A 55,111-nucleotide genomic window follows, 5' to 3' on the forward strand; every position below is an offset into this window, starting at 1 on the left:
CAGCTTCATGTTCCTGGCCCCGGCGCTCTACGCCGTGCACGCCATCCTGACCGGCGTCTCCATGGCGCTGATGAACCTCTTGGACGTGAAGCTGGGCTTCACCTTCTCGGCGGGCCTGTTCGACTACATCCTCAACTTCGGCAAGGCCACGCACCCGCTCTTCCTGCTGCCGATCGGGGCGGTGTATTTCGCCGTCTATTACGGCCTCTTCCGGTTCTTCATCGTCAAATTCGACCTGAAGACCCCGGGCCGCGAGCCGGAGGAGGAAGCCGCGCTGCTCAATGCCGCCCCGGCCCCCAGCGCCGGCGGCCGCGGCGCCGACTTCGTTATGGCCCTGGGCGGTTCCGCCAACCTCGTCAGCGTCGACGCCTGCACCACCCGCCTGCGCCTGATCGTGGCCGACCAGAAGGCTGTCGACGAGCCTCGCCTCAAGGCTCTGGGCGCGCGCGGGATCGTCAAACCCTCCGACAAGGCCTTGCAGGTGGTGCTGGGCCCCATCGCCGACACCGTCGCCGGCGAGATCCGCCAGGCGGCGGGCGCGGGGGTACAGGCTCCGGCCGTCGTGGCCGCTGCGCCGGTCCAGGCGGCCGATCCAAAGATCGCCCAGGCCCTGCTGCCGGGTCTCGGTGGCGTGGCCAACATCGCCGCTGTCAGCGCCTGCTCCAGCCGCCTGCGCCTGGAACTGGCCGATCCGTCCAAGCTCGACGAAGCGGCGCTCAAGGCCGCCGGCGTGCGGGCGCTCGTGCGGCTCGATGGGCCGGTGGTGCATCTGGTGCTCGGACCCAAGGCCGAGGCCGTGGCCAAGGCGCTGCAAGAGGCGGTGGCCGTCTAGAGCGCCCACCCCTTCCGTAAGATCCCCGCGAAAGCGGGGACCCAGGCTTTTTCCGCCACCCACGGCGCTCGACGATAAAACACCTGGGCCCCCGCTTTCGCGGGGGGGTTACGGGTTTATCGATCCACGCCCGTGAAGCCTCACCGCGCCGTAGACCCACCCTTCTCCGGGTCCGGCGGCAGCCCCGTCTTCGGGTCGCGGGCCACCGGTGCGAAGCCCTCGGCGATGAACAGGTCCGTCCGTCGCACGCGCTTGCGGTCGAGCCGCACACGGACGATCTCGTCGTCCGAGGTCGCCTTGAAGTCCTGCTCGATCTTGGCCTTGTAGACCCCCTCCAGGCTGGCGATCAGCGTGCGCTCGCCATAGGCCTTGGTCATCGGGGCCTCGGTCTCGGCCTGGTTCTGCGGATGGGCCTCGTGCACCCAGATGCGCAGCGGCGGGGCGCTGACCGTGCCCCAGTAGTCGCGTCCGTAATAGGCGGCCACGTTGAACAGGAAACGGTCGTCGACGGCCACCGAGGTCAGGCGCTGCCCGGCCTGCTCCTCGCGGGCGCGGTTGATGATCGCCTGCACCGTCTGGTCCCAGCCGCGCACCCGCTTGAAGCTGTTGGCGAGACCAATGCCGTCGGCCAGGCGCGGGCTGATCAGGCAGGCCAGGAACAGGGCGGCGAACGCGGCCTGCAGGGCCAGGCCCCCGGCCAGCCAGCGCTTGGCGCTCCAGCGCACCATCCAGCCGGCGACCAGCACCGAGCCGGCGACATAGGCGGCGGCCGCCCAGTTGGCGTTGGCGCGGCTGACGAAGGCCTGGCCGGCCACGGTCAGCAGCGGCGGCAGAACAAAGCACAGCAGCAGCACGTCGGCGGCCTGCAGGCGCTTCTTCACCGCCAGCACGATCCCGCCGCCCAGCAGCACGCCGAAGGGCAGGGGGCCGAACACCCCGAACTGCGAGCCGACGAACTCCACGAGCTCGCGCGGATTGAACAGCGACTTGGCGCCCCAGTTGGCGTTGGCGGCCGTGTGCTCGACCGTGGCGAACTTGTGGGCGGCGTTCCAGATCAGGTTGGGCGCGAAGACGGCGATCAGCACGCCGAAGAAGGCCAGGCCCATCGGCCAGGTCCAGGCCTTGCGGGCGTCGCGTGACAGGGCCAGGTGCGCGCCGATGCTGAAGAGCACGTAGATCGCCGCGTACTTCGACAGGAACGCCAGGCCCAGGGCCGCGCCCAGGCCGGCGGCGGTCAGCAGGCGCTCGCGCGGGGTCTTGGCCACGGGCAGCGAGACATAGGCCCAGATGGTCAGGGCCAGGAAGAACAGCAGCGGCGCGTCGGTGCCGATCACGCCCGACGACAGCTGCACGCCCGGCATCAGGGCGTAGACGCCGGCGGCCGCCAGGCCGGTCCAGCCGCCGTACAGGCGCCGGGCGATGCGGTGGACGATCAGCGCGGTGGCGCCGTGCAGCAGCGGCCCGCCCAGCCGCAGCCAGCCCTCCGTGTCGCCGCCGATCGTCGTGGTCAGCCAGATCACCCAGGCGATCATCGGCGGCTTGGAATAGTAGCCGAAATCCAGGGTCCGCGACCAAAGCCAGTACTGCGCCTCGTCGGGGTACAGCTCCAGCGGCGTCGAAAAAATCGCCAGTACCCGGACGATCGTCAGCAGGGCGACGCCGATCAGGGTCAGGCGCCACGCGCGGGCTGCGGAATCTTCGGCGGCGTAGGGGGACGCGGTCATGACGCGCTTCTTAGCGAAGTAAGGGAAATCTGACCAATTGTTCCGCAAGCGACTGATCGATGTGGCAGATTCTGGGCCATCGTGGCCTTTCCGTCACCAAACCTTCTAAATGTTTCGCTACACCGCCCAAACGATGCGGTTCGATGCTCGTTTTTCCGAACTAGCGTCAAAGAATGAGGGGATCATTGGAATGAACACGAAAAAAATCGCCTGTCTGGCGTCGACCGCGCTGGTCGGCAGCCTGCTGGCGGCGACGGCCGCGATGGCCCAGTCGACCGCCTCGACCGAACTGGACTCGATCGTCGTTACCGCCAGCACCCGTCCGAAGACGGTCGATGGCATGATCACCGCCGAGACGGTCGCCAAGACCCGCACCACGGTGTCGCAGGAATTCCTGCAGACCCAGGTTCCCGGTCAGACCGTCATCCAGTCGCTGAACATCCTGGTGCCGGGCCTGAACTTCACCAACAGCGACCCGTACGGCTCGTCGGGCGGCAACATCCGTCTGCACGGCTTCGACGGCAACCGCGTCGCCCTGACCTTCGACGGCATGCCGCTGAACGACACCGGCAACTACGCGACCTACACCAACCAGCTGCCGGACTCCGAAATCATCGGCAGCGCCTCGGTCAACACCGGCTCGACCGACGTCGACAGCCCGACCGCGGCCAGCACCGGCGGCACCATCGGCATCTCGACCCTGACGCCGTCGAAGGAAGCCGGCGCCTGGGTCCAGGCCAGCATCGGCAGCTTCGACTACAAGCGCTACGCGGCCTTCGTCGAAAGCGGCGAAGTGGGTCCGTGGGGCACCCGCATGTGGGCTGAAGCCTCGTACCAGCGCTACGACAAGTTCAAGGGCAGCGGCGAGATCTACAAGCGCCAGGTCAACGCCAAGATCTATCAGCCGATCGGCGACGGCACCGACTTCATCAGCCTCGCGGTGCACTACAACGTCAACCGCAACAACGCCTACAACGGTCCGAACCTGCGCACCGCCACGGGCAAGCTGCCGGACGGCACCGACGCCCCGAACCAGACCTCTGTTTCGGGCTGGGAAGTCGACTTCAACAACGACTACGTGCCGATCACCTCGGCCGGCGTCGATAACGCCGCCAACTCCAACTACTGGGGTCTGCGGGTCAACCCGTCGAACACCGGCAACATCCGTGGCCAGTCGAAGTTCACCATCGCCAACGGCCTGACCCTGACGGTCGACCCGTCGTTCCAGTACACCCTGGCCAACGGCGGCACGCAGAACACCCTGCTGTCGGAAACCAACGCCCAGCTGAAGGGCACCAGCGCCAACGGCGTCGACCTGAACGGCGACGGCGACACCAACGACACGGTGCGGGTCATGAACCCGAGCAACACCAACACCCGTCGTTACGGCCTGCTCACCTCGCTGATCTGGAAGCTGAACGACAACAACGCCTTCCGCGTCGGCTACACCCTCGACTACGGCCGTCACCGCCAGACCGGCGAATACGGCTACATCGACTTCGACGGCACCCCGACCTACCAGAGCTGGTTCGGCGGTAAGGACGGCCACGGCGACAAGATCTACACCGCCGACGGCAAGAGCTTCATGCGCGCTCGCGACCGTTTCTCGATCGCCACCCTGAACCAGGTCAGCGTCGAGTACCGGGGCAAGTTCCTGGAAGACAACCTGAACCTCAGCGTCGGCCTGCGCGCGCCGTTCTTCAAGCGCGAGCTGAACCAGTTCTGCTACTCGCAGAACGGTTCGAGCACCGTGCGCTGCACCACCGAAACGCCCAGCACCCCGCTGGCGAACGGCAACGTGACCTTCGCTTCGACCGGTACGACGCAGTTCATCGCGCCGTACTCGCGCACGCTGAAGTACGATGACGTTCTGCCGAACGTCGGCCTCAGCTATCGCTTCGGCGACGCCAGCTCGATCTACGGCAGCTACGCTGAATCGACCTCGCTGCCGCGTACCGACAACCTCTACACCGTGGTGCGCGCGGCGAACGGGGCCGTCGTCACCACCGGCGTGCAGCCCGAGACCAGCACCACCTTCGAAGGCGGCTACCGCTATCAGAGCGGCGCGATCATCGCCTCGGCCAGCGCCTGGGCGACCCAGTTCGAAAACCGGATCGTCAGCTCGTACGATCAGGACCTGGGCATCAACATCGACCGCAACGTCGGCAAGGTGAAGCAGTACGGCTTCGACGCCTCGCTCGGCTACAAGCCGGTGGACTACCTGGCGGCCTACTTCTCGTTCTCGTACAACGACAGCGAAGTGCAGGATAACATCGCCATCAGCTCGACCACCTTCGCCGCCACCAAGGGCAAGGAACTGGTCGAGACCCCGCACGTCACCTTCTCGAACCGCATGGAATGGGAAGTCCTCGAGGGCCTGACCCTGGGCGCCCAGACCAAGTACGTCGGCGAGCGTTGGGTCACCGACGTCAACGACCTGAAGGTTCCGTCCTACATCACGACGGACCTGGACGTGCGCTTCGAGCTGGAGCGCTTCGGTTACAAGAACTCGAACATCCAGCTGAACGTGATCAACGTGTTCGACAAGCACTACTACGGCAACCTCGGCACCCAGACGAGTGCGACCCCGGGCGCGCCCGGCTACAGCCGCTCGTTCGCCAGCATCGGCGCCCCGCGCACGGTGACCCTGACGCTCCGCGCCGGCTTCTAAGCCTCCGCAAGCTTCGCAAGACGGGGAAGGGCGGCTCTTCGGAGCCGCCCTTTTTCTTTTGTCGCACCAATTTGCTAGAAGGCGCGCTTGACCCTTCGACCCCCAGGGGCCATCTGCGCCCCCTCTCGTTGACCAGGCTTTCGAAAATGACCCTCACCGTTCCCGCCGAGTGGGCTCCGCACCGCGCCATGTGGCTGGGTTTCCCCAGCCATGGCGAGCTCTGGCAGGAAGACCTCGAGCAGGCCCAGCAGGAGGTCGCCGACCTCGCCCGCGCCCTGGCCGGCCCGGGCGGCGAGCGCGTGCGCCTGATGGTCGTCGGCGACGAGGCCGAGGAAGCGGCGAAAGCCCTGCTCTCCGACACCACCGTCGAGATCGTCCGCGGCCAGTTCGGCGACATCTGGCTGCGCGACACCGGCCCGATCTTCACCGCCGGCGGTGACGGCGCTTCGGCCGCCGGGTTCAAGTTCAACGGCTGGGGCGGCAAGTACGACCTGGAGGGCGACGACATCGTCGCCGAGCAGATCGCCGCCGCCTCGGGCGCGCCGCTGGTCCGCAACGACTTCATCCTCGAAGGCGGCGCCGTCGACCACGATGGCCTCGGCACCGTGCTGACCACCCGCCAGTGCGTGCTGAACGAAAACCGCAACGAAGGCTGGGACGAAGCCTCCGCCACCTCGGCCCTGGCCGCCGCGCTCGGCGCCAAGAAGGTGCTGTGGCTGGGCGACGGTTTGCTCAACGACCACACCGACGGCCACGTCGACAACCTGGCCCGCTTCGTCGCCCCGGGCGTCGTCGCCTGCCCGATGGCCTTCGGCGCCGACGATCCCAACGCCGAGGTCTATGCCGAGACCGCCCGCCTGCTGGCCACCATGACCGACAGCCGCGGCTCGCCGCTGCAGGTCGTGCGCATCCCCTCGCCGGGCCGGATCCTCGACGAGGACGGCGAGCCGATCCCGGCCTCGCACATGAACTTCCTGATCGCCAACGAGGCGGTGATCGTGCCGATCTATGCCGAGGAATCCGGCGCCTTCGCCGTCGAGGTGATCAAGGGCCTGTTCCCCGAGCGCCAGGTCATCGGCCTGGCCTCGACCGCGATCCTGACGGGCGGCGGCTCGTTCCACTGCATCAGCCAGCAAGAACCCGAGGAGTAAGTCCGCATGCCCCGCACGCTCAGCGTCGCCGCCATCCAGACCTCCTACGGTATGGACCTGGACGCCAACATCAAGAAGACGGAAGCCTTCATCCGCGAGGCCGCGTCCAAGGGCGCGCAGGTCATCCTGCCGTCGGAGCTGTTCCAGGGCCCGTACTTCTGCGTCGCCCAGGAGGAGCGCTGGTTCGCCGAGGCGCACCCGTGGCGCGAGCACCCGGTGGTCAAGGCCATCGCCCCCCTGGCCGGCGAGCTGGGCGTGGTCATCCCGATCTCGATCTTCGAGCGCGAGGGCCCGCACTACTTCAACAGCCTGGTGATGGCTGATGCGGACGGCTCCCTGCTGGGCGTCTACCGCAAGAGCCACATCCCCGACGGCCCCGGCTACATGGAGAAGTACTACTTCCGGCCGGGCGACACGGGCTTCAAGGTCTGGGACACGCGCTTTGGCCGCCTGGGCGTCGGCATCTGCTGGGACCAGTGGTACCCCGAGGCCGCCCGCGCCATGGCCCTGATGGGCGCCGAGGCCCTGTTCTACCCCACCGCCATCGGCAGCGAGCCGCATGACGCCAGCCTCGACACGGCCCTGCCCTGGCGGCGGGCCATGCAGGGCCACGCGGTCAGCAACGTGATCCCCGTGGTCGGCGCCAACCGCATCGGCTTCGAGCCCTGGGACGGCTATCCCAACGGCGGCCAGACCTTCTACGGCTCGTCGTTCATCGCCGACCATCGCGGCGACCTGGTCAGCGAACTCGGCCGCGCCGACGAGGGCCTGGTCCAGGCCAGCTTCGACCTCGACTTCCTCACCACCCACCGCGCCGCCTGGGGCTTCTTCCGCGACCGCCGGCCGGAGTTCTACACCAGCCTGGCCGGGCCGCGGCCGAGCGCCTGATCCGGCAAGACAAATCCTCCCCCTCTGGGGGAGGTGGCCCAGAGGGCCGGAGGGGGTAGCGCCGGCCTATGCCGCGCAAGCCCCCTCAGTCGCTTCGCGACAGCTCCCCCAAAGGGGGAGCATCTAGAGCGCCCCCTCTCGCCGGAGGGGGCGTTTTTCATGCCTGCTTGACTCATCCATAACTCCGTAGTTATCAATAACCCATAGCCAACCGGTTATCGATTGCTCCCAGGCTCAGGCATGACCCCCGCCCCCGACGACCTCTTCCGCACCCTCGCCGACCCCACCCGCCGGGCGCTGTTCGAGCGGCTGTGCCGCGAGGGCGAGCAGACGGTGGGGGCGCTGACGCGCGAGGCCGGCGTCTCGCAGCCGGCGGTGTCCAAGCACCTGGCCGTGCTCAAGCAGGCCGGCCTGGTCACCGACCGCCACGCCGGCCGCCAGACCCACTACAGCGCCCGGCTCGAGGCCCTGTCGCCACTGGTCGACTGGACCCGCCGCATGGCCGGTTTCTGGGAGAGCCGCTTCGACCGGCTGGAGGACCTTTTGAACAGGATGGACCAATGATCGACCAGACCGCCGACCTGCGCTCCGTCGTCGTCGAGCGCGACCTGCCGTTCCCGGCCGACAAGCTGTGGCGCGCCCTGACCCAGCCGCACCTGATCGAGGAGTGGCTGATGAAGTCCGACTTCGCCCCCGTGGTCGGTCACCGCTTCAGCCTGCGCGGCGAGTGGGGCGGGGTGCTGGACTGCGAGGTGCTGGAGGTCGATCCCCCGAGCAGCCTCTCCTACACCTGGAACCACGCCCACCCCGACCCGGCCTACGCCCTGACCAGCGTGGTCACCTTCACCCTCACCCCCACCGCGGCGGGCACGCACCTGCGCATGGAGCAGTCCGGCTTCCGCCCCGACCAGAAACAGGCCTACGGCGGCGCCCACGCCGGCTGGAAAGGCTTCCTGGAGAAGCTGGAAGCGGTGCTGGGGAAGGATTGAGGGAAGGGTGCTGTTCGTGCGTTCCTAGCTCGTCGTCCCGGGTCTGCGGCGCTTTGCGCCTTCGCCCGGGACGACGAAGAATGGGGCAGGGAGAACATGATGGCGCAAACCCCCAAGCTGCTCTCCGGCGGCAATCCCCAGATCGCCAAGGGCGACGGCGAGGCCCCGATCCAGGCCTATGTCGCCGCCATGCCCGGCTGGAAGAGCGCCGTCGGCGCGCGCCTGGACGCCCTGATCACCGCCGCCGTCCCCGGCGTGCGCAAGGCCGTGAAGTGGAACTCGCCGTTCTACGGCGCGCCGGATGAGGAGAAGAGCTGGTTCCTCAGCTTCCACGTCTTCGCCCGCTACGTGAAGGTCGCCTTCTTCCGGGGCCAGGCGCTCGACCCCGTCCCGCCCGAACCGTCCAAGAGTGGCGACACCCGCTATTTCCACATCCACGAGGACGAGCCCCTCGACGAGGCCCTGCTCACCGCCTGGATCAAGCAAGCCGCCGCCCTGCCCGGCGAGCGGCTCTGAGAAACGAACGAGGAAACGCCATGACCGACACCGTCGAGGACGCCGCCAAATATATCGACGACCGCATCGCCGGCCTCGCCGACTGGCGCGGCGAGGCCCTGGCCCGCATGCGCGCCCTGATCCACGAGGCCGATCCGCAAGTGCTAGAAGAGGTGAAGTGGCGCGGCACGCCCGTCTGGTCGCACGCCGGCATCCTCTGCACCGGCGAGACCTACAAGGCCTACATCAAGCTGACCTTCGCCAAGGGGGCCTCGCTGCCCGACCCCGCCGGCCTGTTCAACTCCAGTCTCGACGGCAACACCCGCCGCGCCATCGACATCCGCGAGGGCGAGAGCATCGACGCCGCCGCCTTCAAGGCCCTGATCCGCGCGGCGGTGGAGCTGAACACGGCGAAGAAGAAAAAGTAGCTCTCTTAAAACGCCCGTCATTCCCGCCCTTGTGGCGGGAAACCCTCTTTCAGCCGCAAGGGCGGATGGGGCGACGTGCTCAGCACGTCGCTTGCGTCTCACGCGTCGGCGGAACCAGGGCTTCCCGCCACAAGGGCGGGAATGACGGGAAAAGAGGTGCGAGGAGTCAGCCCTTCACCACCCGCCGCAGCCCCACATAGGCCACGCCTGCCGCCACCACGGCCGGCAGGGTCGCCCCGACCTCCGGCGCCAGACGGCTCACCGCCTGATAGGCCGCGATGCCGATCGCCCAGGCCGCAAGGCCCGAAATGCTCACCGCCCCGCTCGCCGCCCCTTCGGTCTTGCGGCGACGCACGATGAAGTGGTCGGCCAGCAGCACCCCGAACAGCGGCGCGAACACCGAGCCGATCAGCAGCAGGAAGCCCTCGTATTGGCCCATCGGCGCCAGCAGGGCCGCCAGGGTGCAGACCGCGCCGAAGGCCAGCGCCAGCCGCGCCGGCCGCACCGGAACCAGGGTGGCGGTCGAGACCGCGGCCGAGTGCAGGTCGGCGAAGGCGTTGTCGGTCTCGTCGATGATGATCAGCAGCAGGGCGATCCCGCCGCCGGCAGCGGCCAGGGCGCTCAGCAGCAGCCCCTCGCTGCCCGCCGCCAGGGCGTAGGCCGCGCCCAGCCCCATGAACCAGATGTTGGCCAGCACATAGCCGGCGACGCTGCCCCGGAACATGCCGCCCGGGGTGCGGCCAAAGCGGGTGTAGTCGGCGATCAGCGGCAGCCACGACAGCGGCATGGCCGCCACCAGGTCGACCCCGGCGCCGAAGCTGGTCTCGCCCGTCCCGGCCCTGGCCATCAGGGCGGCCAGGTCGTGCTGGGCCAGCAGCCGCCAGGTCAGCCAGCCGGCCCCGCCCAGCAGCAGCCACAGGCCCCAGGCCCGCAGGAACCGCCGCACGAACGACACCGGCCCCAGCACCGCCAGGGCCGTGGCCAGCACCCCGAACAGCAGGGTCCAGGCGAGCGGATTGGAGACGCCGAAGTTCTGCTTGGCCAGGGCGTCGGCGGCGTCGCGCATGGCGATGATCTCGAACGCGCCCCAGCCGGCCAGCTGCACGGCGTTCAGCACCGCCGGAACCGCCGCCCCGCGCCGGCCCAGGGTCAGCCGCAGCGCGCCCATCGACGACAGCCCGGTGTCGGCCCCGACCACCCCGGCCGCCGCCAGCAGCAGCGCGCCCAGCACCGAGCCGACGACGATCGCCGCCAGCGCCATCGGCAGGCTGAGCCCAGGCACCAGGAACGCGCCGGCCTGCAGCACCAGCAGGCCGATCCCCAGGCTGAACCACAGCGAAAAGGCGTCCCGCGTCCCGAACACCCGGCGCTCGGCCGGCACGGGGGTCAACGGATCATATGCATCGTCGAGCTTGGCCATGCCGCCAGCCTTAGCAGGTCAGGGCGACCCTTGAACCCCTCTCTCATGGAGAGAGGGAGGGGCCCGCGCCGAAGGCGTGGGAGGGTGAGAGGGTACACCGTCGGTCGGAAAGGCCTCGATCGCAGCGGCCGGATTGCCAAAAAGGACGGTATTCTCGACGGCTCATCCATTTCTCGCCTTCCTCGCCCTTGTGGCGAGGACCCATGGCCGAGCCGGGCTCGCCCTCTTCGGACGGGGCGCCGCCAGCGTGGCCGCGCGGCCTCCGAGATCTGAGCGGCTGAACCCTGGACCCTAGGCACGAGGCCTAGGGAGGCGGGGTTGGGTAGGCTCGCGCCTTGTTCGGAAGGTTTGTTACCCCTCACCCTCCCACCGCTTCGCGGCGGGCCCCTCCCTCTCCCTATGGAAGAGGGGGCAACTCCTAGAACTCCACCCCCATCCGCAGGATCGCCACCACGGCGTTCTTCACCGCCCGGTCGCCGCCGGGACGGATCACGTACTGCAGGTCCGGCTGCAGGGTCAGCGGGCCGACGGTGTCGGCATAGGTGACCTCGATCGCCGACTCCGTATCGCCCAGGTCCTGGCCCTCGTCGGCGGCGTTGGCCCGGTGCTTCTGGGTCAGATAGGCCTGATTGACGCCGATCGAGAAGGCGCTGTCCGGCCGGCTGGCAAACACCCGGTCGACCTTGATCCCGGCCTGCCAGCCGCCCTGGAACGGGGTGGTGTCGCCGTCCGAGACGCCCAGGCGCGCGAAGGCCGTCGTGCGGCGCACGGCGTCCTCGCCGTCGGCCCCGGTCAAGGCCCGCTCCAGCAGCACATAGGCCCCCTGGGCCTTGCGCTTGGCCGGATCGCCCGTCGGCCCCAGCTCGCGGATGTCGTCCTGCTTGCGGGTGTAGCGCCAGGCCCCGAAGGCCACCTTTCCGGCGCCCGTCCAGCCGCCCTCGGCGATCAGCAGGGCGCCGTCGTCCATGTGGAAGTCGATTCCGCCCGGATCGCCCAGCACGCCCGCATGGGCGTTGAGCACCGCCGCCTGCGCATAGACATGCTCCGACGGCGTCCAGGCCAGGCGCACCGCGAGACTCGTGGAGGGAAAGATCGACGGCCCGTTCGGCCCCGTCGCCGCCAGCTCCGAGCCGATGCCGAAGGCCGGCGCGATCAGCAGGCCGGCGCTGTCGTTGGCGTAGAATTCGCTGTTGAGGTCATAGAGGCCGGCCCGCACCGAGCCCTTGCCGCCGGCCAGGTCCTGCTCGACCCAGGCCTCGTACAGCCGCAGCCGGTGGCGCGAGACCTCGATGTTGTCGACGCCCTGGATCGAGCCGGAGTCGTCGCCCGGCGCGCCGCCGGTGTTGTTCAGCACCAGGGCGTGGGCCCGCGCGCCCGTCCAGCCGACCGCCTTCTCCAGGTCCAGGTCGGCCCCGATCGTCAGGTTGTCGAGCACCCGCCCGCGCCGGGCCGCGCCGCCGTCGACCGTCGCCGCCAGGTCGGCCTTGTAGCCGAAGGAGAGATCCAGCGCCCCGGAGGCTTCCGCCGCCCGCGCCTGCGCCTGGCCAAAACAGGCCAGGCCGGCCGTCAGGGCCGTTCCGATAATCAGGGTCCGCATTCTGCCGCCGCTTGATGAAGTGGCGGCCAGCATCGCGGCCCAAGGCTCAGAAACCCTTTATTCCCAGCCGTTTAAGCCGCGACGCAAGGTCGCGGCGCCCAAGGTGGAGCGCTCGCGCGAGCACAGCCGCGAGGCGCGAGGAGGCGTCGCCATCGTGCCTTCAAGGGTGCTTCATGGGTTGGCGGGGAGAGTGCATGCGACGGCCTGACCCCCTCGGCCGAGCCGGGTCGTGGCGTCGCCCTGCCGCCGCCTACCACTGCCGCGCATGCCAGCAGTCGTCGCACTCGCCTTGGGTCAGGTGCTCACAGCCGGGAGGCGGCTGGGAAAAGGCCCACTTCAACGCCTTGAGCGTGGCCAGGCCGAGCGCGCAGACAAATGCGAGCCAGGCCGGCAGCCCCGGCAGGTTCGAGGCGATGACGGAAGTTGCAGTCGCCAAGGCGGCTGGCGCGATAATCCACATAATCCCCCCCGGGATTTTGTTGTCCAGTACCGTATAAAGAGAGCGATGGTGCGATCGTCAAGCTTGAGTCGCCTATAGGGCGACTCTTTGCCGCGGTTGGTGGCGGCGGCCTTTCACGGGGTCCGCGCCCTAGGCCGTCGCCGGAGCCAGCCGGTGTCGGTAGCTCGCCAGCCAGGTGTTCACGCGCGCCGTCAGCGGTCGCTCGACATAGAGATACATCACCAGCCCGACGGCCATCGACACGCCCAGAACCGCGCCGACGCCCAGCCAGCCCACCAGGACGTGGACATCGCCGGCGCGCGCGAACAGCTTGTTCGCGACCTGGGAGACAAAATAGTGGGTCAGGTACACGGCGAACGTCGCTTCGGCGAAGATGTTGAGCTTGGGCGAGAACAGGCGCGTCCCTGACCTTTCGAGCCAGATCGCCGCCAGCAGCAGTGCGGCGCACGGCGCGCCGTTGCCGATCGAGCGCCACAGGATCTCGAAATCCCAGAACAGCGGGCGGGCGATCAGCAAGGCGGCGGCGATCACGGCCAGGGCGGCCAGGGCGGCGGTTCCCACGCGATCGACCTTTTTCAGGATCAGAAACGCCGCCAGGCCCCAGACGAGATCCAGGAGGATGGGGGAGGTGTAGAAGTCCCAGGGCGCCCATCCGTCGGGCGTGACCAGGCCGCCCGCGACCAGGGCCAGCAGCATCCCGGCGGCGGCGAGCGGCGCGCGGTCGCGTCCGGCCAGCTTCATGGCGGCGAAGTAGATGGCGGCGAACAGCATGATGTAGTTGAGCGTCCACGCCACGAAGACGATCGGCTGAATCTTTCCGCTGCCCTTCAGGTAGGGCACGAAGAAGAGCGATTTCAGGATGGTCTCGGCGTTGGCCACGGTCGATTTGAACAGATCGGGCTTCACCAGCGCGAGCGCGGCGACGGCGGCCGTCATCAGCCAGTAGAGCGGCACGACCCGCGCCGTGCGATCGACGATGAATTGCTCGGGGGTCTTCGTCGACCGCGACATGACGAACGCGGTCAGGAAGGCGCTGCAGACCAGGAACAGGTCCGTTCCGAACCGCAGGAAGGACTCCGCGCTGTCGGACAGTCCGGCTGACGCCGTGACGACCTCGGAATGTACGAGGACGATCAGAAGCGACGAAATCAGTCGCATGGCCTGGACATTATAAAGCATTCGAGCCCCCCGGCTGAACAACCTTTGCGGTGGCTTTATAGGGCGCGGGAGCGGTTTGGCCAATCGCAACTGAAGCGGTAATCCCGCCTGGCGTGTCTTGATGTGGCTGTGCTGGCAAAGGCGGCAGAGGTTGACGGCGTTCCGCCACGGCGGCAGGCGCCGTTTAGGTTGCTCATGCTGTGCGGGTGTTCGGGATTTCGCCCATCGATCGGGGATTGGTCGCGCTTGCGGGCGGCGCCAAGGCTTCGGGCATGCGCCCGCGCCAGGATCCAGGCCATGGAGATGGTCTGTCTGGCGGCGGGGAAAGGCCCGGCGCGCCCGCGCAGCGCCGCCCATCGGGTCGGCCAGCGCCATGGGCTTCAAGGCGTCAACAGACGGCGCCCTGACCCACGCGAAGGCGGAAAAATCTTCTCAGGACAGATCGAGGGATGTCGCTGGCGGCGAAAGCGCGAACGCCTTGCGGACAAGAGGGGGAAGGTCCTTGGTGGAGCCGAGGGGAATCGAACCCCTGACCTCCTCATTGCGAACGAGGCGCTCTACCATCTGAGCTACGGCCCCAAGGAAGCGCGGAGATACGGTGGCCGGCGGCGTCCGTCAAGCGGCAGTTGCGCGGGTTCGCGCGGAAGCTCTGGGGGGAGCCGGAAACAGCGCGGCCTTGCCAGCGGGGACGGGGGCGGGCAAGAAGCGGGCGACCTTTCGCGGAACGCCCATGGCCAACCTGATCCTGTTCGTCTTCTTCATCCTCGGCTCGCTGCTGAACCTGCTCAAGTGGGCGGTGATCATCAGCGCGATCATCAGCTGGCTGGTGGCTTTCGACGTCATCAACCTGCGCAACCGCGCGGTCTATTCGATCAGCCGCTTCCTCGACGCGGTGACCGCGCCGCTGCTGGCGCCGCTGCGCCGGGTGATCCCCCCGCTGGGCGGCGTCGACATCACCCCGATCATCCTGTTCCTGATCATCGTCGGCGTGCAGTCGTTCCTGCTCTATCCGCTGCGCAACATGCTGCTGAGCCTGCTCGGCTGAGCCAGAAGGCCCCCGTGGCCGTCCCCGTCGCCGTCCCAGTCGCGGTTCTCGCCGTGCGCCTGACGCCGCGCGGCGGGCGCGACGCGATCGACGGCTGGGCGGCCGACGCCGACGGCCGTCCCTATCTGAAAGTCCGGGTCAGCGCCCCGCCGGTCGAGGGCGAGGCCAACGCCGCCCTCGTCGCCCTGCTGGCCAAGCGGCTGTCCGCGCCGCGCTCGGCCGTGCGGGTGGCCTCGGGCGCGACCGCCCGCCTCAAGCGCATCGAGGTCGAGGGCCTGGCGCAAGAGGTGCTGGACCGGCTGCTGGACCGCCCGGCCTGACCCCTTTTCCAACGCCAGGTGCGACAAATCGGCCGCCGGTCGCGCCGCGCCCTCGCAAGCGCGCTTTGGCTGTGCCATTGAAAGAATAGTGTTCTTTCACGGCCTCTTGGAGGTCTTTCGCCCAGGGTTTGGGCGCCCAGGGTTTGGGCGAAAAATGGCGATCACCAGGGCCAGCGGGGGCCGCGCGATGAGCTCCACGGCCGTAGGCGACAAGGCCCTAGGCGTCAAAGACAGGCAGGCGGCGATCGTCCGCGCCGCCGCGGCGCGGCGGGGCAACATCTATCTGCGCCTGACCGCCACCATCTCGATGGCCGCCATACTGCACGTCTATATCGGCCTGCGCTGGGTGTGGCTGTGGGCGGCCGCCTACGCGATCGCCCAGCTGTTCGAACTGTGGCTGTTCCAGGCGCTGAAGGAAGCGCCCGAGCGCGCCCTGGCCGGCTGGCGGCGCTGGGCCCTGGCGATCATGCCGGCGGTCACCTCGATCATCTTCGGGGCCCTGGCCCTGCCGCTGTTCGCCTCGAACCAGCGCTTCGCCCCCACCCTGGGCGGCATGCTGCTGGCCGGCGCCCTGCTCAACGTCATCGTCGTCAATGTCAGCCTGAGGTCGGCCACCCTGGCGGCCGCCGCGCCGCACATCGTCTACCTGCTGATCGTGCCGTTCATCGGCCGGGCGGCCAATCCCGACGCGCCCCTGGCCAACGCCCTGTGGTTCGGGGTGCTGCTGCTGATCTTCTCGGTCGCCGTGGCCGCCCGCACGCTGGAGGCCGCCCTCAAGGCCGAGGAGGCCGCCAAGGCCGAGGCCGAGCGCCGCCGCCACGAGGCCGAAGAAGCCGTCGCCGCCAAGAGCGCCTTCGTGGCCATGATCAGCCACGAGCTGCGCACCCCGATCAGCGCCATACTGGCCGGCGCCGCGCGCCTGCACAGCGAGGTGCCGGAAGCCTCCTCCAAGGTCCACGCCCAGCTGATTTCCGACGCCGGTGCGATGATGCGCACCCTGCTCAACGACCTGCTGGACTTTTCGCGCCTGGAAGCCGGCCGTATGGCGGTGGAGCGCGCGCCCTACAACCTGCGCCAGGCCCTGGCCGACACCCTGCGCCTGTGGCGTCCCGAAGCCCAGAAGAAGGGGCTGAAGCTGCGGGTCGAGGGCGCCGTGGGCCTGCCGCGCTGGGTGTCTGGCGACAGCCTGCGCCTGCGCCAGGTGCTCAACAACCTGCTGTCCAACGCCATCAAGTTCACCGAGCAGGGCGGCGTCACCGTGGCCCTGGCCGCCCATCGCCAGGGCGAGGGCTGGACCCTGGAGATCGCCGTCACCGACACGGGCCGGGGCATCGAGCCCGAGGTCATGCCGCGCATGTTCACACCGTTCGACCAGTTGAACGCCGAGGTCATGCGGCTGCACGGCGGCTCGGGCCTGGGCCTGGTGATCAGCCGCGAGCTGGCGCGGCTGATGGGCGGCGACCTGTCGGCCGCCAGCGACGGGCTGGGCCATGGGGCGACCATGCGCTTCACCCTGCGGCTCGACGAGGCCCAGGCCCCGGCCGCCGCCGACGACGTCGCCTCGATCGCCGGGGCGCGGGTGCTGGTGGTCGACGACCACGTGGTCAACCGCCGCGCGGTCGAGCTGGTGCTGCAGACCTTCGGCGTCACGCCCGTCCTGGCCGAGTCCGGCGAGCAGGCGCTGGAGATCCTGGCGTCGGCCGTGTTCGACGCGGTGCTGATGGACGTCTACATGCCGGGCCTGGGCGGTCGCGAGACCACCCGCGTGCTGCGCGCCGAGCCGGGTCTCAATCGCGGCGTGCCGGTGATCGCGGTCACCGCCTCCTCCACCCCCAAGGACTGGGAGGCCTGCCGCGCCGCCGGCATGAACGCCCACGTCGCCAAGCCCATCGACCCGGCCCAGCTGCACGCCGCCCTCGTCGAGGTGCTGCCGGTCATCCCCGCGCGGACCGTGGCGGCTTAGACCCCTCTCCCATAGGGAGAGGGAGGGGCCCATGCGGAGCATGGGAGGGTGAGGGGTTACAAACTATCCGGACAGGGCAGGGAGATGGGACCGCAAACGGCGTACCCCCTCACCCTCCCACGCCTGACGGCGCGGGCCCCTCCCTCTCCCCATGGGAGAGGTGAGCCTGGGTCTGGGAGAGGTTTTCCTTGAGCCGTCCCACCAGCGCGGCCTCGTTCTTCATCTGGCATTCCCAGATCGTCTCGACCCGCCAGCCGGCCTCGACCAGCGCCGCCTCGTTCCTGGCGTCGCGAGCCTTGTTGCGGGCCACCTTGGCCAGCCAGTAGTCGCGATTGGCCTTGGGCACGCGCGAGCCCCGCGCGCAGTCGTGTCCGTGCCAGAAGCAGCCATGGACGAAGAAAACGAGCTTGCGCCCCGGCATCACCACGTCGGGCGAGCCGGGCAGGTCCTTGCGATGCAGGCGGTAGCGGGCGCCCAGAGCGGTGAGCAGCCGGCGCAGGGCGAGCTCGGGCGTGGTGCCCTTGCTCTTCACCCGGGCCATGACGGCCGAGCGCTTGGCCGGATCGAAGACGTCGGTGGTCATCGCAAGGGAACGCGGGGGAGGGGCTGCATGCCCTCCGTCGCGCCAAAATCAGTCGTCATCCCGGCCGCAGCGAAGCGGAGAGCCGGGACCCAGGGGCAGCCGCAATGCGCCGGCCCCTGGGTCCCGGATAAGCCCTGCGGGCTTTCCGGGATGACGAGCATGAGGGGCCTTACAGCCCCTCGAACAGGGCCGTCGACAGGTAGCGTTCGGCGAAGCTGGGGATGATCGCCACGATCAGCTTGCCGGCGTATTCGTCGCGCAGGGCCAGGTCGAAGGCGGCGGTCAGGGCCGCGCCCGAGCTGATGCCGACGGTCAGGCCTTCGGTCGAGGCGGCCTTGCGGGCCATGGCGAAGGCGTCGTCGTTGCTGACCTGGACGATGTCGTCGATCACGCCGCGATCCAGGATGCCCGGCACGAAGCCGGCGCCGATGCCCTGGATCTTGTGCGGGCCGGGCTGGCCGCCCGACAGCACGGCCGAGGCTTCCGGCTCGACGGCCACCATCTTCAGGCCCGGCTTGCGGGCCTTCAGCACCTGGCCGACGCCGCTGATCGTGCCGCCGGTGCCGACGCCCGAGACCACGGCGTCCACGGCGCCGGCCGTGTCGTTCCAGATCTCCTCGGCGGTCGAAACCCGGTGGATCAGCGGGTTGGCGGTGTTCTCGAACTGCTGCGGCATCACCGCGCCGGGGGTGGCCTCGACGATCTCCTGGGCGCGGGCGACGGCGCCGCGCATGCCCTTCTCGGCCGGGGTCAGCTCCAGCTTGGCGCCGAGCAGCAGCAGCATCTTGCGGCGCTCGATCGACATGCTCTCGGGCATCACCAGGGTCAGCTTGTAGCCCTTGGCCGCGGCCACGAAGGCAAGCGCGATGCCGGTGTTGCCGCTGGTCGGCTCGACGATCGAGCCGCCCGGCTTCAGCACGCCCTTGGCTTCCAGATACTCGACCATGGCCACGCCGATGCGGTCCTTGACCGAGGCCAGCGGGTTGAAGAACTCGAGCTTGGCCACGACCTCGCCCTTGGGCTTCAGCTCGGCCGTCAGGCGCGGCAGGCGGATGATCGGGGTGTCGCCGACGGTGTCGAGGATGGAGTCGTAGATCTTGCCCCGGCCGGCGCGCTTGAAGCGAGCGGCGTCGTACAGGCTGGAAGCGTCGTCCATGATGGTCTCTCGGAGCGTTGAGAAATAAGGCCCTTGGTGATCTCCACCTTAGGCCGTGGGATTTGGGCTGTCAGCGACCTATTCGGCCGCCAGGGCCGCAGATTTCCTGGTCGCGAGCGGAGTCAGCAGGTGTTCGGCCAGCCAGCGCACGGCCGGGGCCGCCACGCCGTCGCCGATCACGTGCAGGCCGGCCGTGGCGCTTTTCGGCAGGGCGTAGCTGTCGGGCAGGCCCATCAGCCTGGCCCCCTCGCGCGGCGTGACCAGTCGCGAGCGCACCACGCCCTTGTCGATCACCAGCAGGGTCTGCCGCGAGGAGCCGCCGCGCGGGGTGCGCAGGCACCCGGCCAGGCCGTCGAACCGCACTTCCGCCCGCTGTTCGCCGCCGCGCATCCGCCGGAACACGCCGCCGACGGCCCGTTCCCCGCTGGCGATCCGGGCGTCGACCGAGGCGCGGTGGGCCGGGGCCATCAGGTCCAGCAGGGCGGCGGTGGCCTCCTCGCCGCGCCATTCGACGGCGTCGTCGGGCTCCAGCACGGTGGAAAGGTCGGTGTTGCGGGCCGGCGGGGCGGGCAGGGCCCACCACAGCCAGCGGTCCTTCAGGGCCTGCGGCAAGCGGGCGGCGGCCTCGCGCACGGCGCGGCTATGGAACGGCCCCTGGCCGGTCAGGCCCTCCGTCGAGGCCCTAGTCGCCACCACGAACACGCGGGGCCGCGACTGCGGTGTGAAGCTGGCCGCGTCGATCTCCAGCGCCCCGAAGTGATAGCCCTGGTCGGCCAGGGCCTGGCACAGGGCCGTGAAGTCCTCGCCGCGGTGCGAGGTCAGAAGGCCGACCACGTTCTCGATGACGATGGTGGTCGGGGCGCGGCCCTCGTCCTCCAGCGCCTCGATCAGTCGCCAGAAGCCGAAGAAGGCCGACGAGCGCCCGCCGTGCAGGCCCGCCCGCGCGCCGGCCAGGCTGAAGTCCTGGCAGGGGCTCGAGGCCCAGGCCAGATCCGCCCGCCCGGGCAGGTCGGCCGCCTCCAGCTTGAAGACGTCGCCGGTGTGGAAGTGCTCTTCGGCGTCGGCGAAGTTGGCGCGGTAGGTCTGGGCCTTCACCGGGTCAAAATCGTTGGCGAAGGCGCAGGTCCAGCCTTCGCCGAGGCCGATGCGGGCCATGCCGCCGCCAGCGAAGAATTCGTAGAAGACGGGGGCGGCGTTGTGATTCATCGTACTGGCGAGATTAGCTTGAGCCGCCGCTTCGAGGATAGCGCCCGCATGATGCGTTTCACCGTCATCGCCCCTCTTTGCCTGGCTCTGGGCCTGACTCTGGCGGGGTGCGGCGACGGACCGATGGGCCAGTCCGAGGGCGCCAGCGCCGCGCCGGCCGACGCCCCGACGAGCGTGGGTCCCGACTATGGCGGCGATTTCGATCTGGTGGGCGCCGAGCCGTTCTGGAGCGGCCGCATCCGCGAGGGCGGGCTCCTGCTCGACCGCATGGAAGGCGGCGCGGTCACCCTGCCCAATCCCGGCGTGCGCATCGACGGCGAGCAGGGCGTCTGGGACGCCGAGCAGCCGGCCGCCGAGCCCGGCGCCGCCAGCCACCGCCTGGTCTTCCGCCTGACGCCCCAGCCCTGCTCCGACGGCATGTCCGACCGCGCCTTCAGCCACGCCGCCGAGGTCTGGATCGACGGCGCGACCCTGAAGGGCTGCGCGGGACGGGTGGAGGAACTGGAGAAGCAGGGGCGGCCGTGAGCGCGTTCCCCTTCCGCCGTCATCCCGGGCGAAGGACCGCATAGCGGTCCGCAGACCCGGGACCCAGGGGACCGGGCTCCGTGGTCAGGCTGGCCGCCCTGTCGGTCGCCGACGCCTTGCGCCGGCCCCTGGGTCCCGGCTCTCCGCGCTGCGCGCTACGGCCGGGATGACGAGAAAGGGGAGGGGCGTCGCCCAGGCTGCCGATCAGCTGCCCTTGATGTCGATCGTCTCGATCTGCGACTGGCTGGCCTGCGCCTTGTGCTGGCGGCCCGGGGTGGGCAGCAGCAGGCCGACGGCGATGGCCGCGACGATGGCGAGAGCAATGAGGGCCTTGGCGGCCATGGTGTTTCGGGTCCGTTGCGGGTCTGAAAATCCAGCGCCCGTGACCGTCATATGGTTCCGCCGGCGCCGCTTGCAAGGGCGGCGGAGAACGCCGGTATCCTTCTCGAAGGCCCTCTCCCATAGGGAGAGGGAGGGGCCCAGGCGATAGCCTGGGAGGGTGAGGGGGTACGCCGCCAGCCGGCGTGCCGGCACGCCGTCCACAGTCCCTAACCCCTCATCCTCCCACGCCTGCGGCGCGGGCCCCTCCTTCTCCCTATGGGAGAAGGTCTGGTCATAGCCGCCCTCGCGCCCCGCCCTTCAGCGCATCGATCTTGCGCTCCGGCCTCGGCGGGGCTGTCTCCGGCTCCAGCGCCAACAGCCAGCCGCCCGCCGGCCGCGCCGCGCGTTCGGGCGGCAGGGCCACGACGATCTTCCTCACCGTCGCGGCCATCTGGCCCAGCAGCCGCACCTTTTCCGACGCCTTGCGCATGGCCTCACGGTCGAAACCGTCCTCCATCGCCGTCCACAGGTCATCCATCGCCGCCATCAGCCGCTGCTGGATCTTCGCGCACCAGGCGCGGGAGGTCTGTTCGCTCATGACCAACAGCATGAGGCCGGTCCGGAGGCCGGGGACAGGAAACGTGCGTTTTCTTGTAGGGTATTGAATTCGTTGGGGTCGATGCGGCCAACCACGGGGATAAACCTCTCCCGCCCCCCAATTCTCCCGTCATTCCCGCCCTTGTGGCGGGAACCCCTCTGTCAGCCGCAAGGGCAGTCGTGGCGGCGTGCTCAGCACGCCGCTTGAGCTTCACGTGCGAACGGAACCAGGGTTTCCCGCCACAAGGGCGGGAATGACGGGAGGAAAAAAGAGGCGAGCCCTGTGGATAACTTCACCACGCCGGCGGCCCTACTTCGTCGCCTCGTGCACTTCCTTCTTGGCCGCCGTCCCGGCTTCCTTGCTCTCGCGGGTGATGTCCTTGCCGGCTTCCTGGGCCTTGTCGCCGGCCTTGGCGCCGGCTTCCTTGGCGGCGTCCACCGCGTCGCCGGCGGCGACCTTGAGGTCGGCGGCGGTTTCCTTGGTGCTTTCCTTCAGGGCCGTGCCGGCTTCCTTGACGTCCGGGTCGTTCTTGATCTCGTTGGCGGCGTCCTTGATGTCCTGGCCGGCGGCGGCGGCGCCTTCCTTGATCTGCTGGGCGTGCTGGTCCGAGCAGGCGGCGGCCGACAGGGCCAGGGCGGAGACGGCGATCAGGGCGAGGGTGCGCATGGGTCTTCCTCCAACGGTCGTGGTTGCAAAGAGTCCGGCAAACAACGATGCGCGAACGGTCGAGGTTCCGACTCTCACGTCCCCGGGTACGTCCCCGAGGGGCGCCCCCGGCGCCGCACGCTTTCCCCGAAGCCCTTGCGGGGCTAAACCCCCGCCATGCGCATCGCCTTCCTCGGAACCCCCGATTTCGCCGTCGCCTGCCTGGCCGAACTGGTCGCCAGCGGCCATGAGATCGTCTGTGTCTACAGCCAGCCGCCCGCCCCGCGCGGCCGTGGCCAGGAGCTGAAGCCCTCGCCGGTCCACGCCTTCGCAGAGGGCCTGGGCCTGCCCGTGCGCACCCCGGTCTCGATGAAGACCCCCGAGGAGATCGAGGCCTTCCAGGCGCTCGACCTCGACGCCGCCGTCGTCGTCGCCTTCGGCCAGATCCTGGTGAAGGCCGTGCTGGAGGCGCCGAAGCTGGGCTGCTTCAACCTGCACGCCAGCCTGCTGCCCCGCTGGCGCGGCGCGGCCCCGATCCAGCGGGCGATCATGGCCGGCGATCCCGTCACCGGCGTCCAGGTGATGCGGATGAGCGAGGGCCTCGACGAAGGCCCCGTCCTGCTGTCGGAGAGCGTACGCATCGACGCGCTGGACACCGTGGCCAGCCTGCACGACCGCCTGGCCGCCGTCGGCGCCCGCATCCTGCCCGTCGCCCTGGGCGCCATCGAGCGCGGCCAGGCGATCGAGACGCCGCAGAGCGAGGAGGGCGTCACCTACGCCAGGAAGATCAAGCCGGCCGAGGCCCGCATCGACTGGACCCGCCCCGCCGCCGAGGTCGACCGCCACATCCGCGGCCTCTCGCCCTTCCCCGGCGCCTGGTTCGAAGCCCCGTCCGACAAGGGCCTGGTCCGCGTGAAGGCCCTGCTGTCGACGGTGGACGACGCTGAAGGCGCGCCCGGCGCCGTGCTCGACGACGACCTGCTGATCGCCTGCGGTGAGGGCGCCGTCCGCCTGCTCAAGGCCCAGCGCGAGGGCAAGGGCGCCCAGGACGCCGACGTCTTCCTGCGCGGCTTCCCGCTGGCCGCCGGGACGGTCCTGGCCTGATGCCCCGCTACCGCCTCCTCGTCGAGTACGACGGCCGTCCCTATGCCGGCTTCCAGGCCCAGGCGACCCTGCCCAGCGTGCAGGGGGCGATCGAGGCGGCGGTGAAGGCCTTCAGCGGCCAGGAGCTACGCATCGCCGCCGCCGGCCGCACCGACACCGGCGTCCACGCCACCGGCCAGGTCGTCCATGTCGACCTCGAGCGCGACTGGCCGGCCCAGACGGTGATGAACGCCCTCAACGCCCACCTGATGCGCGAGGCGGTGTCGATCCTCGACGCCGAGGTGGCCCCGGAAGATTGGCACGCGCGGTTTTCGGCCAATGAGCGCCGCTACCTCTACCGCATCCTCAACCGCCGGGCCCCGCCGGCCCTCGATAAGGGCAAGGTCTGGCACATGAAGAAGCCGCTGGACGCCGACGCCATGCACGCGGCTGCGCAAGCCCTGGTCGGCCTGCACGACTTCACCACCTTCCGCGACATGCACTGCCAGGCCAAGTCGCCGCTGAAGACGCTGGACGTCGCCCGCGTGCGTCAGGTCGGCGAGGAGATCCACCTCGACTTCGAGGCGCGCTCGTTCCTGCACCGCCAGGTGCGGTCGATGACCGGCACCCTGGTCGAGGTCGGCGCCGGCCGCTGGGAGCCCGGCGACGTCAAGGCCGCCCTGGAGGCCAGGGACCGCACGCAATGCGGCCCCGTGGCCCCGGCCGACGGGCTCTATCTGGTGGGCGTCGGCTACGGCGACTGACGGCTTGGAAGAAACCCGCGGCCTCCGCCGGCTCGACAGTCGACGGAGGCTGCGGGAGAGGCCGGTGTGAGGGCGGCCTCGAGGGCGGAAACCCCGGGGAAGTCAGGGAAGGGGCTTCCGGTGGGGAGGTCAGTCCGGCTTGCGGTCCGACATGCGCTCGGCGATCCAGACCGTACCGAGCGCCAGGATGAACACGCCGAAACCGGCGAGCACGAAACCGAGATAGGCGATCTGACCGAGCGACATGGCGGGCTCCGTTGAAGGTCGCCCTGACGTTGCGCTGGCGGCGGAAGCGTCGCCTTGATCTGGGTCAAACGCCTGGAAAACCCCCTCAGTCGCTCCGCGACAGCTCCCCCTCTGGGGGAGCATCTTTTCTCCTCCCCCGTGAAACGGGGGAGGGGGACCACGAAGTGGTGGAGGGGGCGAGACTGGGCTCAGTGCAAGCGGTCGCCCCCTCCGTCACGGCGCGTATCCGCACCGCGCCACCTCCCCCGTTGCACGGGGGAGGAGTAGGGAGGTGGCCCGGAGGGCCGGAGGGGGTCTGCGCCGCCCTACAGCACCGAGCAGTTCGTCAGCTGCGCGAAGGCCTCCAGCGCCGACGCCCCCACCACCGAGGTGCCGAACCGGTCCAGCTCCGGCGACCACACGGCCACCGTCGCCTTGCCCGGCACGACCGCCACGATGCCGCCGCCGACGCCGCTCTTGGCCGGCAGGCCGACGCGATAGGCGAAGCTGCCGACGCTGTCGTAGATGCCGCAGGTCAGCAGCAGGGAATTGAGCCGCCGGGTCAGGCGCTCGGGAAAGATCGTCTCCTCGACCACCGGCGAGAAGCCCCCCGCCGCCAGCGGCAGGAAGGCCCGGGCCAGCTGCCGGCAGCTCATGGTCAGGGCGCACTGGCGGCAATAGGCGGCGACCACGGCCTCGGGGTCGTGGGTGATCGTCTCCTTGCCGCGCATCAGGTTGGCGATCGCCCGGTTCTGCCAGGCGTTGGCCAGCTCGGACGCCGCCACCGCCTCGTCGATCTCGACCGGCCCGTCGGCCAGAAAACCGGCGAAGCCGCGCACCAGGGCGGCCGGGTCCTTCACCTTGTCGAGCAGGATGTCGGTCACCGCCAGGGCGCCGGCGTTGATGAACGGATTGCGCGGGAAGCCGCCCTCGGACTCCAGCTGCGACAGGTGGTTGAACGGCGTGCCCGACGGCTCCTTGCCGACCCGCGTCCACACCTCGTCGCCGATGCGGTTCAAGGCAAGACCCAGGCTCAGCACCTTGGTGATGCTCTGAACGGAAAAGCCCTCGTCGGCGTCGCCGATCACGTGCTCGCCGCCGTCCACCGTGCGCACGGCCATGCCGAACTTCGTCCCCGGCACGGTGGCCAGCTGCGGGATGTAGTCGGGCACCCGCCCCTTGCCGAAGTGCGGCTTCACCAGCACGGCGACCTCGGCGAGGACTTCGTCGATGGAGAGCTCGTTCATGGCGGGCGTGCCTCCTCCCCTCAGTTCGTCATCCCGGCCGAAGCGTAGCGTAGAGCCGGGACCCAGGGGCTAGCGACGATGCGGCGGCCACCTTCGATAGCAGACCCAGGCGCTGCGCCCAGTCCCCCTGGGTCCCGGATAAGCCCTGCGGGCTTTCCGGGATGACGATCCTTTGGGGTACAGGAAAGGGTCAGGCGAAGGCCTCGAAATACCGCCGGATCAGCGCGGTGTAGGCCACCGCCAGCTGGCGGACTTCCTCGACCGGCACGCGCTCGTCCACCTGGTGCATGGTCGAACCCACCAGGCCGAACTCCACCACCGGGCAGATGGCGCGGATGAAGCGGGCGTCGCTGGTGCCGCCGGTGGTCGACAGTTCCGGCACGCGGCCGGTGGCGTCGCCCACCGCGCCAACGATCACGTCGGTGAAGGCGCCCGGCTCGGTCAGGAAGGCCTCGCCGCTGATCTTGCACAGCGCCTCGACCCGGCCGGAGAAGCCCTCGGCCGCCTCGCGGCACTCGTGCTCGATCCAGGCGGCCAGGTCCTTGCCCTTGTGGGTCGGGTTGAAGCGGATGTTGATCCGGGCCTTCGCCGAGGCCGGAATGACGTTCGTCGCCGGGTTGCCGACGTCGACCGTGGTGATCTCCAGGTTCGACGGCTGGAAGCCGGTATAGCCCTCGTCCAGCATCCGGCTCTGCAGGCGGGAGAGGATGTCGACCAGCACCGGGATCGGATTGGCCGCCCGGTGCGGATAGGCCACGTGGCCCTGGCGGCCGTCCACCGCGATCCAGGCGTTGATGCTGCCGCGCCGGCCGATCTTGACCATGTCGCCCAGCAGGCTGGCGCTGGTCGGCTCGCCGACGATGCAGTGGTCGATGATCTCGCCCTCGGCGGCCAGGGCCTCGACCACCTTGACCGTGCCGTCCTCGGCCACGCCCTCTTCGTCGCCGGTGATCAGGAAGCTGATCGAGCCGGGAACCTCCTCCGTATTGCCCACGGCCGCGACGAAGGCGGCGATGGCCGACTTCATGTCGACCGCGCCGCGGCCGTACAGCACCCCGTCCTTGATCTCGGCCTCGAACGGCCCGGCCGTCCAGGCCGCGTCGTCGCCCACCGGCACCACGTCGGTGTGGCCGGCGAAGCAGAGGTTGGGCCGCGCCGTGCCGCGCTTGGCGTAGAGGTTCTCGATCTCGCCGAACTTCATGCGCCGGCAATTGAAGCCCAGTCCTTCCAGCTGGCGCTGCAGCACGTCCATCGCGCCCTCGTCGGCGGGGGTGACGGACGGGCGGCGGATCAGGGCTTGGGCCAGCTCGACGGCGTCGATGCTGACGGAAACGGGCGCGGGACTGGTCATGGTGCAGGCTTTAAGCTTCCCTTCGGCGCGACGCAAACCGCGCACGAACTTGCCAAGGCCGACCATGCCCAAGATCGACATCGACAAGGCTCCCACCCGCCACGGCACGGCCTATCCGCCGCCGTTCGACGCGCCCTGCAAGGCTCGCCAGCGCTGGAAGCTGGGCGACGCCGTCGGCCTCACCCAGTTCGGCGTCAATCTCATGAGGCTCGAGCCGGGCGTCTGGTCCAGCCAGCGCCACTGGCACACGGCCGAGGACGAGTTCGTCTGGGTGGTCGAGGGCGAGGTGGTGCTGGTCGAAGAGGCGGGCGAAACCATCCTGCGGGCCGGCGACTGCGCGGGCTTCAAGGCCGGCGTGGCCGACGGCCACCAGATCCAGAACCGCTCCGACCGCGTCGCCGTGCTCCTGGAAATGGGCTCGCGACGCCCCGACGAAGACGGCTGCGACTATCCCGACCTCGACATGATCATCCGCCCCGGCGAAGAAACCTACCGCCACCGCGACGGGACGCCCTACGAGGTCGAGAGCGGGCGCAAGCGGTAGGGGCTTTAATGACCCCTCTCTCTTAGAGAGAGGGAGGGGCCCGCCGCGAAGCGGTGGGAGGGTGAGAGGTTACACCCTATCCGAACGGAGCACGGCCAAGATGTCTTCGACCATCCCACCAGGGTCCGACAGGACGCGCTCATTGGGAAACCTCAGGACGACATACCCAAACAGCTCCAGCACCTGAGTACGGCGTTCGTCGTAGTCCTCGCGTCCCTCGTGGGCAGCGCCGTCGAGTTCGACGATCAACTTGCCCGACTCACAGACGAAGTCGGCGAAGTAGCGGTCTATCGAAACTTGCCGCAGGAACCTGAACCCGCCCAGACGACGGTTGCGAACAAGCGCCCATACAGCCTTCTCGGCCAAGGTTTGATCCCGGCGAAGGCGACGGGCGTTGGCTGTGGCGTCCATGACGACAGCTTCAGTTCGGCCTTCGAGAAACCGCAACGGAAGGAATCGAGATTTTCCTGCGAGCGGTGAAACCTCTCACCCTCCCACGCCTTCGGCGCGGGCCCCTCCCTCTCTCTCAGAGAGAGGGGTCATGTATGAGCGCTCCCTACCGCCGCTCCGCCCCATACCGGTTCTCGCCCTTGGTCCCGCGCAGGAAGCCCAGCTCCACCCAGGCCCAGACCGAGAGGGCGAAGGCGCCAAGGCCGAGCAGCGGCGCGGCCAGTTCAGAGCCGTTGGGGCCGCCGCCTTCGTAGAGGCCGGCGGCGAGGGCAGTGAGGGCGTAGGGGCCGACGGCGAAGATCAGGATCCACCACGCCGCCTTGCCCCGGTCGTGCAGGCGGCGCACGGCCACGCAGACCCCGGCGGCCAGGATCGGCAGGAACAGCAGGCAGGGAACCGCGCCCAGCCAGCCGCCGATCCGGGTGGCCAGCACCACCAGGCTCATGACCACGGCGGCCAGGGCGATCTGGACGACCTGCACCCGCCAGTATTCCAGCCGGGCGGCCCGGCCCTTGAGCGAGAAGAACGGCTTCAGCTTTGCGACGAGGCTCGACATGGCCGCTACTAGAGCTTGATCCGCCTCTTCAGGAAAGGGCGGCGAGCGCCTCGTCCATCGACGGCCGCGCGCCGCCGTCCGGCTGCACGCAGGCCGCCTCCAGGGCGCGCAGGGCGGCCGGGACCTCGCCCTCGACCCCGTCCAGCACCTCGCCCAGCAGCAGGCCGAAGGCGCGCACGTCCAGCAACGCCCAGCGCCGCTCCTCGCCCGGCGGCAGGAAGGCGGCCGCGCCGAAGTCGCTGAGCACGGCCGCGCCGGTTTCCCCGTCCCACAGCACGTTGTGGGCGTAGAGGTCGCCGTGGCCCAGGCCCCGCGCGTGCAGCCGCGCGGCCCCGGCGGCGACGTCGCGGACCAGGCGCCGGGCGACGTCGAGCGGCAGGCGGAAATCGGCGGCGTAGACGTCGCGGCTGCAGCTTTCCAGGCTCGGCGGGCCGGCCAGCACGCGCCAGCCGTCGGGCAGCAGCGGCATCAGCAGGCCCTCGGCGCCGTCCGGATGCTCGACCACGCGGCCCAGGGCGCCGGTCAGGTTCGGGTGCTCGCCGGCGGCCAGGCAAGCGGCCATCTCGCGTTCGGGCAAACCATCGCTGGTCATGGTCCCGCGGAACAGCTTCAGGGCCGCGGGGCGGCCGTTCCACGAGACTTCGGACACGTCGCCCGAGGCGCCGCGTCCCAGGGCCTTGCCGATGGCCAAATCGCGCCAGGCGACCGGCGGAACGGCCGCCTCAGGGATGGCGGTGTCGAACGGATTGCCGGCCCAGGCCAGCCAGGCCAGCGCCGGCAGGTCGGCCAGCCAGCCGGGCAGGGCCGGCAAGCGGTTGGCGGCGATACGCAGCAGTTCCAGGTTCTTCGCGCCGGCCAGGCTGTCGGGCAGGGCGTCCAGCCGGTTGCCGGCCAGCATCAGCTTTTGCAGCAGAGGCCGCTCGCCCAGGGCGGACGGCAGGGTCTCGATGCGGTTGTCGGTCAGGGTCAGCCAACGCAGGGCCGGCGGCAGGGCCTCGGCCGGGACCTCTTCGATCCCGCAGCCCCGGAAGCCGACCTGGCTCAGGGCCGGGCAGTCGCCCAACACCTCGGGCAGCCGGCGGAACGGCGCGCCGGAGGCGAACAGCACCGTCAGCTTTTTCAGGCGGGAAAAGTCGTGAGGAAGGGCCGAGATGCGGGTGGCGCCGAGGTCCAGCACCTCCAGCGTCTCGGAAAGGCCGAAGATCTCCGGCGGAACCTCGGAAAGGTCCGCGCCGGAGAGGTTCAGCCTCGTCGCCCCGGCCAGGTCGCCGGCGCGCAGGGCGGCCAGGGTGTGTTCCACGGCCGCCCCCATCACGCGGATCAGTCGCGCAGCAGGTCGTTGATCGAGGTCTTCGAGCGGGTCTGGGCGTCGACCGTCTTGACGATCACGGCGCAGTACAGGCTCGGGCCGCCGTTCTTGTCGGGCAGGCTGCCCGGCACCACGACGCTGTAGGGCGGCACCTTGCCGATGTGGATCTCGCCGGTCTTGCGATCGACGATCTTGGTCGAGGCCGACAGGTAGACGCCCATCGAAAGCACGCTCCCCTCGCCGACGACCACGCCCTCGACCACTTCCGAACGGGCGCCGATGAAGCAGTTGTCCTCGATGATGGTCGGGTTGGCCTGCAGGGGCTCCAGCACGCCGCCGATGCCGACGCCGCCCGACAGGTGGACGTGCTTGCCGATCTGGGCGCACGAGCCGACCGTCACCCAGGTGTCGACCATGGTGCCCTCGTCGACGAAGGCGCCGATGTTCACGAACGACGGCATCAGGATGACGTTCTTGGAGATGTGCGAGCCGCGACGCACGATGGCGCCCGGCACGGCGCGGAAGCCGCCGGCCTCGAACTGCGGGGCGTCCCAGCCGTCGAACTTGTTGGCCACCTTGTCCCACCACGGACCGACGCCGCCGCCCAGCGAGCCGGCGCGCATCACGGTGTTGGGGTTGAGGCGGAACGACAGCAGCACGGCCTTCTTCAGCCACTGGTGGGTGGTCCACTCGCCGTCGATCTTCTCCGAGACGCGGGCCTTGCCGCTGTCGAGCAGCAGCAGGGCCTCTTCCACGGCGGTGCGGACCGGGCCGGCGGTGGCGGTCGAGACGCCGTCGCGGGCCTCCCAGGCGGCTTCGATCTCGGTCTGCAGATCGGCGAAGGTCAGGGCGGTCATGTCAGGCTTCCTTCAGGCGCGCCGAGCTCAGGAACCCGGCGAGGTCGTTGGTGCGATGGTGGACGTGTTCGGAGGTCGATGCGGCCGCGTGGGCGCCGACCAGGACGGTGGTCATGCCGATGCGCGCGGCCGGGACCAGGTTCTTCTCGCTGTCCTCGAAGAAGGCGGTCGTCGGCGGATCGATGGCGTGCAGCTTGGTGATCTTGTCGAAGGTCGCCAGCGACGGCTTGGGGATGTAGTCGGCCGTCTCTATGGCGAAGATCTCGCTGAACAGGTCGCGCAGCCCCAGGTGCCCCAGCACCCGCTCGGCGTGGCCCAGCGAGCCGTTGGTGAACACCAGCCGCCGGCCGGGCAGAGCCTCGATCGCCGCGTGCAGGGCCGGGTCGGGGACCAGGTTGTCCAGCGACACGTCGTGCACCTCCTCCAGGAACTGGGAGGGGTCCATGCCGTGATAGGTCATCAGCCCGGCCAGGGTGGTGCCGTGCTCCATATAGTACTTCTTCTGCAGCGCCCGGGCTTCCTCGCGCGGAAGCCCGGTATAGCGCTCGACGAAGTCGGTCATCCGGCCTTCGATCAGCCCCATGAACTCGGTCTCGGCCGGGTAGAGGGTGTTGTCGAGGTCGAACAGCCAGGTGTCGACGTGGGTGAGGTCGGCCACCATCAGATCACTTCGAGATCAGCGTGCCCGCGCCGTGCTCGCTGAACAGTTCGACCAGCATGGCGTGCGGGCGGCGGCCGTCGAGGATGACCACGGCTTCGACGCCGCTCTCCACGGCGTGGATGGCGTTCTCGAGCTTGGGGATCATGCCGCCGGTGGCGACGCCGTCGGCGATCAGCTGGCGGGCCTGGTCCAGGGTCATCTCGCGGATCAGCTCGCCGTTGGCGTCGAGCACGCCCTTGATGTCGGTCAGCATCAGCATCCGCTTGGCCTTCAGGGCGCCCGCGAGCGCTCCGGCCACCGTGTCGGCGTTGATGTTGAAGGTCTCGCCCTGCTCGGACACGCCGATCGGGGCGATCACCGGGATGTAGTCGGTTTCCGAGCTCAGCAGGGCCTGGATCAGGTGCGGATCGACCTTGGTCGGCTCGCCCACGAAGCCCAGGTCGACGGCCTGCTCGATGTTGCTGTCCGGGTCCTTGCGGGTCCGGGTCACCTTCTCGGCGGTGATCAGGCGGGCGTCCTTGCCCGACAGGCCCACGCCGCGCACGTCGGCTTCGGCGCCGGCGAGCGTGATCCAGTTGGCGATTTCCTTGTTGATGGCGCCGGAGAGGACCATCTCGGCCACTTCCATCGTCGCCTCGTCGGTGACGCGCAGGCCGTCGACGAAGGTCGACTTCACGCCGGCCTTGTCGAGCATGCGGCTGATCTGCGGACCGCCGCCGTGAACCACGACCGGGTGCACGCCCAGCAGCTTCAGCAGCACGGCGTCGGCGGCGAATAGCTTGGCCACCTCTTCCTGGCCCATGGCGTGGCCGCCGTATTTGATCACCACCGTCTCGCGGTCGTAGATCTGGATGTAGGGCAGGGCTTCGGCCAGAGTCTTGGCGGTGGCCCAGCCAGCTTCCTCGGCGACTTCGGTCAAGGCGGTGGTCCTGGTGCGCGAAATTAGGCGGGCCTCGATAGCGGACCCCGCCCCCCCTGTCACCCTTTGACGTCTTCGTGGTCTCCTTGGCGGCCATAGCGCCATTTCAAGGCGAGCACGGCGGCCGACATCGCAAGGCACGCCAGGTTGGCCGCCGCCACCGGCCAGGCCTTGATCATCAGGCCGTAGGCCAGCCAGCACGAGAAGCCCGCGACCGTGACCACATAGGTCCGCAGCGACACCGAAGAGGCGTCCTTCTCGCGCACGATCTTGACGATCTGCGGGGCGAAGCTGGTGATCGACAGCAGGGCCGCGGCGGTCCCGACGATCACGGCGACAGATGGGACGGCGAGCGGCGAGGCGGCCATCAGGCCGAGCGCGGCATTTCGGTCAGGCCCCAGCGCTCGGCGAAGGCCGGGGCCAGTTCCAGCCCCACCGGCGGCAGGCCTGGCGCGCGGTCCTCTTCCAGGCAGACGGCCAGATAGGCCAGGGCGGTCTTCACCCCGTGCTCGGAATAGGGCTTGCCGATCACCCCGCAGGCGCCGGCGAAGTCGTCGGGCAGGCGCTTGACGTTGGCGGTCATGAACAGGGCCACGCAGCCGCAGTCGTCATGGATCCTGCGCACCACCTCGACGCCGGTCGGGCCGTCCTGCAGATGCACGTCCACGAGCGCGAGGTCGGGATGCAGCGACCTGGCCAGGTCCACGGCCTCGTCCGAGCTCATGGCCAGGCCCACGGAGTGGTAGCCCACTTCCTGGGCGAGGAACTCCAGCTCGGTGGCCAGCAGGACCTCGTCCTCGACGATCAGCACATCCAACGCACGCCCGGCCATGGGTAAGCTACTTCCTCAGTGGTGCGCGCCGTTGACGGGCAGGTGTACGACGACGCGCGTTCCGGGTCCGGCGTCCGTGGTCTCGGACCGCGCCTTCAACTGCTGGCACAGCAGCTGGACGATGGTCAGTCCGAAACCCGAAGTCCGGGCCCCTTCAGACACACCAACGCCGTCATCGGCGATTTCGATCCGGAAGTCGCCGTTTTGGCGAGTGATCGATACCGAAATCTCGCCGGCGCGGCCGTCGGGGAAGGCGTGGCGCAGGGCGTTGGAGAACAGTTCGCTGATCACCAGGGCCAGGGGCGCGGCCTTCGAGGCGGCCACGTCCACCCGCTCCAGGTCCAGCCGCACGCGGATCTCCTCGCGGTTGGCCGAGCCGGTCATGTCCGACACCAGGTCGCGCACGAAGGCCGAGACGTCGAAGCGCTCGACGTCCTCGCTCTGGAACAGCCGGCGGTGGACGGTGGCGATGGCGTTCACCCGCTCCAGCATGCCGCGCAGGCTGTGCTTGAGGGCCGGATCCTTCTCGCGGCGGTTCTGCAGCAGCAGCAGGGACGAGATGAGCTGCAGGTTGTTCTTCACCCGGTGGTCGACCTCGTGCAGCAGGGCGGTCTTCTGCTCCAGGGCCAGGGTCAGTTCGCGGGTGCGGGCCTCGACGGCCAGTTCCAGGTCGCTGCGGGTCTCGCGCAGGTGCTGCTCGGTCTGCTTCTTGTCGCTGACGTCCAGCTGCGAGCCGAAGAAGTAGATGATCTGGCCCTGCTTGTTGCGCACGGGGCTCAGGTACAGCGCGTTCCAGAAGCTGCTGCCGTCTTTGCGGTAGTTGAGAATGTCCATGGCGATGTCGTCGCCGTCGGCGATGGCGCCGCGTATCTCGCCAATGGCGACCGGATTGGTGTCGGGTCCCTGCAGAAAGCGGCAGTTGCGGCCGATCACCTCCGAACGGGCATAGCCGGTCAGCCGCAGGAAGGCGTCGTTGGCGAAGATGATCGGATTGTCGGCCTGGGTGGCGTCGGTGACGATCATCGCCATGCGGGTGGCCCGGATCGCCGCGGCGAAGGGGTCGTCGATGCCGTGCTCGGCCGCGAGCTGATCGCCCGCCCGCTGCGACTTCAGATAATCCGTCATCCTGAGCCCGACCCTGGCTTTTGTTATTGGTACGCCCCGTGAGGCCTGAACGCCCGGTCGATAGTCGGGTTCCCGACCGAGCTTGGGCGTTGAAACGCAAAACGCGGCGGCCCATGGGGGACCGCCGCGCCTTGAAAGGTCAAGCTTTCTGACCCGATTGGGTTCAGCGCCTTACTTCGGCTGGTAGATCTTGTCGAACACGCCGCCGTCGGCGAAGTGCGTGGCCTGGGCCTTGCGCCAGCCGCCGAAGGTGTTGTCGATCGTCACCAGCGGGATCTTCTTGTACTTGGCGGCGTACTTGGCCGCGACCTTGGCGTCGCGCGGACGGTAGTGGTTCTGGGCGATGATGTCCTGGGCCAGCGGGCTGTACAGGAAGCGCAGATAGCCCTCGGCCGCCAGGCGGGTCTTGTGACGGTCGACGTTCTTGTCGACCACGGCCACCGGCGGTTCGGCCAGGATCGAGATCGACGGCACGACGATCTCGAATTGGCCCGGAATTTCCTCCAGCGCCAGGAAGGCCTCGTTCTCCCAGGCCAGCAGCACGTCGCCGATGCCGCGCTGGGTGAAGGTGGTGGTGGCGCCGCGGGCGCCGGTGTCGAGCACCGGCACGTGCTTGAAGAGGTCGGTGATGTAGGCTTGAGCCTTGGCGGGGTTGCCGCCCTTCTGCTTCAGCGCCCAGGCCCAGGCGGCCAGGTAGTTCCAGCGCGCCCCGCCCGAGGTCTTCGGGTTCGGCGTGATGACGTCGACGCCCGGCTTCACCAGGTCGCCCCAGTCCTTGATCTTCTTGGGATTGCCCTTGCGGACCAGGAACACGATGGTCGAGGTGTAGGGCGTGGAGTTCTGCGGCAGGCGCGACTGCCAGTTGGCCGGCAGCAGCTTGGCTTTGTCCGAGATCTCGTCGATGTCATAGGCCAGGGCCAGGGTGACGACGTCGGCTTCCAGGCCGTCGATCACCGAACGGGCCTGCTTGCCCGAGCCGCCGTGGCTCTGGTTGATGGTCAGGGTCTGGCCGACCTTCTTCTTCCAGTAGGCGGCGTAGGCGACGTTGATCGCCTTGTAGAGCTCGCGGGTCGGGTCGTAGCTGACGTTCAGCAGGGTCAGCGGCTTGGCCTGGGCGAAAGCCTGGCCGGCCGTGAGGGTCGAACCCCCGAGGGCGGCGGCGGCGCCGGCCGCGCCCAGCAGGCCGCGGCGGGTGGGAGACTTCAAGGCGGTGGTCATGGCGATGTCGCTCTGTCTCGGGTGTTATCTCGGGTGGTCCATGCGGATAACGCACGAACGTGACAGAAGCGCTATATCCTATTGCCTAGGTAGGCTTCACGCCCAAGAAGACTCTCAAGGCCGGTAGATTTGGTCGAAGACGCCGCCGTCGGCGAAGTGCCGGGCCTGGGCTTTCGCCCAGCCGCCGAACTCGCGGTCGATGGTCACCAGCGGAATGTCGGGGAACTTGGCGGCGTACTTGGCCGCCGCCTTCGGGTCGCGCGGCCGGTAGTGATGCTTGCCGATCAGGTCCTGGGCCAGGGGGCTGTAGAGGAAGTTCAGATAGCCCTCGGCCACCAGCCGCGTGCCGCGCCGCTGCACCACCTTGTCGACCACGGCCACCGACGGCTCGGCCAGGATCGAGCGCGAGGGATAGACGATCTCGAACTTGTCGGCCCCGAACTCGTCGCGAGCCAGGTGGGCCTCGTTCTCCCAGGTCAGCAGCACGTCGCCGACGCCCCGCTGGGCGAAAGTGGTCATCGAACCGCGCGCCCCGCTGTCGAGCACCGGCACCTGGCGATAGAGCTGCTGCACGAAGGCCCGGGCCTTGGCGTCGCTGCCGCCCTTCTGCTTCAGCGCCCAGGCCCAGGCCGCCAGATAGGCCCAGCGCGGCGCGCCGCCGGTCTTGGGGTTGGGGGTGATGATCTCGACGCCGGGTTTGACGATGTCGCCCCAGTCCCTGATCCCCTTCGGGTTGCCCTTGCGGACCAGGAAGATGATCGTCGAGGTGTAGGGGGCCGAGTTCTTGGGCAGGCGCGACTGCCAGTTCCTGGCGATCAGGCCGCGGGCGGCGATCTGGTCGATGTCGTCCGCCAGGGCCAGGGTGACGACGTCGGCCTGCAGCCCGTCGATCACCGAGCGGGCCTGCTTGCCCGAGCCGCCGTGGCTCTGCTTGATGTCCAGCGTCTGGCCGACCCGGCGCTTCCAGTAGGCGGCGAAGGCCGGATTGATCTCCTGATAAAGCTCGCGGGTCGGGTCGTAGCTGACGTTCAGCAGCGTCACGACCTTGGGGCCTTGCGCCAGGGCGCCCAGCGGCGCGGCCGCCGCTGCGGCGCCGACGCCGATCGACAGGTCTCGGCGGGAAAGACGGGGCAGGGTCATCGGGCGTCCTCTGGATAACGCCGAACCTTGACCGATCTCGCTCCCGTTGTGCGCGCGAATGTTTCTGATGGAGGTGTGAGAAAGGGGGCGGTCGCCGGAGCGCCTTGACCGGTCAGCTAGACCGGTCCTCCGCAACGGGAGCAGTCGCGGCCGGGGCCTCCGATGAGATAGCCGCCGCCCTTCAGCTTTCTGAGCCAGACGGGATAGCCGCAGCTCGCGCAACGCGAGACCGCCATCAGGGCGCCCATGGCGACCAGAAACAGAACGAGATGCAGGCCAGGCGCGACGATCGAGAAGTACGCCGAAGCGAATGGCGTCAATGGCGCGCCGAGGAACCACGCGAAGATCACGACGCCGCCGAGAAGCCAGCGTGTCGACGGTTTAAGCTGAGGGAAGCCGCGCATGGGAGGAAGAACGCACGTTATCGCCTGGTCCGAAAGGGGCTCGGCGATGCGCCGTCGCCAACTCAGCGGGTCACCCCCATCCCCGGCCCTTCCCCCATCAAGGGGGAAGGGAGAGGGTGAAGGCTCTTCCCTAGAACGCGAACTGGCTGCGCAGGTTGACGGCCTGGTAGCCCTGGCTCAGCGCCACGGTCCCGCCGGCCGGATCCAGGCGGTCCACGTCGACGTCCAGATAGTCGAGCGAGAACTTGGTCACCGAGTTGGGGAACCAGTTGACGCCGGCGGTCCAGATCGTCTGCTCGCCGCCGCGCACCCGGTCGGCCGCGAGGGTCGCGGTCTCGTGGTGGTTCAGGTCGAGCACCGAATAGCGCGCCGCCAGTTCCCAGGCGCCCCACTTGCCGGCCTTCGGATCGAAGGGGTTGGCGATCGACGGGGCGTCGAAGGCGAAGGTCGAGCCGTTGTAGCGGCGGCTCTCGCCGGTCAGCACCCAGCCGCCCTCGATGTACCAGCCGCCGAACTTCGGATCGCTGACGCCGGCCGCCGGGTTGCGGCGGTCGAGCGCGATGTCGAAGTACTCGCTCTGCACCAGCAGGTTCTTGTGCTGCACGGCCAGTTCCACGCCCACGTGGCGCAGGTTGTCGGCGTCGATGGCGCCGGTGGTGACCAGGGTGGTCCCGTCGACGCGCAGTTCCGGACGCTCGGTCAGGGTCAGCGGATAGGCGCCGCCGACGGCCGTCTGGGCCGGGGTGACGATGTAGCCGGCGCCCAGGCCGGTGTGCACGATCCAGTCCTTGGTCTTGACCGGCAGGAAGGCGGCGCGGGCCACGAAGCCCTGCTGTTCGTCGAAGGTCTGGGCGTCGCCGGTCTTGCCGCCGGTGGCGGCGGCCGACAGCAGCCAGCGCTCGCCGCCGGTCTGCACCTGCAGGGCGTAGCGGCGGTCGGCGGCGGCGAGACCCCGGGTCAGTTCCGAGATCGCCGGGCGCTCGGCGAACAGCGAGCCGTTGGTCGAGCCGGCGTCTTCCAGGCCCACGTTCGGGGCGAAGGCGCCGACGCGCACCTTGAAGGGCGCGTAGTTGTACTGGAGGAACAGCTCCTGCAGCACGCCCGAGCCGTCGGTGCCGGCGCCGCCGAAGTCGAGCAGCACGCTGTAGTCGAAGTTCTTGAAGACCTTGCCGTCCATGCCCAGGCGCGCGCGGCGGAAGTTGCTGCCGCTGTTGAGGTCGCGGCCGTTGCCGATCACCGCCGGCAGGCCCTTGTCCTGGAAGTAGTGGGCGGTGTCGAGCTGCATCACCCCGTGCAGGGTGGCGCTGAAGGCGCCGTCGGTCGAGGCGATGGTCGGACGGCCGCCGGCGATGCTGACGGTCGCGGTCGGAGCGGGGGTGGCGGCGGGGGCCGCCTTCGGGGCCGCGGCGGTCGCGGTCTTGATCTCGGCGATCTGCTTCTGAAGAGCCGCCAGCTGGGCCTCCAGGGCCTCGATGCGGGCCTGCTGGTCGGGTGCTTGGGCGTGAGCGCCGCCGGCGACGACGAGCGTCGCGGCGCCGGCCAGGGCGGCGGCGCCCCGGGCGAAGCGATGGATGGTCAAGGTCTTCCCCTCACGGCGATCAGGGCCGCCGTCTGTTATCGATGGGAACAGCCTTAATATTAGTCCTTAAACGGACCTTTAGCGTGGCGAGCCGGCAAGGCCGCGACAGCTGCGGCGGATTGTCGCCAACTTGGCCGCAAAGCCCTTATGAAAAAGGCCCCGCACGTTGTGCGAGGCCCTCTTCTCCACCTAGGCGGACGGTGCTTAGAACATCGTCCGGCCGGTGAGCTTCACGTTGTAGCGCTTCTGGCGCTTGGTGCTTTCGGCCGTGCCTTCCAGCGCCACGTAGGACATCGCCGTGCCGGCCCGCAGGGCGAAGCCCAGGGTCAGGGCGCCGTCCTTGTCGTCGAACGGCTCCAGCACGTAGGTCTGGCCATTCAGGGTGGCGACGGTGTCGGCCAGCTTGCCGGCCAGGGTCTTGCGGTAGCCGACGCGGACTTCCGGGCGCACCCAGACGTCGCGGCCGAACTCGGCGCCCAGCACGACGCCCACGTCGCCGCTGAGGTTGCTCCACTTGCGCCGGCCGATCTCGTTGTCCATCACCTTGCCGCCGCCGGTCTCGTCGTGGCTCGACTCGTTGAGGTAGGTGTAGTCGACGCGCGCTTCCGGACGCGAGAAGAAGCGGCCGAACTTCACTTCGTAGGCGGTGCCGGCGAAGGCGTTGGCGGTCAGGGCGCCCCAGTCGCTGCTGGCCTTGCGCTTTTCCTCGTAGACGCCGTCGCCGTTGGCGTCGACCAGGAACACCCGGTCGCTGTCGAACCAGCCGTAGCCGACGCCGCCGCCGAGGTTGAAGCGCCACGGACCCACCGACCGGCGCCAGTAGACGCCCGTCTGGACCAGCGACGAGGTGGTCTGCTCGCCCACCTGGGCGACGGTGTCGTGCTCTTCCAGGGCGGTGTAGGCCAGGGTCACGCCAAGCGCGCCGCCCGCGTCGCCCATCGCCTCGTAGCCGGCCACGAAGCCGAAGGCCTGGGTGTCGGTGCCCAGGGTCGGGCCGTCTTCACGACGGACCAGGGCGTTGATTTCCTGGACCCAGATGCTGTCGGGCCCGTAGCGGTCGCCCGGATCGGGCCGGATCGAGGTGGCCTGCGAGATCTGCTGGGTGACGGTCTGCAGGGTGGCGAACATGCCCTCGCCCTGGTCCGGCAGCAGTTGGTTGTAGCGGTTCAGGAACGAGCCGCGGTCGCTGATGCCCAGGAAGGCGCCGGCCACGTCGGAGTCGCCGCTGAGGGCGTTGAAGATCGCGTCGTAGGCCGACGCGCCCGAGCGGGCCATGCCGATCTCGGCGGCCGTGCGGCGGCGCACGTCGATATAGACGTTGTTGGCGTCGGCGCGGCTGCTGGCGACGTACATGTAGGGCGCGTCGTCGAGCAGGCTCTGGCCCAGGGCCCCGCTGGTCAGCGAACCGGCGGTGATCACCGTGTACGAGGTCGGGGCGGTCAGCAGGCTGGTCAGGCGCAGGCCAAGCTGCGCGCCGCTGGCGACGTTGGCCGCGCCCGACACCACCAGGCGGGTGTTGGTCGAGGTCGACGGATCGGCGGTGAACACCAGCTTGCTCTCGGCGCCGAGGCTCAGGCTGGTGATGTTGATCGTTTCGGCCTTGGTCAGGCCCAGCGAGCCCTTGCCGATGGTGACGTCCAGCCGGCCGTCGCTGTCGCTGATCGAACCGATCACCGCCGCGCCGCCGTCGATGCGGAACACATCGGCGCCGTCGCCGAACGAGATGTCGCCCACCACGGTGCCGTTCAGCACGTTGAAGGTGTCGGCGCCCGAGCCGAAGCGGATGGCGCCGATGATGGCCGGCTCGTCGGCGTCGTCGACGCCGTCGCCGTCCGTGTCGGTGTCGGCCACGCCGTCGGCCCCGTCGTCGCCGTCGTTGACGCCGTTCTGGGTCAGGGTGACGCCGGTGGTGTTGCGGCTGACGTCGATGGCCACCGCCTTGCCGGTAATGGTCTCGTTGCTGGCGTCGGTGTCGGCGTCGTCGGTGTCGAGATCGTCGTCCGTGGGCGAGATCGAGGCGATGATCGAGCCGGTGTTCTCGATCGTGGTCAGGCCGCCCGAATAGTCGATGACGCCGTAGGCCGTGCCCTTTTCGCCGACGATGGTCGCGTTGATCACGCCGGCGTTGCGCAGGGTGTTGGTCCCGCCGCCGGCCTCGATGGCCACGCCGCGGGCGTCGAACACGCCTTCGGAGACGCTGTAGGCGACGATCGTGCCCTTGTTCCAGATGGTCGGGGCGTTGCCGCCCGCGGTGACCCGGATGGCGGTGCTGTTGGCCTCGTAGGCCTGGGCGGTGATCGAGGCGTCCGAACGGAAGCCGCCGGCGATGTTGGTCGCCTGGCCGGCGTTACCGCCCAGCTGCACGCCGGTGGCCGTCACGCCGTCATAGAGGCCGTTGGCCGTGATCGAGCCCTTGGCGATCACGCCATAGGCGTTGTCGCCCGTGCCGACCGCGCCGACGGTGATCGCGCGGGTGTCGGAGCCGACCAGCAGGGCCGGGGCGGCGCCATAGACGGTCAGCGCGCTGCTGCCTTCCGAGGCGTCCTCGACGCCGTCGCCGTCTTCGTCGGTCTTGGTGGTGTCGTTGTCGGCCGGGCGGACGTCGAGCAGCACGCCGCCGGTGACGTTGCCGGCCACGCGGACGGCCGAGCCGCCCTGCAGCAGGTCGTCGGCGTCGAGCTTGTCGCGCACGGTCTTGTCGGAGGGGCGGCTGGTGTAGCGGTAGCCGGTGGCGCTGACGCCGCCCTGCACCACGAAGGCGCCGGTGACGTCGCCGTCGATGGCCACGCCGACCGAGTTCTCGCCCAGGACGCTGACGCCGCCGTTGATGGTGACCTTGCCGGTGACCGGGGCCGCGACGTGGACGCCGTAGCCGTTGGCGCCAGTGACGGCGATCGAGCCGCCGTTGGTCAGGTTGCCGACCAGTGCGCTCTCCAGCGAGATGCCGGCCGAGTTGTTGCCCTCGATGGTGATCGTGCCGCCGGTGGCCAGGATGTCGCCGGTGAAGGCGCCGGGGCCGGTCAGGCGGATGCCGTAGCGGTTCTGGCCCAGCGCGAAGGCGCCGTCGATGTCGCCGTCCGAGTCGGTGTCGGTGGCGGTGTAGTCCTCGTCGAGCGTGATCGTGCCGGTCTGGGTGACCGTGCCGGTCGTGCCGCCGTTGATCAGTATGCCCGTGGAATCGTTGACGCCCTGGGTCGTCAGCGAGCCCGTATTGGTGACCTTATTGTTGCTGTTCAGCGTCACCAGCGCGCCGGAGGCCGTCAGCTTGATCGTGCCGCCCGTGTCGATCTTGACATCGTCGGCCGCGCCGCCGGTTCCCGCCGAGGCGGTGGCGATCGGGGTCGTCCGTTCGGAATTGATGACGGTCTCGGCCTGCGCGGCCAAGGCCATGGCCATCAGAGGAGCGGCCGCGACCGTCGCGACCAGGACCTTGCGCTGCATACGAACCGACCACCCTAAGGAGAATACCCTCTGCCCCCGAGATTGCGTCAGGTTGCGGCGAAATTGCGGTGAACACCGCGACCGACACGCATCTAGGGGTTCCCCGTCTATCCCATGAGATCGGGCGGCGCCATATCTGCTTCGACGAATCATCGCTTCGTCACAAAACTGGCCTACGAGCCTTGGTCCCCCCGTCGGGCCGTTCGAGGCCCGCGTCGCCAGATGGAGCCCGGACCCCCGCCATGCCCACCGTCTCCCCCCCTTCGCCGGTCGCGCCGGACCGCTGGGGCGGCCCCTTGGCGGGCGCGTGGGCCGGGGCCTGGACGGCGATCGCCGGCGGGCCGGTCGCCCTGGTCGCCATGACCGCCCTGGGCGCGGCCCAGCCGGGCGTGGCTTTGCCGGCCGCGGTGCTGCTGGGCGGCGGCGGGATCTTCCTGCTGCGTCGCCTGCGCCGCCTGATCGAGGACGCCTCGCTGGTCGCGGCCCCGGCCGCCGCGATCGCCGACCGGGCCCCGCCCTTCGCGGTGATCCTGGAGAACCTGCCCGAGCCGCTGATGGTCATCGCCGCCGAAGAGGCCGACGACCTGACCGGCCGCCGCTTCGTCTTCGCCAACGCCGCCGCCCGCGAGCGCTTCCGCATCCGGGAAAGCGCCCTGCTGGTCACCGCCGTGCGCAGCCCCCAGGTGCTGGAGGCGGTGGACGAGAGCCTGTTCGGCGGCGTCGAGCGCACCGTGGAATGGACCGGCGTCGGCTCGCAGGGCCGCGACTGGACCGCCCACGCCCGGCCGCTGGGCCGCGACGACCGCGGTTCGCAGCTGGCCCTGCTGGTGCTGCGCGACGAGACCGACGTACGCCGCAGCGAGCGCACCCGCGCCGACTTCCTGGCCAACGCCAGCCACGAGCTGCGCACGCCGCTGGCCTCGCTGTCGGGCTTCATCGAGACTCTGCGCGGCCACGCCAAGGAGGATCCGGGCGCCCGCGACAAGTTCCTCGGCATCATGCAGGCCCAGGCCGAGCGGATGTCGCGGCTGATCGACGACCTGATGAGCCTGTCGCGCATCGAGCTGAACGAGCACATCGCCCCGGCCGGCCGCGTCGACCTGGCCATGGCCGCCCAGGACGTCATCGACGCCCTGGCCCCGCAGGCGCGCGACAAGCAGATCAGCTTCGACGCCATCCTGCCGCCGCGCGGCTCGGCGGTGGTCGAGGGCGATCGCGACCAGATCGTCCAGGTGGTCCAGAACCTCGTCGACAACGCCATCAAGTACACGCCAAAGGACGGCGTCGTGCGGGTCGAGATCTTCCCCGGCCTGACCCCGGCCACGGCCGTCGCCCCGCGCGACCCGTCCGCCGCGCGGCTGTCGCTGCTGACCCCCGACCACTCGGAGTCGGAGTCGCTGTTCGCGGGCCTGCGGGTCGGCGACAAGGGGCCGGGCATCGCCCGCGAGCACCTGCCGCGCCTGACCGAGCGCTTCTACCGCGTCGAGGGCCAGAAGAGCGGCGACCGCTCGGGCACGGGTCTTGGCCTGGCCATCGTCAAGCACATCGTCAATCGCCACCGCGGCGGCCTGCACGTGGAATCGACGCAGGGCGAAGGGGCGACCTTCGGGGTCTACCTGCCGATGGCCAAAACCTTGCCTGACAAGGACTTGGCCACAGTTGACGGGGTCGGGCCGGGCGGTGTCGTAAAACTGTCGTAGAAACGTCGCATAAGGTCGGCGCCCGGCCGGCATAGATCGGTCACGGGCGGGGCGGCGCAACGGGCGCCGTGCTCGCATCCTACGCGCAAGACCGCTTCACGCATGCTGACCTGGCTCTCGCTCCTCTTCCTGGCGCTGTTCGCGCTGGCGGCGTTCCTGCTCGGTCGGGGCCGAGCGCTCAAGGCGGCCGGCGGCGCTTCGGTGCGCCTCCACTCGCTGCCCAACTATTACGGCGCCTACGCCGCCCTCTGGGCCGGCGCTCCGGCCGCCCTCCTGCTGTTGCTCGGCGCCGTGTTCGGCGGCCGGCTCGAGGAGGCGGTCCTGCAGGCCGAACGTCCGGCGGCCGTCTCGGCCCTGACGCCCGACCGCCAGGACGTCTTCTTCAGCGACGCCCGGGCCATCTCGGCCAAGGAAGCGCCGTCGGAGGTCGTCTACGAGGGCGAGCTGAAGACCGCGCTCGACGCCAAGGTCGCCGAGTCGCGCAAGATCAACGCCATCGTGCGCTACAGCACGATCGGCCTGGCCTCGCTGGTCGCCCTGATCGGCGTGCTGCTGGCGCTGCCGCGGGTGGGTCTGGAATTCCGCGCCCGCAACCGGGTCGAGGGCTGGATCAACGGCCTGCTGATCGCCTGCTCGGTCGCCGCCGTGCTGACCACCCTGGGCATCGTGCTCTCGCTGGTCTGGGAAAGCTGGCGCTTCTTCCAGAGCGTCAACCCGCTGTCGTTCCTGTTCGGCACCGAGTGGAGCCCGCAGATCGCCATGCGCGCCGACCAGGTGGCCTCGTCGGGCGCCTTCGGGGCCGTGCCGCTCTTCGCCGGCACCTTCCTGATCATGCTGATCGCCATGCTGGTGGCCGCGCCCGTCGGCCTCTACTCGGCGATCTACCTTTCGGAATACGCCAGCCGCGGCCTGCGCTCGACGATCAAGCCGCTGCTCGAGATCCTGGCCGGCGTGCCGACCGTGGTCTACGGCTTCTTCGCCGCCCTGACCGTGGGTCCGCTGTTCCGCGCCGGCTTCAACGCCATCGGCGCGGTCCTGATCGGCGGGCCGCTGGACGGCGTCGGCCAGTACCTGATGGAAGTCCAGAACCAGATGGCCCTGGTGGCCGGGGTGGTGATGGGGATCATGCTGATCCCGTTCGTCTCCTCGCTGTCGGACGACATCATCAACGCCGTGCCGCAATCCCTGCGTGATGGCAGCTACGCCATGGGCGCCACCAAGTCCGAGACGGTCAAGCGGGTCATCCTGCCGGCCGCCCTGCCGGGCATCATGGCCGCCATGCTGCTGGCCGTGTCCCGCGCCGTCGGCGAGACCATGATCGTGACCATGGCCGCGGGCCTTCAGGCCAAGCTGACCGTCAACCCGCTCGACACCGTCACCACCGTGACCGTGCAGATCGTCACCCTGCTCACCGGCGACCAGGAGTTCGACAGCCCCAAGACCCTCTCGGCCTTCGGCCTGGGCCTGACGCTGTTCGTCGTGACCCTGGCGCTCAACATCATCGCCCTGCGCATCGTCCAGAAGTATCGGGAACAATATGACTGACGCCGCCATCACCGCCGGCGCCGCTCCGCACGGGCAGGGCCCCCGCGCGACGCTCTCGGCCGCCGAAGCCCGCCTGAAGAAGCGCTACCGCTCGGAAATGTGGTTCAAGGCCCAGGGCATCGCCGCCATCGTCGTGGCCATGATCTTCCTGGTCGTGCTGGTGGGCCGCATCGTCGCCCAGGGCTACACCACCTTCGAGACCCACTCGATCAGCGTGCCGGTCTATCTGAACCCGGACCGCATCGACCGCACCGCGCTCGAAGGCGTCAACTACGACTACATCGTCGCTGAAGCGGTGATGAAGAAGCTGAACATCCAGGACGACGACCTGGGCACGACGTCGGGCAAGGTCATGGACCTGGTCTCGCGCGATCTCGGCTTCCAGCTGCTCGACAAGATCAAGGCCGACCCGTCGGTGATCGGCAAGACCATCGAGGTCACCGGTCCGGTCAAGGCCGACGCCGACCTCTATTACAAGGGCGAGATCAAGCGCGCGACCGCCGAGGAAGACCGCAAGCTCGACAACCAGCAGCTCGGCTGGCTGGACCAGCTGGAGAAGAGCGGCGCCGTCAAGGGCGGCTTCAACTTCGGCTTCTTCACCAAGTCCGACTCGACCGAGCCCGAACAAGCCGGCGTGCTGGGCGCGGTGGTCGGCTCGGCCCTGATGCTGATCATCACCGCCCTGATCGCGGTGCCGGTCGGGGTGATGGCCGCCGTCTACCTGGAAGAGTTCGCCCCGAAGAACCGCTGGACCGACGTCATCGAGGTCAACATCAACAACCTCGCGGCCGTCCCCTCGATCGTCTACGGCCTGCTGGGCCTGGCCCTGTTCATCAACTGGCTGCACGTGCCGCGGAGCTCTCCGCTGGTCGGCGGCCTGGTGCTGGCCCTGATGGCCCTGCCGACCGTGATCATCGCCACCCGCTCGGCCCTGAAGGCGGTGCCGCCCTCGATCCGTGAAGCCGCCCTCGGCGTCGGCGCCTCCCGCGCCCAGACCGTGTTCCACCACGTACTGCCGCTGGCCATGCCCGGCGTGATGACCGGCGCCATCCTGTCGCTGGCCCACGCGCTCGGCGAAACGGCTCCGCTGCTGATGATCGGCATGGTCTCGTTCGTGCCCGGCGTGCCGGAAGGCTTCACCGGCGCCTCGACCGTGCTGCCGGTGCAGGTGTTCATCTGGGAGAACGCGTCGGAACGCGCCTTCCACGAGCGCACCGCCGCCGCCATCCTCGTCCTTCTGATCTTCATGATCGTCATGAACGCCGCGGCCGTCATCCTGCGCCGCCGCTTCGAACGCCGGTGGTAGGATCCATATGACCGTCACCAACCCCAACGCTCTCGCCCTCGTCCAGGGACACGCCATGCCCACCCAGAACCGCGACGGCGGCGTCGCCGCGCCCGTCATCCACACCGCCGTGCCGCAAGGCCACGGCGTGGTCGAGACCCGCGACTTCAAGATCCGCGCCCGCGACGTCAACGTCTTCTACGGCGACAAGCAGGCCCTGTTTGACGTGGCGCTGGACATCCCGGCCAAGTCGGTCACCGCCTTCATCGGCCCGTCGGGCTGCGGCAAGTCGACCTTCCTGCGCTGCATCAACCGGATGAACGACACCATCCCGTCGGCCCGGGTGCAGGGCGCGATCGAGATCGACGGCGCCGACGTCAACGCCAAGAGCGTCGACCCGGTGGTGCTGCGCTCGCGCGTCGGCATGGTGTTCCAGAAGCCGAACCCCTTCCCGAAGACCATCTTCGAGAACGTCGCCTACGGTCCCAAGATCCACGGCATCGCCACCCGCAAGGACGAGCTGGAGGCCATCGTCGAGAGCAGCCTCAAGAAGGCCGGCCTGTGGAACGAGGTCGCCGACCGCCTGCATCAACCCGGCACGGGTTTGTCGGGCGGCCAGCAGCAGCGTCTCGTCATCGCCCGCGCGATCGCCGTCTCGCCCGAAGTGATCCTGATGGACGAGCCCTGCTCGGCGCTGGACCCGATCGCCACGGCCAAGATCGAGGAGCTGATCGACGAGCTGCGCAGCCAGTTCTGCATCGTCATCGTGACCCACTCGATGGCCCAGGCCGCCCGCGTCTCGCAGAAGACGGCCTTCTTCCACCTCGGCAAGCTGGTCGAGAGCGGTCCGACCGAGGAGATGTTCACCAATCCTCGCGACAGCCGCACCCAGGACTACATCACCGGCCGCTTCGGTTAAGCGCAGGCGGAAGGAAACAGGACATGACCGAGCATACCGTCAAATCCTACGGCGAAGAGCTGAACCACCTGACGGCCGAGGTCACCCGCATGGGCGGCCTGGCCGAAGCCCAGGTGGCCGACGCCATCGAGTGCATCGCCCGCCGCGACGCGGGCCTGGCCCAGAGCGTGGTCGGCCGTGACGAGCGCCTCGACACCCTGCAGGTCGAGATCGAGCGCAAGGCGTTCCGCCTGATCGCCCTGCGCCAGCCGATGGCCGTGGACCTGCGCCACGCCGTCGCCGCCCTGAAGATCTCGATGAACCTCGAGCGCTGCGGGGACCTGGCCAAGAACATCGGCAAGCGCGCCCTGATCCTCAACGACGCCGAGCCGATGAGCGCCCTGACCCGCTCGATCGAGCGCATGGGCCGCCTGGTGCAAGGCCGCCTGAAGGACGTGCTCGACGCCTACACGGCCTCGGACGTGCAGCGCGCTATCAGCGTCTGGAGCAGCGACGAGGAAGTCGACGAGCACTACAACTCGATCTTCCGCGAACTGCTGACCTACATGATGGGCGACCCGCGCACGATCAACGCCTGCACCCACCTGCTGTTCGTGGCCAAGAACCTCGAGCGCATCGGCGACCACGCGACGAACATCGCCGAGAACATCCATTTCGAGCTGACGGGCGAGGAGATCATCTCCCAGCGTCCCAAGCTCGACGTGATCGCTCAGTAAGCCTCTGGAGGGCCGGTCGACGTGACTCCGTACGTTCTGGTGGTCGAGGACGAGGACGCCCTGGCCACCCTCCTGCACTACAATCTCGACAAGGAAGGCTACCAGGTCTCGGTGGCCGCCGATGGCGAGGAAGCCCTGACCCTGGCTAGCGAGCGCGCGCCGGACCTCGTCATCCTCGACTGGATGCTGCCCAAGGTCTCGGGCATCGAGGTCTGCCGCCGCCTGCGCGGCCGCACCGACACCCGCAACGTGCCGATCATCATGCTGACGGCCCGGGGTGAGGAGAGCGACCGGATTCGGGGGCTCGACACCGGCGCCGACGACTACGTGGTCAAGCCGTTCTCGATGGTCGAGCTGACCGCCCGCGTCCGCGCCGTCATGCGCCGCATCCGCCCGGCCCTGGCCGACGACCGCATCACGGTCGGCGACATCATCATCGACCGAGTGGCCCACCGCGTGAAGCGCCAGGGCAAGGAAGTGCATCTCGGCCCCACCGAGTTCCGCCTGCTCGACTACCTGATGCAGCACCCGGGCCGGGTGTTCAGCCGCGAACAGCTGCTGGACGCCGTCTGGGGCTCGGACGTCTATGTCGAGGCCCGCACCGTCGACGTCCACATCGGCCGCCTGCGCAAGGCGCTGAACGGCGCGGCCGAAGCCGACCCTATCCGCACCGTCCGCTCGGCCGGCTACTCGCTGGACGTCGAAGCGGCGTAGGAAAACAGCGCGCCCCTGGGGGCGCGCTGTCCTGGCCTTCTAGAGCGCGCCGAAGCGCTTTTCGCGCCATTGGCCGCCCACATACTGGAAGTCGACCCATTGGTTCGTCGACAGTTCCTTGGCCGTTATGCCTTTGACCTTGAGCAGGTAGCCGGCTGGACCCGAGCGGGTGACGGAGAAGACGTCGCCGTTGCGCGCGCCGACGTCGCTCAGGGTGACGGTGCGGTTCGCGGTCATCGTGCCCAGGTAGTCGATGTTGAACGCGTCCACCCGCGGAACCAGGGTGAAGTCGGCGTCGTCGATCCTGATCCAGGCCTTGTCCAGCCCGCCGACGATCAGCTGCCCGGACACGCCGCCATCGACGACGTCGGCGGTCTCGATCTGGGTCGCGCCCGCGGCGATGTTGACGCCGACGACGGTGTGGGCCGCCGGCAGGCTGGCGTTGTCGCCGCCGATCATGCCGCGAACGACGATGTTCCGCGTCGCCGCGCCGAGATCCACGCCGCAGTTGTAGCCCGCGTCGCCGTCATAGAAGCTCATGGCGTTCCACTGGCGGATGTCGCTGTCGAGCGTCACGCGGCGCGCCTTGGCCAGGCGCACGGCGGGACCGACGAAGAAACGCATCTCGCCCGAAACCGCCAGTCCGGCGACGCTGTAGGCGGCGGTGCTGCCCTGGTCGGTCAGCGCGCTGAAGCCGTTGTTCTGTCCCACCCATTCACGCATGTGCAGGGCGATCGAGAACGGTATGCCGGAGCCCTCGAAACCGACCTGGGCCTCGTGCGCGGCGTCCATGAAGACGTTCGCCGCCGAGAAGCCGCCGATGATGTCCGAGCCGGCCGTGAAGCACAGGTTGTGCTTGGCGCCCGCGCCCAGATAGCCGCCGTACATCGTGACGCTCTCGCAGCACTTGATCTGCATGACGCGCAGCGGGCCGATGTTCTGGGCCGTACTGGCCTGAACGCGGGTTCCGCCGCCGGGCGCGGGCCAGGTGATGCTGCGGGGCGGCGAGACCGTGCCGCTGAAGCTGCACGACACGAAGTCGATGTTTGTCGGGATCTGGCCGCTCGCGCCGATCTCGATCAGCACGCTGGACTGGGCGAACTGCAGCGACGGCTGGGCGGGATCATAGACGCCGCTGGCCATGCAGTTGATGAAGGTGCTGGTCGAGCCGCCCCGGACGCGGATCTGGGTCTGGCCGCCCGTCGCCGCGACATTGCTGATCGTGCTGTTGTAGGGCCCGTCGAAGCTCAGGATCGCGCCGGCGCCGCTGGGATAGGTCACGTCGGCCGGAACATTGGGCAGCGCGATGCCGAGGCCATAGTCGTGATAGGCCCAGAAGTCGCCGACATAGCCGCTCTGGTAGGGCGAGGCGGTCGTGCCGAAATGCAGCATGTCGCCGAACTCGGCGGTCTTGCGCAGGAAGGTGTTGACGCGGCCTTGGCCGCGCAGGCCCACGCCGCTCGGAACCTGCAACGTGGCGCTGACAAGAGAGGCGCCTGCGGGCATCAGCACCGTGCGGACCTCGGCCGTGGCGGCGGCGTTCAGCGCCGCCTGGATGGCGACGGTGTTGTCGCGGCCATCGAACACGGCGCCGTAGTCGCGCACATCGATTTCGGAGGGAAATGGCATTTTGAAATGACCTTTGAAAATGGCGCGCGGCGAAAAAGCCTCGCGCAGGGAATAAAATTGTTCGTGTTTTGTTCAAAATGGAGTGATGCGCTGGTCGGGTTTGGCCTGCGATCGCCCCCGCAACCAATCTGGCGCATCGCTATGTCAGAGTCGGTCGCCGGAACGGCCCTTCAGCGTCCTCGCAGCCGCTCCAGGATCCCGCAGTCGGCCACCGTGTCGCTGCCCGCACCGTCGACGTCCACATCGGCCGCCTGCGCAAGGCGCTGAACGGCGCCGCCGAAGCCGACCCGATCCGCACCGTCCGCTCGGCCGGCTACTCGCTGGACGTCGAAGCGGCGTGATAAAAAGGGGCGGCGCAGCGCGCCGCCCCCCGATTTCCATCCGGCTGCTGGCGCCGGATCAGGACGTACTGGTAGGGACGCCGGTATCGGCGATGCGGACGGCGCTGTGCACCGTCAGGCCATCGTTGCTGAGCCGGCGAGCGTAGAAATTCTGCCCGTCGAACACGATGTCGGCCAGCTTGGCGTCGTTCGCGCCGTCGTCCTTCCAGAAGGCGTAGTGGGGCGAACCAGCCGCTACCGAGGCCTGGATCACGCCGAACATCGGCGCGGTCAGGGCGGCCGTCCCGACATTGAGTTTGCCGGCATTGCGTTCCGACTGGGCGCTGACCGCCGCCTTGCCCGTGTAGTTGTACGGGTCGTGGATCACCACCCGGCCCGCGGTGATCAGGGCGTCGGGGATGTCGAACACCGGCGTTCCCAGGCACGGCAGGCCCAGGTCGATCTTGCAGCGGCCGGTGAAGCCCGCGTCGATCTTGATCGCCACGCCCGCGTCGTCGAACACCGGATTGACGATCGTGACGTTGTCGGCGATCGCGCCCACCCGGATCTTGACCGCCGCCGCACGGAAGACCACGCCGTCGATCAGCGTGTCGCCGTTCTGGATATCGACGCAGATGTCCGTCGCGACGATGCGGCCGCCCCGAATGTCGGCCACGACCTCGCGGGCGGCGCCCTGGGCGCCGGCCGGGCCGACGCTGTTGATCCGCACGCCCACCTGCTGGGCCTCGGTGTGCAGGTTGACCAGGTGGATGGCGTAGGCGCCGTTCAGGATGTCGACCGCGACATTGCCGACGGCGTCGGGATGGTCGATCTGGCAGTCGGTGGCGAAGACGTCGTTGGCGCCGTCGAACACCATGCCCCGCGCGGCCCCGAAGGCGAAGAAGCGCTCGATGCAGGTGAACTCGTTGGTCCCCTCCAGATAGAGGCCCGCGCCGGGTCGCTTGAGATTGGCCTTGGTGGCGTCGTTCACATGGGCGGTGACGAACGGCCAGAAGTGGACGTCGACGATGCGCGAGACGTCTCTGGCGCCCTTGAGGCGGACGCCGTTCTTGCCGTCCAGCCGCAGGTTGCTGAGATTGATCCGGCCGCCGTCGATGCCCGTGCCGCCGGCCGGCGCGGTCATGTCGGCCAGGACGCAGGTGTCGAAGCCGGCGACGAAAGCGTTGCGCACGGCTCCGCCGGTGCGGTTGGCGGTGACGCCGACGCCGCTGTAGTCGGCCAGCAGGGCGGCGATCGCCGTGTCGTTCAGCGGCGGCTCGCTGGTGTCGGGCAGGTCCTGCACGATCGACAGGTTCTCGATCGCCGCGCCCCGGCCGAGGGTGACGGTGGCGCTGGGCACGAGACGGATCAGCGAGGGGCGGTCGAAGATCGACTGGCCGACGCGAGGCTGCTCGGGGCTGACGTCGTCGCCGCTCAGCACCGCGCCCTGGGGCAGGGCGACCGAGGTGGCGACGCGGTAGCGGCCGGCGGCCTTGACCTTGCCGCCGGTGAGGGCGCCGGCCGTGTAGCTGGCGAGGGCCGATTGCAGGGCGGGGCCGTCGTCGCCGGCGCCGGTTCCGGCCGCGCCGTAGTCCTCGGCAGAGCGGATCTCGGCGATCTTGGCGTCGACGGAGCGCGTCGCCGCGCCGGCGCCCGGTTGGGTGTAGGTGACCATGGGAAAATATCCTGAACTTTGAAAAAGCTTGAAAAATGCCGCCGGCCAGGCCGTCGGTTCAGGTATTGTTCCGCATCGCTGCGTCGATATCGGTCGCCAACCGACCGGCCTAACGCCCTCGCAGCCGCTCCAGGATCCCGCAGTCGGCCACCGTGTCGCTGTGGCAGTGGTCGAGCATGTCGCGCAGTTCCTCGCGCATGACCTGCAGGTCGGCGATCTTGCGTTCGACCTCGGCCAGCTGGTCGCGGGCCAGGGCGTCGACCTCGCCGCAGGGGCGGTCGGTCGCGTCGGCCAGGTCGAGCAGGGCGCGGATGCGGTCGAGGCCGAAGCCCAGATCCCGCGAGCGCTTGACGAAGGCCAGTCGCCGTTCGTGCGCGGCCTCGTAGGCGCGATAGTTGCCGTCGGTGCGCGGAGGCTCGGGCAGCAGGCCCATGCGCTCGTAATAGCGGATGGTCTCGACCGGTACGCCGGTGCGGCGGGAAAGGTCGCCGATAGAAAGCGCTGACATGCTCTTGACCCTGTAGCGACTACAGGGTGCAGACATAGGGCCTCTTTGAAGGAGGCTCCAGATGGCCAATTGCTGCGGCGATGATCTGTGCAAGGCCGACGCCCCCGCGCCGTCGGGGCGCTGGCGGCTGGCGCTGTGGATCGCCCTCGTTGTCAACGGCGGCATGTTCCTGGCCGAGGGCGCGGCGGGGCTCTTGTCGGGCTCGGCGGCGCTGCAGGCCGACTCCCTGGATTTCCTGGGCGACGCGGCCAACTACGCCATCAGCCTGGGCGTGGCGGGCCTAGCCCTGACCTGGCGGGCGCGGGCGGCGCTGCTGAAGGGCGCGACCATGCTGCTGTTCGGCGGCTGGGTGTCGGCCATGACCGTCTGGGGCGTGATCGCCGGCCGCACGCCCGAGGCGCCGGTGATGGGAACCCTGGGCCTGATCGCCCTGGTCGCCAACGCCGGGGTCGCGGTCCTGCTGTTCGGCTTCCGCACCGGCGACGCCAACATGCGCTCGGTTTGGATCTGCTCGCGCAACGACGCCATCGGCAACGTGGCGGTGATGCTGGCGGCCGCCGGCGTGCTGGGCACGGGCTCGCGCTGGCCCGACCTGGTGGTGGCCGCGGTGATGGCGGGCCTGGCTCTGCAAGGCGGCTGGCAGATCGTCCGCCAGGCGCGCGCCGAGCTACGTCAGGTCAAAGCTCAGGCCCAAACCCCGGCGGCGCCCCGCTTCAGCGTCGCGACACGCAGCCGCTAGGCGCCGATCGCGGCCGTCACCTCCTCGGCCGTCACGATGGCGTGGGCGTAGGTCGGGGCGTTGATGGCGTGGGCCGCGTGCAGGGCCTCGTCCGAGAACGCCGCCGTGGCGTCGGTGACCAGGGTGACGTGATAGCCCAACTCGGCGGCGAAACGGCCGGTGCCCTCGATGCAGGTGTTGGCCACCAGGCCGATCAGGATCACGTGGGTGATCTCGCGCTGCTTGAGGCGGTAGTCGAGGTCGGTGTTGGCGAAGCCGCTCGACCCCCAGTGCTCGGTCACGATCACGTCGCCGGGCAGGGGCGCGAAGTCGGGATGCCACTCCCCGCCCCAGGCGTCCTTCTCGAACACCAGGGCCCGGGCGCTGCCCTGCAGATAGGGCGAGGGATGCTTCCAGCCGTCCAGATCGCCCAGGGCGAAGCGGTGGTGGGGCACGACGAACAACGGCAGGCCCGCGCTCCGCGCCGCGGCGACCACGGCCTTCAGCCGCCCGTGCAGGCCTTCGGCGCCCTTCGTCGCCGCCACCCTGGGCCACAGCTTGCCGCCGTCGGCCAGGAAGTCGTTGTAGGGATCGACGAACAGCAGGGCGGTGCGGCCCTGGGGATAGGCGAGGCTCATGGCGGGGCTCCCGGCGGCGAGGCCGTCAGCAGACGCGCGATCGGCGTGCGGGGCTTGGACGATCCGGCCGTGGCGGGGCCCGAGCACCGCCTCCAATAACGTCCGTCATTCTCGCCCTTGTGGCGAGAACCCCTCTGTCAGCTGCAAGGGCGGATGGGGCGGCGTGCTCAGCACGCCGCTTGCGCCTCACGTGGAAGCGGAACCAGGGGTTCCCGCCACAAGGGCGGGAATGACGGGATGGAAGGAGAGTGGCGTAACCCCTGAGCCGCAGCCCCCTAGTCCGCTTCCCCCGCCAGGTCGCAGGCCTGGGCGATGCTGTCGAACAGGGCCGAGACGGTGATCGGCTTGGCCAGGTGCAGGTCGGCGCCGGCGGCGAGGCACGCCTCCACCTGGTGGGGCATGGCGTTGGCGGTCAGCGAGATGATCGGGATGCGGGGCCGGCCGGCGGCGCGCTCGCGCATGCGGATCTCGCTGATGGCGGTCAGGCCGTCCATCACCGGCATCTGGGTGTCCATCAGAACCAGATCGAAGGCCTGGCGCTCGTAGGCCGCCAGGGCGGCCTCGCCGTCGGCGGTGATGACCAGGTCGGCGACGCCGTCGAGCATCAGCTCCACGACCCGCTGGTTGGTGGGGTGGTCCTCGGCCAGCAGCACCCGCAGGCGTTCCGGCGTCGCCGCCCTGGCCGGGCGGCGGGCGGGCGCGGGGTCTTCGGGGGCGGCGGTGTCCAGGCGGGCGGTGAAGGTGAAGCAGGCGCCCTCGCCGGGCGTCGAGCGGCAGGCGATGTCGCCGTCCATCAGCCGGGCGAAGCGCCGGGCGATCGACAGGCCCAGGCCCGAACCGCCGAACCGCCGGGTGATCGAGCCG

General features: G+C 69.3%; 53 protein-coding genes, 1 tRNA gene and 3 pseudogenes (1 of these 57 cut by a window edge). 25 read left to right on the forward strand and 32 right to left on the reverse strand.

All coding sequences use genetic code 11. The features are described from left to right. On the forward strand, positions 1-832 hold an 832-nt coding region (locus AC2YHT_RS21210; RefSeq protein ID WP_487291876.1), incomplete at its 5' end, for a PTS sugar transporter subunit IIBC. 140 nt (positions 833-972) lie between these two features. On the opposite strand, the gene AC2YHT_RS21215 is transcribed toward AC2YHT_RS21210, so the two are convergent. Further along, entirely contained in the window at positions 973-2,556 is a 1,584-nt protein-coding gene (locus AC2YHT_RS21215) for an ArnT family glycosyltransferase (protein ID WP_487291877.1), read from the reverse strand. Between the two features lie 190 nt (positions 2,557-2,746). Between AC2YHT_RS21215 and AC2YHT_RS21220 the strand changes: the two genes are divergently transcribed. The 7 genes from AC2YHT_RS21220 to AC2YHT_RS21250 all read left to right on the forward strand — a co-directional run bounded on the left by AC2YHT_RS21220 (position 2,747) and on the right by AC2YHT_RS21250 (position 9,178). Continuing rightward, positions 2,747-5,227 carry a TonB-dependent receptor gene (locus AC2YHT_RS21220; protein ID WP_487291878.1) on the forward strand — a complete coding sequence of 827 codons (2,481 nt, stop codon included), beginning with the start codon at positions 2,747-2,749 and terminating at the stop codon, positions 5,225-5,227. Between the two features lie 146 nt (positions 5,228-5,373). Beyond that, entirely contained in the window at positions 5,374-6,378 is a 1,005-nt protein-coding gene (locus AC2YHT_RS21225; RefSeq protein WP_487291879.1) for an agmatine deiminase family protein, read from the forward strand. Between the two features lie 6 nt (positions 6,379-6,384). After that, positions 6,385-7,266, forward strand: coding sequence for an N-carbamoylputrescine amidase (gene aguB, locus AC2YHT_RS21230; RefSeq protein ID WP_487291880.1), 882 nt, complete (start codon positions 6,385-6,387; stop codon positions 7,264-7,266). A gap of 240 nt (positions 7,267-7,506) precedes the next feature. Then, positions 7,507-7,830, forward strand: a complete 324-nt coding sequence (locus AC2YHT_RS21235; RefSeq protein ID WP_110121592.1) for an ArsR/SmtB family transcription factor — start codon at positions 7,507-7,509, stop codon at positions 7,828-7,830. Beyond that, complete coding sequence (locus AC2YHT_RS21240; protein WP_487291881.1) at positions 7,827-8,255, forward strand: SRPBCC family protein; 429 nt, start codon at positions 7,827-7,829, stop codon at positions 8,253-8,255. Before AC2YHT_RS21235 ends, AC2YHT_RS21240 begins: the two co-directional genes overlap by 4 nt. 99 nt (positions 8,256-8,354) lie before the next feature. Further along, positions 8,355-8,771, forward strand: a complete 417-nt coding sequence (locus tag AC2YHT_RS21245) for a DUF1801 domain-containing protein (RefSeq protein WP_487291882.1) — start codon at positions 8,355-8,357, stop codon at positions 8,769-8,771. Positions 8,772-8,791: 20 nt separating this feature from the next. Beyond that, positions 8,792-9,178: a DUF1801 domain-containing protein gene (locus AC2YHT_RS21250; protein WP_487291883.1), complete on the forward strand. Its 387-nt coding sequence runs from the start codon at positions 8,792-8,794 to the stop codon at positions 9,176-9,178. Positions 9,179-9,344: 166 nt separating this feature from the next. Here the strand turns inward: AC2YHT_RS21250 and cytX are convergent, their stop codons facing one another. From cytX to AC2YHT_RS21270, 4 genes are all read right to left on the reverse strand, one after another. Then, a complete protein-coding gene (gene cytX, locus AC2YHT_RS21255) occupies positions 9,345-10,598 on the reverse strand; it encodes a putative hydroxymethylpyrimidine transporter CytX (RefSeq protein ID WP_487291884.1) in 1,254 nt (417 codons plus the stop codon). Between the two features lie 418 nt (positions 10,599-11,016). Continuing rightward, a complete protein-coding gene (locus AC2YHT_RS21260) occupies positions 11,017-12,195 on the reverse strand; it encodes a carbohydrate porin (protein WP_487291885.1) in 1,179 nt (392 codons plus the stop codon). Positions 12,196-12,784: 589 nt separating this feature from the next. Beyond that, entirely contained in the window at positions 12,785-14,188 is a 1,404-nt protein-coding gene (locus AC2YHT_RS21265) for an acyltransferase family protein (RefSeq protein WP_487291886.1), read from the reverse strand. Between the two features lie 128 nt (positions 14,189-14,316). Then, positions 14,317-14,392 (reverse strand) — tRNA-Ala (locus AC2YHT_RS21270). A gap of 151 nt (positions 14,393-14,543) precedes the next feature. Between AC2YHT_RS21270 and AC2YHT_RS21275 the strand changes: the two genes are divergently transcribed. From AC2YHT_RS21275 to AC2YHT_RS21285, 3 genes are all read left to right on the forward strand, one after another. Next, positions 14,544-14,858, forward strand: coding sequence for a YggT family protein (locus AC2YHT_RS21275; RefSeq protein WP_487291887.1), 315 nt, complete (start codon positions 14,544-14,546; stop codon positions 14,856-14,858). Between the two features lie 14 nt (positions 14,859-14,872). After that, the gene (locus tag AC2YHT_RS21280) at positions 14,873-15,178 is read left to right on the forward strand and encodes a DUF167 family protein (protein WP_487291888.1); all 306 of its coding nucleotides are present in this window, start codon (positions 14,873-14,875) and stop codon (positions 15,176-15,178) included. A 187-nt stretch (positions 15,179-15,365) separates the two neighbouring features. Continuing rightward, on the forward strand, positions 15,366-17,141 hold the full coding sequence (locus AC2YHT_RS21285) for an ATP-binding protein (RefSeq protein WP_487291889.1): 1,776 nt from the start codon (positions 15,366-15,368) through the stop codon (positions 17,139-17,141). Positions 17,142-17,250: 109 nt separating this feature from the next. On the opposite strand, the gene AC2YHT_RS21290 is transcribed toward AC2YHT_RS21285, so the two are convergent. Continuing rightward, on the reverse strand, positions 17,251-17,724 hold the full coding sequence (locus AC2YHT_RS21290) for a very short patch repair endonuclease (RefSeq protein ID WP_487291890.1): 474 nt from the start codon (positions 17,722-17,724) through the stop codon (positions 17,251-17,253). A 23-nt stretch (positions 17,725-17,747) separates the two neighbouring features. Here AC2YHT_RS21290 and AC2YHT_RS21295 point away from each other — a divergent pair. After that, positions 17,748-17,852, forward strand: a pseudogene (locus AC2YHT_RS21295) (hypothetical protein); the annotation flags it as partial. Positions 17,853-17,893: 41 nt separating this feature from the next. Here AC2YHT_RS21295 and cysK read toward each other — a convergent pair. Together cysK and AC2YHT_RS21305 are read right to left on the reverse strand one after the other, a co-directional pair. Continuing rightward, entirely contained in the window at positions 17,894-18,880 is a 987-nt protein-coding gene (gene cysK / locus AC2YHT_RS21300; protein WP_110117705.1) for a cysteine synthase A, read from the reverse strand. A 78-nt stretch (positions 18,881-18,958) separates the two neighbouring features. Then, entirely contained in the window at positions 18,959-20,086 is a 1,128-nt protein-coding gene (locus tag AC2YHT_RS21305) for a DNA cytosine methyltransferase (RefSeq protein WP_487291891.1), read from the reverse strand. Positions 20,087-20,134: 48 nt separating this feature from the next. Between AC2YHT_RS21305 and AC2YHT_RS21310 the strand changes: the two genes are divergently transcribed. Next, on the forward strand, positions 20,135-20,611 hold the full coding sequence (locus tag AC2YHT_RS21310; RefSeq protein WP_487291892.1) for a COG3650 family protein: 477 nt from the start codon (positions 20,135-20,137) through the stop codon (positions 20,609-20,611). A 204-nt stretch (positions 20,612-20,815) separates the two neighbouring features. Here the strand turns inward: AC2YHT_RS21310 and AC2YHT_RS21315 are convergent, their stop codons facing one another. From AC2YHT_RS21315 to AC2YHT_RS21325, 3 genes are all read right to left on the reverse strand, one after another. Next, the gene (locus AC2YHT_RS21315) at positions 20,816-21,004 is read right to left on the reverse strand and encodes a hypothetical protein (protein WP_487291893.1); all 189 of its coding nucleotides are present in this window, start codon (positions 21,002-21,004) and stop codon (positions 20,816-20,818) included. A gap of 220 nt (positions 21,005-21,224) precedes the next feature. Then, the gene (locus AC2YHT_RS21320) at positions 21,225-21,542 is read right to left on the reverse strand and encodes a hypothetical protein (RefSeq protein WP_487291894.1); all 318 of its coding nucleotides are present in this window, start codon (positions 21,540-21,542) and stop codon (positions 21,225-21,227) included. 297 nt (positions 21,543-21,839) lie between these two features. After that, on the reverse strand, positions 21,840-22,196 hold the full coding sequence (locus tag AC2YHT_RS21325) for a cell surface protein (protein WP_110121077.1): 357 nt from the start codon (positions 22,194-22,196) through the stop codon (positions 21,840-21,842). A 156-nt stretch (positions 22,197-22,352) separates the two neighbouring features. On the opposite strand from AC2YHT_RS21325, the gene fmt reads away from it, so the two are divergent. The 3 genes and pseudogenes from fmt to AC2YHT_RS21340 all read left to right on the forward strand — a co-directional run. Then, positions 22,353-23,279 carry a methionyl-tRNA formyltransferase gene (fmt, locus tag AC2YHT_RS21330; protein WP_487291895.1) on the forward strand — a complete coding sequence of 309 codons (927 nt, stop codon included), beginning with the start codon at positions 22,353-22,355 and terminating at the stop codon, positions 23,277-23,279. Then, entirely contained in the window at positions 23,279-24,022 is a 744-nt protein-coding gene (truA, locus tag AC2YHT_RS21335) for a tRNA pseudouridine(38-40) synthase TruA (protein ID WP_487291896.1), read from the forward strand. Before fmt ends, truA begins: the two co-directional genes overlap by 1 nt. Before the next feature lie 448 nt (positions 24,023-24,470). After that, positions 24,471-24,551, forward strand: a pseudogene (locus tag AC2YHT_RS21340) (hypothetical protein); the annotation flags it as partial. Between the two features lie 22 nt (positions 24,552-24,573). On the opposite strand, the gene AC2YHT_RS21345 reads toward AC2YHT_RS21340, so the two are convergent. Together AC2YHT_RS21345 and dapE are read right to left on the reverse strand one after the other, a co-directional pair. Continuing rightward, positions 24,574-25,494: a glutaminase gene (locus AC2YHT_RS21345; RefSeq protein ID WP_110121080.1), complete on the reverse strand. Its 921-nt coding sequence runs from the start codon at positions 25,492-25,494 to the stop codon at positions 24,574-24,576. A gap of 190 nt (positions 25,495-25,684) precedes the next feature. After that, positions 25,685-26,845 (reverse strand): succinyl-diaminopimelate desuccinylase, encoded by a 1,161-nt coding sequence (dapE, locus tag AC2YHT_RS21350; protein ID WP_487291943.1) that lies wholly within the window; start codon positions 26,843-26,845, stop codon positions 25,685-25,687. Positions 26,846-26,909: 64 nt separating this feature from the next. Here dapE and AC2YHT_RS21355 point away from each other — a divergent pair, with 64 nt between their 5' ends. Beyond that, complete coding sequence (locus tag AC2YHT_RS21355; protein WP_487291897.1) at positions 26,910-27,389, forward strand: cupin domain-containing protein; 480 nt, start codon at positions 26,910-26,912, stop codon at positions 27,387-27,389. 69 nt (positions 27,390-27,458) lie between these two features. On the opposite strand, the gene AC2YHT_RS21360 is transcribed toward AC2YHT_RS21355, so the two are convergent. From AC2YHT_RS21360 to AC2YHT_RS21425, 14 genes are all read right to left on the reverse strand, one after another. Beyond that, positions 27,459-27,800: an endonuclease domain-containing protein gene (locus tag AC2YHT_RS21360; RefSeq protein WP_487291898.1), complete on the reverse strand. Its 342-nt coding sequence runs from the start codon at positions 27,798-27,800 to the stop codon at positions 27,459-27,461. A gap of 145 nt (positions 27,801-27,945) precedes the next feature. Continuing rightward, complete coding sequence (locus AC2YHT_RS21365) at positions 27,946-28,395, reverse strand: DUF805 domain-containing protein (protein WP_487291899.1); 450 nt, start codon at positions 28,393-28,395, stop codon at positions 27,946-27,948. Positions 28,396-28,423: 28 nt separating this feature from the next. Further along, positions 28,424-29,695, reverse strand: coding sequence for a leucine-rich repeat-containing protein kinase family protein (locus AC2YHT_RS21370; RefSeq protein ID WP_487291900.1), 1,272 nt, complete (start codon positions 29,693-29,695; stop codon positions 28,424-28,426). 20 nt (positions 29,696-29,715) lie between these two features. After that, entirely contained in the window at positions 29,716-30,561 is an 846-nt protein-coding gene (gene dapD, locus AC2YHT_RS21375; protein WP_487291901.1) for a 2,3,4,5-tetrahydropyridine-2,6-dicarboxylate N-succinyltransferase, read from the reverse strand. A 1-nt stretch (position 30,562) separates the two neighbouring features. Next, the gene (locus AC2YHT_RS21380; RefSeq protein ID WP_487291902.1) at positions 30,563-31,222 is read right to left on the reverse strand and encodes a pyrimidine 5'-nucleotidase; all 660 of its coding nucleotides are present in this window, start codon (positions 31,220-31,222) and stop codon (positions 30,563-30,565) included. 4 nt (positions 31,223-31,226) lie between these two features. Beyond that, a complete protein-coding gene (gene argB, locus AC2YHT_RS21385) occupies positions 31,227-32,141 on the reverse strand; it encodes an acetylglutamate kinase (protein ID WP_487291903.1) in 915 nt (304 codons plus the stop codon). 59 nt (positions 32,142-32,200) lie between these two features. Further along, positions 32,201-32,509 carry a SemiSWEET family sugar transporter gene (locus AC2YHT_RS21390; RefSeq protein WP_487291904.1) on the reverse strand — a complete coding sequence of 103 codons (309 nt, stop codon included), beginning with the start codon at positions 32,507-32,509 and terminating at the stop codon, positions 32,201-32,203. Next, positions 32,509-32,973 (reverse strand): response regulator, encoded by a 465-nt coding sequence (locus tag AC2YHT_RS21395; protein WP_487291905.1) that lies wholly within the window; start codon positions 32,971-32,973, stop codon positions 32,509-32,511. Before AC2YHT_RS21395 ends, AC2YHT_RS21390 begins: the two co-directional genes overlap by 1 nt. 15 nt (positions 32,974-32,988) lie before the next feature. Continuing rightward, positions 32,989-34,098, reverse strand: coding sequence for a photosensory histidine protein kinase LovK (lovK, locus tag AC2YHT_RS21400; RefSeq protein WP_487291906.1), 1,110 nt, complete (start codon positions 34,096-34,098; stop codon positions 32,989-32,991). A 171-nt stretch (positions 34,099-34,269) separates the two neighbouring features. Next, entirely contained in the window at positions 34,270-35,316 is a 1,047-nt protein-coding gene (locus tag AC2YHT_RS21405) for a sulfate ABC transporter substrate-binding protein (RefSeq protein WP_487291907.1), read from the reverse strand. A gap of 114 nt (positions 35,317-35,430) precedes the next feature. After that, on the reverse strand, positions 35,431-36,456 hold the full coding sequence (locus AC2YHT_RS21410) for a sulfate ABC transporter substrate-binding protein (RefSeq protein ID WP_487291908.1): 1,026 nt from the start codon (positions 36,454-36,456) through the stop codon (positions 35,431-35,433). 116 nt (positions 36,457-36,572) lie between these two features. Beyond that, positions 36,573-36,860 carry a hypothetical protein gene (locus AC2YHT_RS21415; protein ID WP_487291909.1) on the reverse strand — a complete coding sequence of 96 codons (288 nt, stop codon included), beginning with the start codon at positions 36,858-36,860 and terminating at the stop codon, positions 36,573-36,575. 130 nt (positions 36,861-36,990) lie between these two features. After that, a complete protein-coding gene (locus AC2YHT_RS21420) occupies positions 36,991-38,439 on the reverse strand; it encodes an OprO/OprP family phosphate-selective porin (RefSeq protein ID WP_487291910.1) in 1,449 nt (482 codons plus the stop codon). A 204-nt stretch (positions 38,440-38,643) separates the two neighbouring features. Next, positions 38,644-41,880: an autotransporter domain-containing protein gene (locus tag AC2YHT_RS21425; RefSeq protein ID WP_487291911.1), complete on the reverse strand. Its 3,237-nt coding sequence runs from the start codon at positions 41,878-41,880 to the stop codon at positions 38,644-38,646. Positions 41,881-42,122: 242 nt separating this feature from the next. On the opposite strand from AC2YHT_RS21425, the gene AC2YHT_RS21430 reads away from it, so the two are divergent. From AC2YHT_RS21430 to phoB, 6 genes are all read left to right on the forward strand, one after another. Beyond that, positions 42,123-43,580, forward strand: a complete 1,458-nt coding sequence (locus tag AC2YHT_RS21430; protein WP_487291912.1) for a sensor histidine kinase — start codon at positions 42,123-42,125, stop codon at positions 43,578-43,580. Between the two features lie 102 nt (positions 43,581-43,682). Next, entirely contained in the window at positions 43,683-45,125 is a 1,443-nt protein-coding gene (gene pstC, locus AC2YHT_RS21435; RefSeq protein WP_487291913.1) for a phosphate ABC transporter permease subunit PstC, read from the forward strand. Next, entirely contained in the window at positions 45,118-46,431 is a 1,314-nt protein-coding gene (pstA, locus tag AC2YHT_RS21440) for a phosphate ABC transporter permease PstA (protein WP_487291914.1), read from the forward strand. The genes pstC and pstA overlap by 8 nt, the downstream gene beginning before the upstream one ends. 55 nt (positions 46,432-46,486) lie before the next feature. Beyond that, entirely contained in the window at positions 46,487-47,329 is an 843-nt protein-coding gene (gene pstB, locus AC2YHT_RS21445; RefSeq protein ID WP_370444041.1) for a phosphate ABC transporter ATP-binding protein PstB, read from the forward strand. A 23-nt stretch (positions 47,330-47,352) separates the two neighbouring features. Continuing rightward, complete coding sequence (gene phoU / locus AC2YHT_RS21450; protein ID WP_110121099.1) at positions 47,353-48,045, forward strand: phosphate signaling complex protein PhoU; 693 nt, start codon at positions 47,353-47,355, stop codon at positions 48,043-48,045. 21 nt (positions 48,046-48,066) lie between these two features. After that, positions 48,067-48,759, forward strand: coding sequence for a phosphate regulon transcriptional regulator PhoB (phoB, locus tag AC2YHT_RS21455; RefSeq protein WP_110121100.1), 693 nt, complete (start codon positions 48,067-48,069; stop codon positions 48,757-48,759). Between the two features lie 39 nt (positions 48,760-48,798). On the opposite strand, the gene AC2YHT_RS21460 is transcribed toward phoB, so the two are convergent. Next, entirely contained in the window at positions 48,799-50,388 is a 1,590-nt protein-coding gene (locus tag AC2YHT_RS21460) for a glycosyl hydrolase family 28-related protein (RefSeq protein ID WP_487291915.1), read from the reverse strand. Between the two features lie 215 nt (positions 50,389-50,603). On the opposite strand from AC2YHT_RS21460, the pseudogene AC2YHT_RS21465 reads away from it, so the two are divergent. Beyond that, a pseudogene (locus AC2YHT_RS21465) lies at positions 50,604-50,729 on the forward strand (helix-turn-helix domain-containing protein); the annotation flags it as partial. Positions 50,730-50,787: 58 nt separating this feature from the next. On the opposite strand, the gene AC2YHT_RS21470 reads toward AC2YHT_RS21465, so the two are convergent. Together AC2YHT_RS21470 and AC2YHT_RS21475 are read right to left on the reverse strand one after the other, a co-directional pair. Further along, entirely contained in the window at positions 50,788-52,383 is a 1,596-nt protein-coding gene (locus AC2YHT_RS21470; protein WP_487291916.1) for a hypothetical protein, read from the reverse strand. A gap of 109 nt (positions 52,384-52,492) precedes the next feature. After that, positions 52,493-52,891 carry a MerR family transcriptional regulator gene (locus AC2YHT_RS21475; RefSeq protein WP_487291917.1) on the reverse strand — a complete coding sequence of 133 codons (399 nt, stop codon included), beginning with the start codon at positions 52,889-52,891 and terminating at the stop codon, positions 52,493-52,495. A 61-nt stretch (positions 52,892-52,952) separates the two neighbouring features. On the opposite strand from AC2YHT_RS21475, the gene AC2YHT_RS21480 reads away from it, so the two are divergent. Then, complete coding sequence (locus AC2YHT_RS21480) at positions 52,953-53,630, forward strand: cation efflux transmembrane domain-containing protein (RefSeq protein WP_487291918.1); 678 nt, start codon at positions 52,953-52,955, stop codon at positions 53,628-53,630. On the opposite strand, the gene AC2YHT_RS21485 is transcribed toward AC2YHT_RS21480, so the two are convergent. Together AC2YHT_RS21485 and AC2YHT_RS21490 are read right to left on the reverse strand one after the other, a co-directional pair. Further along, positions 53,627-54,247: a cysteine hydrolase family protein gene (locus AC2YHT_RS21485; protein WP_487291919.1), complete on the reverse strand. Its 621-nt coding sequence runs from the start codon at positions 54,245-54,247 to the stop codon at positions 53,627-53,629. The genes AC2YHT_RS21480 and AC2YHT_RS21485 overlap by 4 nt on opposite strands. A 275-nt stretch (positions 54,248-54,522) precedes the next feature. Next, positions 54,523-55,111 carry the end of an ATP-binding protein gene (locus AC2YHT_RS21490; RefSeq protein ID WP_487291920.1) on the reverse strand. Its footprint extends 1,040 nt past the window's final position, so only the last 589 of its 1,629 coding nucleotides appear in the window; its start codon lies beyond the right edge, outside the window — the gene reads right to left on this strand; it ends in the stop codon at positions 54,523-54,525.

It is taken from the genome of Caulobacter sp. SRI_008 (assembly GCF_057586355.1).

Bases quoted from the DNA above. Each gene is read 5' to 3' on its own strand.
- AC2YHT_RS21215 (WP_487291877.1), bottom strand. From the start codon at position 2,556: ATGACCGCGTCCCCCTACGCCGCCGAAGATTCCGCAGCCCGCGCGTGG.
- AC2YHT_RS21220 (WP_487291878.1), top strand. From the start codon at position 2,747: ATGAACACGAAAAAAATCGCCTGTCTGGCGTCGACCGCGCTGGTCGGC.
- AC2YHT_RS21225 (WP_487291879.1), top strand. From the start codon at position 5,374: ATGACCCTCACCGTTCCCGCCGAGTGGGCTCCGCACCGCGCCATGTGG.
- aguB (WP_487291880.1), top strand. From the start codon at position 6,385: ATGCCCCGCACGCTCAGCGTCGCCGCCATCCAGACCTCCTACGGTATG.
- AC2YHT_RS21235 (WP_110121592.1), top strand. From the start codon at position 7,507: ATGACCCCCGCCCCCGACGACCTCTTCCGCACCCTCGCCGACCCCACC.
- AC2YHT_RS21240 (WP_487291881.1), top strand. From the start codon at position 7,827: ATGATCGACCAGACCGCCGACCTGCGCTCCGTCGTCGTCGAGCGCGAC.
- AC2YHT_RS21245 (WP_487291882.1), top strand. From the start codon at position 8,355: ATGGCGCAAACCCCCAAGCTGCTCTCCGGCGGCAATCCCCAGATCGCC.
- AC2YHT_RS21250 (WP_487291883.1), top strand. From the start codon at position 8,792: ATGACCGACACCGTCGAGGACGCCGCCAAATATATCGACGACCGCATC.
- cytX (WP_487291884.1), bottom strand. From the start codon at position 10,598: ATGGCCAAGCTCGACGATGCATATGATCCGTTGACCCCCGTGCCGGCC.
- AC2YHT_RS21260 (WP_487291885.1), bottom strand. From the start codon at position 12,195: ATGCGGACCCTGATTATCGGAACGGCCCTGACGGCCGGCCTGGCCTGT.
- AC2YHT_RS21265 (WP_487291886.1), bottom strand. From the start codon at position 14,188: ATGGCGCTGGCCGACCCGATGGGCGGCGCTGCGCGGGCGCGCCGGGCC.
- AC2YHT_RS21275 (WP_487291887.1), top strand. From the start codon at position 14,544: ATGGCCAACCTGATCCTGTTCGTCTTCTTCATCCTCGGCTCGCTGCTG.
- AC2YHT_RS21285 (WP_487291889.1), top strand. From the start codon at position 15,366: ATGAGCTCCACGGCCGTAGGCGACAAGGCCCTAGGCGTCAAAGACAGG.
- AC2YHT_RS21290 (WP_487291890.1), bottom strand. From the start codon at position 17,724: ATGACCACCGACGTCTTCGATCCGGCCAAGCGCTCGGCCGTCATGGCC.
- cysK (WP_110117705.1), bottom strand. From the start codon at position 18,880: ATGGACGACGCTTCCAGCCTGTACGACGCCGCTCGCTTCAAGCGCGCC.
- AC2YHT_RS21305 (WP_487291891.1), bottom strand. From the start codon at position 20,086: ATGAATCACAACGCCGCCCCCGTCTTCTACGAATTCTTCGCTGGCGGC.
- AC2YHT_RS21310 (WP_487291892.1), top strand. From the start codon at position 20,135: ATGATGCGTTTCACCGTCATCGCCCCTCTTTGCCTGGCTCTGGGCCTG.
- AC2YHT_RS21315 (WP_487291893.1), bottom strand. From the start codon at position 21,004: ATGACGGTCACGGGCGCTGGATTTTCAGACCCGCAACGGACCCGAAAC.
- AC2YHT_RS21320 (WP_487291894.1), bottom strand. From the start codon at position 21,542: ATGCTGTTGGTCATGAGCGAACAGACCTCCCGCGCCTGGTGCGCGAAG.
- AC2YHT_RS21325 (WP_110121077.1), bottom strand. From the start codon at position 22,196: ATGCGCACCCTCGCCCTGATCGCCGTCTCCGCCCTGGCCCTGTCGGCC.
- fmt (WP_487291895.1), top strand. From the start codon at position 22,353: ATGCGCATCGCCTTCCTCGGAACCCCCGATTTCGCCGTCGCCTGCCTG.
- truA (WP_487291896.1), top strand. From the start codon at position 23,279: ATGCCCCGCTACCGCCTCCTCGTCGAGTACGACGGCCGTCCCTATGCC.
- AC2YHT_RS21345 (WP_110121080.1), bottom strand. From the start codon at position 25,494: ATGAACGAGCTCTCCATCGACGAAGTCCTCGCCGAGGTCGCCGTGCTG.
- dapE (WP_487291943.1), bottom strand. From the start codon at position 26,845: ATGACCAGTCCCGCGCCCGTTTCCGTCAGCATCGACGCCGTCGAGCTG.
- AC2YHT_RS21355 (WP_487291897.1), top strand. From the start codon at position 26,910: ATGCCCAAGATCGACATCGACAAGGCTCCCACCCGCCACGGCACGGCC.
- AC2YHT_RS21360 (WP_487291898.1), bottom strand. From the start codon at position 27,800: ATGGACGCCACAGCCAACGCCCGTCGCCTTCGCCGGGATCAAACCTTG.
- AC2YHT_RS21365 (WP_487291899.1), bottom strand. From the start codon at position 28,395: ATGTCGAGCCTCGTCGCAAAGCTGAAGCCGTTCTTCTCGCTCAAGGGC.
- dapD (WP_487291901.1), bottom strand. From the start codon at position 30,561: ATGACCGCCCTGACCTTCGCCGATCTGCAGACCGAGATCGAAGCCGCC.
- AC2YHT_RS21380 (WP_487291902.1), bottom strand. From the start codon at position 31,222: ATGGTGGCCGACCTCACCCACGTCGACACCTGGCTGTTCGACCTCGAC.
- AC2YHT_RS21390 (WP_487291904.1), bottom strand. From the start codon at position 32,509: ATGGCCGCCTCGCCGCTCGCCGTCCCATCTGTCGCCGTGATCGTCGGG.
- AC2YHT_RS21395 (WP_487291905.1), bottom strand. From the start codon at position 32,973: ATGGCCGGGCGTGCGTTGGATGTGCTGATCGTCGAGGACGAGGTCCTG.
- lovK (WP_487291906.1), bottom strand. From the start codon at position 34,098: ATGACGGATTATCTGAAGTCGCAGCGGGCGGGCGATCAGCTCGCGGCC.
- AC2YHT_RS21405 (WP_487291907.1), bottom strand. From the start codon at position 35,316: ATGACCACCGCCTTGAAGTCTCCCACCCGCCGCGGCCTGCTGGGCGCG.
- AC2YHT_RS21410 (WP_487291908.1), bottom strand. From the start codon at position 36,456: ATGACCCTGCCCCGTCTTTCCCGCCGAGACCTGTCGATCGGCGTCGGC.
- AC2YHT_RS21415 (WP_487291909.1), bottom strand. From the start codon at position 36,860: ATGCGCGGCTTCCCTCAGCTTAAACCGTCGACACGCTGGCTTCTCGGC.
- AC2YHT_RS21425 (WP_487291911.1), bottom strand. From the start codon at position 41,880: ATGCAGCGCAAGGTCCTGGTCGCGACGGTCGCGGCCGCTCCTCTGATG.
- AC2YHT_RS21430 (WP_487291912.1), top strand. From the start codon at position 42,123: ATGCCCACCGTCTCCCCCCCTTCGCCGGTCGCGCCGGACCGCTGGGGC.
- pstC (WP_487291913.1), top strand. From the start codon at position 43,683: ATGCTGACCTGGCTCTCGCTCCTCTTCCTGGCGCTGTTCGCGCTGGCG.
- pstA (WP_487291914.1), top strand. From the start codon at position 45,118: ATGACTGACGCCGCCATCACCGCCGGCGCCGCTCCGCACGGGCAGGGC.
- pstB (WP_370444041.1), top strand. From the start codon at position 46,487: ATGCCCACCCAGAACCGCGACGGCGGCGTCGCCGCGCCCGTCATCCAC.
- phoU (WP_110121099.1), top strand. From the start codon at position 47,353: ATGACCGAGCATACCGTCAAATCCTACGGCGAAGAGCTGAACCACCTG.
- AC2YHT_RS21460 (WP_487291915.1), bottom strand. From the start codon at position 50,388: ATGCCATTTCCCTCCGAAATCGATGTGCGCGACTACGGCGCCGTGTTC.
- AC2YHT_RS21470 (WP_487291916.1), bottom strand. From the start codon at position 52,383: ATGGTCACCTACACCCAACCGGGCGCCGGCGCGGCGACGCGCTCCGTC.
- AC2YHT_RS21475 (WP_487291917.1), bottom strand. From the start codon at position 52,891: ATGTCAGCGCTTTCTATCGGCGACCTTTCCCGCCGCACCGGCGTACCG.
- AC2YHT_RS21480 (WP_487291918.1), top strand. From the start codon at position 52,953: ATGGCCAATTGCTGCGGCGATGATCTGTGCAAGGCCGACGCCCCCGCG.
- AC2YHT_RS21485 (WP_487291919.1), bottom strand. From the start codon at position 54,247: ATGAGCCTCGCCTATCCCCAGGGCCGCACCGCCCTGCTGTTCGTCGAT.